The 56937-nt window shown below is 57.7% G+C and carries 53 protein-coding genes and 2 pseudogenes (2 of these 55 running past the window's edge); 16 read left to right on the top strand and 39 right to left on the bottom strand.

Annotated elements, in window-relative coordinates:
* From I6L45_RS09870 to I6L45_RS09855, 4 genes and pseudogenes are all read right to left on the bottom strand, one after another.
* Window positions 1–36: pseudogene (locus I6L45_RS09870) on the bottom strand (IS5/IS1182 family transposase); its annotated part reaches 63 nt to the left of the window's first position; the annotation flags it as partial.
* 112 nt (window positions 37–148) lie between these two features.
* Complete coding sequence (locus tag I6L45_RS09865; protein ID WP_134697285.1) at window positions 149–1504, bottom strand: heavy metal sensor histidine kinase; 1356 nt, start codon at window positions 1502–1504, stop codon at window positions 149–151.
* Window positions 1494–2180, bottom strand: a complete 687-nt coding sequence (locus I6L45_RS09860) for a heavy metal response regulator transcription factor (protein ID WP_005303881.1) — start codon at window positions 2178–2180, stop codon at window positions 1494–1496. Before I6L45_RS09860 ends, I6L45_RS09865 begins: the two co-directional genes overlap by 11 nt.
* Before the next feature lie 191 nt (window positions 2181–2371).
* Window positions 2372–2695: a hypothetical protein gene (locus I6L45_RS09855; protein ID WP_134697284.1), complete on the bottom strand. Its 324-nt coding sequence runs from the start codon at window positions 2693–2695 to the stop codon at window positions 2372–2374.
* A 208-nt stretch (window positions 2696–2903) separates the two neighbouring features.
* Between I6L45_RS09855 and I6L45_RS09850 the strand changes: the two genes are divergently transcribed.
* The 3 genes from I6L45_RS09850 (at window position 2904) to tolC (ending at window position 8973) form a co-directional block, all read left to right on the top strand.
* Window positions 2904–4448 (top strand): efflux RND transporter periplasmic adaptor subunit, encoded by a 1545-nt coding sequence (locus tag I6L45_RS09850; RefSeq protein WP_017778712.1) that lies wholly within the window; start codon window positions 2904–2906, stop codon window positions 4446–4448.
* The gene (locus I6L45_RS09845) at window positions 4445–7585 is read left to right on the top strand and encodes an efflux RND transporter permease subunit (RefSeq protein WP_216984098.1); all 3141 of its coding nucleotides are present in this window, start codon (window positions 4445–4447) and stop codon (window positions 7583–7585) included. Before I6L45_RS09850 ends, I6L45_RS09845 begins: the two co-directional genes overlap by 4 nt.
* Window positions 7586–7671: 86 nt before the next feature.
* A complete protein-coding gene (tolC, locus tag I6L45_RS09840) occupies window positions 7672–8973 on the top strand; it encodes an outer membrane channel protein TolC (protein WP_167576933.1) in 1302 nt (433 codons plus the stop codon).
* Window positions 8974–9210: 237 nt separating this feature from the next.
* Here tolC and I6L45_RS09835 read toward each other — a convergent pair whose 3' ends face one another.
* On the bottom strand, window positions 9211–10251 hold the full coding sequence (locus tag I6L45_RS09835; RefSeq protein ID WP_216984097.1) for an IS481-like element ISAs19 family transposase: 1041 nt from the start codon (window positions 10249–10251) through the stop codon (window positions 9211–9213).
* Between the two features lie 270 nt (window positions 10252–10521).
* On the opposite strand from I6L45_RS09835, the pseudogene I6L45_RS09830 reads away from it, so the two are divergent.
* Window positions 10522–11387: pseudogene (locus I6L45_RS09830) on the top strand (IS5 family transposase).
* Between the two features lie 232 nt (window positions 11388–11619).
* Here I6L45_RS09830 and I6L45_RS09825 read toward each other — a convergent pair.
* Entirely contained in the window at window positions 11620–11826 is a 207-nt protein-coding gene (locus tag I6L45_RS09825; protein ID WP_102988421.1) for a helix-turn-helix domain-containing protein, read from the bottom strand.
* Between the two features lie 118 nt (window positions 11827–11944).
* On the opposite strand from I6L45_RS09825, the gene I6L45_RS09820 reads away from it, so the two are divergent.
* Entirely contained in the window at window positions 11945–12508 is a 564-nt protein-coding gene (locus I6L45_RS09820) for a hypothetical protein (protein ID WP_115545063.1), read from the top strand.
* A gap of 768 nt (window positions 12509–13276) precedes the next feature.
* Here I6L45_RS09820 and rpoD read toward each other — a convergent pair.
* The 4 genes from rpoD to rpsU all read right to left on the bottom strand — a co-directional run bounded on the left by rpoD (window position 13277) and on the right by rpsU (window position 17906).
* The gene (gene rpoD, locus I6L45_RS09815) at window positions 13277–15133 is read right to left on the bottom strand and encodes an RNA polymerase sigma factor RpoD (RefSeq protein ID WP_245155436.1); all 1857 of its coding nucleotides are present in this window, start codon (window positions 15131–15133) and stop codon (window positions 13277–13279) included.
* A gap of 222 nt (window positions 15134–15355) precedes the next feature.
* The gene (dnaG, locus tag I6L45_RS09810) at window positions 15356–17143 is read right to left on the bottom strand and encodes a DNA primase (protein ID WP_216984096.1); all 1788 of its coding nucleotides are present in this window, start codon (window positions 17141–17143) and stop codon (window positions 15356–15358) included.
* An 88-nt stretch (window positions 17144–17231) separates the two neighbouring features.
* Entirely contained in the window at window positions 17232–17675 is a 444-nt protein-coding gene (locus I6L45_RS09805; RefSeq protein ID WP_216984095.1) for a GatB/YqeY domain-containing protein, read from the bottom strand.
* A gap of 15 nt (window positions 17676–17690) precedes the next feature.
* The gene (rpsU, locus tag I6L45_RS09800; protein WP_005309452.1) at window positions 17691–17906 is read right to left on the bottom strand and encodes a 30S ribosomal protein S21; all 216 of its coding nucleotides are present in this window, start codon (window positions 17904–17906) and stop codon (window positions 17691–17693) included.
* Between the two features lie 179 nt (window positions 17907–18085).
* On the opposite strand from rpsU, the gene tsaD reads away from it, so the two are divergent.
* A complete protein-coding gene (gene tsaD / locus I6L45_RS09795) occupies window positions 18086–19099 on the top strand; it encodes a tRNA (adenosine(37)-N6)-threonylcarbamoyltransferase complex transferase subunit TsaD (protein WP_216984094.1) in 1014 nt (337 codons plus the stop codon).
* 73 nt (window positions 19100–19172) lie between these two features.
* Here the strand turns inward: tsaD and rpoS are convergent, their stop codons facing one another.
* The 14 genes from rpoS to rlmD all read right to left on the bottom strand — a co-directional run bounded on the left by rpoS (window position 19173) and on the right by rlmD (window position 34052).
* Complete coding sequence (gene rpoS, locus I6L45_RS09790) at window positions 19173–20156, bottom strand: RNA polymerase sigma factor RpoS (RefSeq protein WP_043764154.1); 984 nt, start codon at window positions 20154–20156, stop codon at window positions 19173–19175.
* A 46-nt stretch (window positions 20157–20202) separates the two neighbouring features.
* Window positions 20203–21270 (bottom strand): LysM peptidoglycan-binding domain-containing protein, encoded by a 1068-nt coding sequence (locus tag I6L45_RS09785; RefSeq protein WP_210547848.1) that lies wholly within the window; start codon window positions 21268–21270, stop codon window positions 20203–20205.
* A 9-nt stretch (window positions 21271–21279) separates the two neighbouring features.
* Window positions 21280–21861, bottom strand: a complete 582-nt coding sequence (locus I6L45_RS09780) for a YqaA family protein (protein ID WP_167576520.1) — start codon at window positions 21859–21861, stop codon at window positions 21280–21282.
* On the bottom strand, window positions 21858–22475 hold the full coding sequence (locus tag I6L45_RS09775; RefSeq protein ID WP_042077192.1) for a protein-L-isoaspartate(D-aspartate) O-methyltransferase: 618 nt from the start codon (window positions 22473–22475) through the stop codon (window positions 21858–21860). Before I6L45_RS09775 ends, I6L45_RS09780 begins: the two co-directional genes overlap by 4 nt.
* A gap of 4 nt (window positions 22476–22479) precedes the next feature.
* Window positions 22480–23226 carry a 5'/3'-nucleotidase SurE gene (gene surE / locus I6L45_RS09770; RefSeq protein ID WP_043764149.1) on the bottom strand — a complete coding sequence of 249 codons (747 nt, stop codon included), beginning with the start codon at window positions 23224–23226 and terminating at the stop codon, window positions 22480–22482.
* Complete coding sequence (gene truD / locus I6L45_RS09765) at window positions 23207–24265, bottom strand: tRNA pseudouridine(13) synthase TruD (protein ID WP_216984093.1); 1059 nt, start codon at window positions 24263–24265, stop codon at window positions 23207–23209. The genes surE and truD overlap by 20 nt, the downstream gene beginning before the upstream one ends.
* Window positions 24265–24741: a 2-C-methyl-D-erythritol 2,4-cyclodiphosphate synthase gene (gene ispF / locus I6L45_RS09760; RefSeq protein ID WP_134694666.1), complete on the bottom strand. Its 477-nt coding sequence runs from the start codon at window positions 24739–24741 to the stop codon at window positions 24265–24267. Before ispF ends, truD begins: the two co-directional genes overlap by 1 nt.
* A gap of 73 nt (window positions 24742–24814) precedes the next feature.
* Window positions 24815–25546, bottom strand: a complete 732-nt coding sequence (ispD, locus tag I6L45_RS09755) for a 2-C-methyl-D-erythritol 4-phosphate cytidylyltransferase (protein WP_216984092.1) — start codon at window positions 25544–25546, stop codon at window positions 24815–24817.
* Window positions 25539–25856: a cell division protein FtsB gene (gene ftsB, locus I6L45_RS09750; RefSeq protein ID WP_216984091.1), complete on the bottom strand. Its 318-nt coding sequence runs from the start codon at window positions 25854–25856 to the stop codon at window positions 25539–25541. Before ftsB ends, ispD begins: the two co-directional genes overlap by 8 nt.
* Window positions 25857–26033: 177 nt before the next feature.
* Window positions 26034–27335 carry a phosphopyruvate hydratase gene (gene eno / locus I6L45_RS09745; protein ID WP_043764145.1) on the bottom strand — a complete coding sequence of 434 codons (1302 nt, stop codon included), beginning with the start codon at window positions 27333–27335 and terminating at the stop codon, window positions 26034–26036.
* An 89-nt stretch (window positions 27336–27424) separates the two neighbouring features.
* Window positions 27425–29062 carry a glutamine hydrolyzing CTP synthase gene (pyrG, locus tag I6L45_RS09740; RefSeq protein ID WP_039041042.1) on the bottom strand — a complete coding sequence of 546 codons (1638 nt, stop codon included), beginning with the start codon at window positions 29060–29062 and terminating at the stop codon, window positions 27425–27427.
* Between the two features lie 218 nt (window positions 29063–29280).
* Window positions 29281–30078, bottom strand: coding sequence for a nucleoside triphosphate pyrophosphohydrolase (mazG, locus tag I6L45_RS09735; protein WP_216984090.1), 798 nt, complete (start codon window positions 30076–30078; stop codon window positions 29281–29283).
* A gap of 187 nt (window positions 30079–30265) precedes the next feature.
* Window positions 30266–32476 carry a GTP diphosphokinase gene (gene relA / locus I6L45_RS09730; RefSeq protein WP_134694660.1) on the bottom strand — a complete coding sequence of 737 codons (2211 nt, stop codon included), beginning with the start codon at window positions 32474–32476 and terminating at the stop codon, window positions 30266–30268.
* Window positions 32477–32729: 253 nt separating this feature from the next.
* Window positions 32730–34052, bottom strand: coding sequence for a 23S rRNA (uracil(1939)-C(5))-methyltransferase RlmD (gene rlmD / locus I6L45_RS09725; RefSeq protein WP_216984089.1), 1323 nt, complete (start codon window positions 34050–34052; stop codon window positions 32730–32732).
* A 272-nt stretch (window positions 34053–34324) separates the two neighbouring features.
* On the opposite strand from rlmD, the gene barA reads away from it, so the two are divergent.
* The 3 genes from barA to I6L45_RS09710 all read left to right on the top strand — a co-directional run bounded on the left by barA (window position 34325) and on the right by I6L45_RS09710 (window position 38518).
* Window positions 34325–37060, top strand: coding sequence for a two-component sensor histidine kinase BarA (gene barA, locus I6L45_RS09720; RefSeq protein ID WP_216984088.1), 2736 nt, complete (start codon window positions 34325–34327; stop codon window positions 37058–37060).
* 64 nt (window positions 37061–37124) lie between these two features.
* Window positions 37125–37610: a DUF1456 family protein gene (locus I6L45_RS09715; protein WP_043763282.1), complete on the top strand. Its 486-nt coding sequence runs from the start codon at window positions 37125–37127 to the stop codon at window positions 37608–37610.
* Between the two features lie 32 nt (window positions 37611–37642).
* Window positions 37643–38518, top strand: coding sequence for an N-acetylmuramoyl-L-alanine amidase (locus I6L45_RS09710; RefSeq protein ID WP_216984087.1), 876 nt, complete (start codon window positions 37643–37645; stop codon window positions 38516–38518).
* A 154-nt stretch (window positions 38519–38672) separates the two neighbouring features.
* Here the strand turns inward: I6L45_RS09710 and pdxJ are convergent, their stop codons facing one another.
* The 10 genes from pdxJ to rpoE all read right to left on the bottom strand — a co-directional run bounded on the left by pdxJ (window position 38673) and on the right by rpoE (window position 47453).
* On the bottom strand, window positions 38673–39410 hold the full coding sequence (gene pdxJ / locus I6L45_RS09705) for a pyridoxine 5'-phosphate synthase (RefSeq protein WP_025328255.1): 738 nt from the start codon (window positions 39408–39410) through the stop codon (window positions 38673–38675).
* A 73-nt stretch (window positions 39411–39483) separates the two neighbouring features.
* Window positions 39484–40191 carry a DNA repair protein RecO gene (gene recO, locus I6L45_RS09700; protein WP_043763275.1) on the bottom strand — a complete coding sequence of 236 codons (708 nt, stop codon included), beginning with the start codon at window positions 40189–40191 and terminating at the stop codon, window positions 39484–39486.
* On the bottom strand, window positions 40192–41097 hold the full coding sequence (era, locus tag I6L45_RS09695; protein ID WP_134694652.1) for a GTPase Era: 906 nt from the start codon (window positions 41095–41097) through the stop codon (window positions 40192–40194). It lies immediately after the preceding gene.
* Between the two features lie 58 nt (window positions 41098–41155).
* On the bottom strand, window positions 41156–41827 hold the full coding sequence (gene rnc / locus I6L45_RS09690; RefSeq protein ID WP_043763271.1) for a ribonuclease III: 672 nt from the start codon (window positions 41825–41827) through the stop codon (window positions 41156–41158).
* A complete protein-coding gene (lepB, locus tag I6L45_RS09685) occupies window positions 41828–42751 on the bottom strand; it encodes a signal peptidase I (protein WP_043763269.1) in 924 nt (307 codons plus the stop codon).
* 3 nt (window positions 42752–42754) lie between these two features.
* Window positions 42755–44548 carry a translation elongation factor 4 gene (gene lepA, locus I6L45_RS09680; RefSeq protein WP_043763267.1) on the bottom strand — a complete coding sequence of 598 codons (1794 nt, stop codon included), beginning with the start codon at window positions 44546–44548 and terminating at the stop codon, window positions 42755–42757.
* Window positions 44549–44708: 160 nt separating this feature from the next.
* On the bottom strand, window positions 44709–45170 hold the full coding sequence (locus I6L45_RS09675; protein ID WP_216984086.1) for a SoxR reducing system RseC family protein: 462 nt from the start codon (window positions 45168–45170) through the stop codon (window positions 44709–44711).
* A gap of 89 nt (window positions 45171–45259) precedes the next feature.
* Window positions 45260–46240, bottom strand: a complete 981-nt coding sequence (locus tag I6L45_RS09670; protein WP_216984085.1) for a MucB/RseB C-terminal domain-containing protein — start codon at window positions 46238–46240, stop codon at window positions 45260–45262.
* Window positions 46241–46261: 21 nt separating this feature from the next.
* Window positions 46262–46849: a sigma-E factor negative regulatory protein gene (locus I6L45_RS09665; protein WP_216984084.1), complete on the bottom strand. Its 588-nt coding sequence runs from the start codon at window positions 46847–46849 to the stop codon at window positions 46262–46264.
* A gap of 22 nt (window positions 46850–46871) precedes the next feature.
* Complete coding sequence (rpoE, locus tag I6L45_RS09660) at window positions 46872–47453, bottom strand: RNA polymerase sigma factor RpoE (protein ID WP_043763259.1); 582 nt, start codon at window positions 47451–47453, stop codon at window positions 46872–46874.
* A gap of 182 nt (window positions 47454–47635) precedes the next feature.
* Between rpoE and nadB the strand changes: the two genes are divergently transcribed.
* Entirely contained in the window at window positions 47636–49243 is a 1608-nt protein-coding gene (nadB, locus tag I6L45_RS09655; protein ID WP_134694648.1) for an L-aspartate oxidase, read from the top strand.
* A gap of 101 nt (window positions 49244–49344) precedes the next feature.
* On the opposite strand, the gene I6L45_RS09650 is transcribed toward nadB, so the two are convergent.
* Entirely contained in the window at window positions 49345–49722 is a 378-nt protein-coding gene (locus I6L45_RS09650; protein ID WP_216984195.1) for a protein YgfX, read from the bottom strand.
* A gap of 68 nt (window positions 49723–49790) precedes the next feature.
* The gene (locus tag I6L45_RS09645; RefSeq protein ID WP_043763255.1) at window positions 49791–50060 is read right to left on the bottom strand and encodes a succinate dehydrogenase assembly factor 2; all 270 of its coding nucleotides are present in this window, start codon (window positions 50058–50060) and stop codon (window positions 49791–49793) included.
* A 113-nt stretch (window positions 50061–50173) separates the two neighbouring features.
* Between I6L45_RS09645 and ygfZ the strand changes: the two genes are divergently transcribed.
* Window positions 50174–51085: a tRNA-modifying protein YgfZ gene (gene ygfZ / locus I6L45_RS09640; RefSeq protein WP_216984083.1), complete on the top strand. Its 912-nt coding sequence runs from the start codon at window positions 50174–50176 to the stop codon at window positions 51083–51085.
* On the opposite strand, the gene I6L45_RS09635 is transcribed toward ygfZ, so the two are convergent.
* Window positions 51075–51974: a LysR family transcriptional regulator gene (locus tag I6L45_RS09635; protein WP_216984082.1), complete on the bottom strand. Its 900-nt coding sequence runs from the start codon at window positions 51972–51974 to the stop codon at window positions 51075–51077. The two genes, ygfZ and I6L45_RS09635, sit on opposite strands and share 11 nt — an antisense overlap.
* A 125-nt stretch (window positions 51975–52099) precedes the next feature.
* On the opposite strand from I6L45_RS09635, the gene I6L45_RS09630 reads away from it, so the two are divergent.
* Window positions 52100–52534, top strand: a complete 435-nt coding sequence (locus I6L45_RS09630) for a PACE efflux transporter (protein WP_210547865.1) — start codon at window positions 52100–52102, stop codon at window positions 52532–52534.
* 83 nt (window positions 52535–52617) lie between these two features.
* Here I6L45_RS09630 and I6L45_RS09625 read toward each other — a convergent pair whose 3' ends face one another.
* Window positions 52618–52959, bottom strand: a complete 342-nt coding sequence (locus I6L45_RS09625; protein WP_043763247.1) for a hypothetical protein — start codon at window positions 52957–52959, stop codon at window positions 52618–52620.
* Between the two features lie 183 nt (window positions 52960–53142).
* On the opposite strand from I6L45_RS09625, the gene cutA reads away from it, so the two are divergent.
* The 4 genes from cutA to I6L45_RS09605 all read left to right on the top strand — a co-directional run bounded on the left by cutA (window position 53143) and on the right by I6L45_RS09605 (window position 56265).
* Window positions 53143–53460 (top strand): divalent-cation tolerance protein CutA, encoded by a 318-nt coding sequence (gene cutA / locus I6L45_RS09620; RefSeq protein WP_216984081.1) that lies wholly within the window; start codon window positions 53143–53145, stop codon window positions 53458–53460.
* Window positions 53457–55238, top strand: coding sequence for a protein-disulfide reductase DsbD (locus I6L45_RS09615; protein ID WP_216984080.1), 1782 nt, complete (start codon window positions 53457–53459; stop codon window positions 55236–55238). Before cutA ends, I6L45_RS09615 begins: the two co-directional genes overlap by 4 nt.
* Entirely contained in the window at window positions 55228–55761 is a 534-nt protein-coding gene (locus I6L45_RS09610; protein WP_216984079.1) for an N-acetyltransferase, read from the top strand. The genes I6L45_RS09615 and I6L45_RS09610 overlap by 11 nt, the downstream gene beginning before the upstream one ends.
* Before the next feature lie 78 nt (window positions 55762–55839).
* Entirely contained in the window at window positions 55840–56265 is a 426-nt protein-coding gene (locus I6L45_RS09605; RefSeq protein WP_134694636.1) for a hypothetical protein, read from the top strand.
* A 19-nt stretch (window positions 56266–56284) separates the two neighbouring features.
* Here I6L45_RS09605 and I6L45_RS09600 read toward each other — a convergent pair whose 3' ends face one another.
* Window positions 56285–56937, bottom strand: partial view of an FAD-binding oxidoreductase gene (locus I6L45_RS09600; RefSeq protein WP_216984078.1) — the 3' portion only. The gene runs 649 nt beyond the window's last position; the window shows 653 of its 1302 coding nt (coding positions 650–1302); the start codon falls outside the window, past its right edge; the stop codon is at window positions 56285–56287.

Below are 56937 nucleotides of genomic sequence, written 5' to 3'. Positions count from 1 at the left end.
TTCCCCCGCCACCTGCGCATTGCCTGCCTGTAAGGAAGCCCCGTGCGTAGCTGTCACTTGGGGCTGGGGAAGTCATGACTTACTGGCTGATTTTGGCAACCATGCTCTTTAATAATGCTAGTGTCGTCCTACGTTAAATAGCTAAAAGCTATTTGGCTGGGAATAATAAATAAAATGAAATATAATCACCACTTAATTTGTTCCATGCCTTCCCTCCATTAACTTCGGTTATCGATTTAACAATCGATAGACCCAGTCCGACACTATCGTTATTGCTAGATCTTGATAAATCTGCCCTATAAAATCGGTCAAACATTCTCAAAGAGTCATCGTAAGATATACCTTTGCATTTGTTCTTTATTTCAACAATAGAATTATTTCCTTCATCGTTTGATATCGAGATGCTAATGACAGAGTTACTCTCTGAGTATTTTATTGCGTTAGATATCAGATTGGATATCGAACGACGAAACATTATTTTGTCAGCAAATACAAGCTTATTAGTATTTGCAACGTTAAACGTAAGGCTTTTTTCTTCTGCTAAATACATAAAGAAATCTAAAATAGAAGAAAGTTCATTCTCTGAATCTAAAAATTCTTTATTTGCAGAAATCAAACCTTTGTCTGACCTGGCAATCCACAGCATATCGCTAACCATCTTTGCCAAACGCTCAAGCTCTTCCAGAATTGAATATAGGAACTCTTTATATTCGGAGATGCTCCTGTCTTGATTTAACCCAACTTGAGCCTGCATGATTATATTGGTTAATGGGGTTCTTAGTTCATGCGCTACATCATCTGAAAAATCAGATAACTTAACGAAACTATTGTTTAGTTTAGATAGCATGGTATTGAATGAGTCAACCAACTCCCTTAACTCTCTCGGATATTGGTTGGGTTCTAATGTTGAGCTCAACTGTTCAGCCTGAATAGTCGACATATGTTTGCTTAATATATAAATAGGTTTGTGGCCTTGCCTTATACCCAAGTATGTAGACAATATTATGATCGCCCAAACACCAAAGACTATGATTAATAGCTGCATCCTAAAGTCAGACAAAAAATGAGAGTGAACACTTGAGTCTAAATAGAACACGACTGAATAGGAGTTATCATTTTTTTTAAAATTAATGTTTTTACTGAGATATTTATGTGGAGCGGAAGTGTCAGTTTCAGATACATGAATTAGTGTATTGCTGAACTTTCTCAAATTAAAGCTGTCTCGTTCACTCCTATATATATTTTTACCATCTTTTAATATCTCGATATAAAAATTAGAGTCAGGATTGATTGTATCCCAATTGATAATTCTTTGAACTGCATCTATGCGCTTTGAAAACTGCTCGATAATAATCGTTTTGTTATCTATCGTTTCATTATCAAGGTCTAAGAAATGATTTTTGATAGATGTCTCTACCAAAAATAACAAGGAAATCATACTGATCGTTATGGCGACAGAAACAAAAAGCATAGCACGTATAGTTATAGGCATGTTACTCTTCATCGCCAGCACCTTCTAATTTATATCCCATTCCTCGAATAGTATGAATTAATTTTATTTGATAATCATCATCAACCTTGGCTCTTAATCTTCTGATTGCAACATCTATTACATTTGTATCGCTGTCAAAATTCATATCCCATACCAAAGAGGCAATTAATGAGCGAGGTAATACTTCACCATGCCGCCGAGCTAATAACTCAAGTAATAGATATTCTTTAGGGGTGAGATGTATTTTTTTACCCGACCGCTTAACTGTTCTTGATTTGATGTTTATAATCAAATCTGAAATTGATATAACCTCTTCAATATGATTGTCTTTGGATCGCCTAAGAAGGTTTTTTATTCTGGCTAGTAGTTCAGTGAATGCAAATGGTTTTGAAAGATAATCATCAGCTCCAGACTCTAGCCCCTTTACTCTATCTCCGACACCATCTTTTGCCGTCAGGAACATGACAGGTACTTGAATGTTTATATTTCTAATTTCCTCAAGAAGCTGCCATCCGTTAATCCCAGGTAACATAATATCTAGTATTATTAAGTCAAATTCATGGCTAAGTATATAAAAGCGACCATCAATTCCATTTGTGGCGAGAGTAACAATGTAGCCTGACTCAGTGAGTCCTTTCTTTAAATACTCACCTATCTTTGGCTCATCTTCAACAACTAAAATATTCATTATGTTCTCCAATATGCAGTATTAAGATAGTCAGTAGTCTATGCTACTACATACACTAAAAAATAAAAAAAATCCAGCTGCATCAAGAGTTTCAATGAAGGTTATATCGAAATTATAAAATCTAGAATGATTATTTTTAATGTTTAAAAAACGGCCAGCATAAGCTGGCCGTTTTTTACATGTGGAAGATCTTAACGGTTACTACCGCTTCCCATACCATGCGGGAGAGAGACGTTATGAATGGTTCCTTTATAGTCCACGATAACTTCTTTAATATTTTTATCAGAAGGAAGTGTTAACTGCTTGGTCTTACCAGGGAGAGCCTTCACAACGCCCAGTTTCGTGCCATCGGGGGTGGATACGTCCACGGAGTCAGTAGGCAATGCAGATATTTTCCATTCTACATAGACTACTCCATGCCCTGCTCTAAGATCGAAAGGCATTGGGGCATTAGCGAAAGCCGCTGAACTACTAATCAACATGGTGAGCGCAGCTAAGATGGTCTTGATTTTCATTGGATTACCTCATTTCGTTGTTATTGCACGGTTATCGCTAATCACTATATACAATCAACATTACATGCTGCTGTCAGCAAGATTACATTACCGTAAGGATATAGATCTTTAAGAGGGCAAGTATGTATGATTCACCCTATTGGGGTATGAGAGATGATTTTACACCACCTGGTTTTCCATATTTTGAATATATCTTAAGGGGCATGGCATGATGAAATTTATTGCAATGTTGTTAGTTTTTGTCGCAGGAGGCGGTAGTGTCTACCTGCTCACAAATTTTAAAGATGTAAATACATTAAAGGAAAAACAACCTCTTTATTGGGTAAACCCGATGGATCCAGCTGATAAGAGACCTTCTCCAGCCAAGGACACAATGGGAATGGATTTCATTCCTGTTTATGAAGAGAAAGCTCAAGGTCAAGGGTCAGCTGGCACAGTTACAATATCACCGGAAATACAGCAGAATCTTGGTGTTCGTCTCGATCAAGTCAAACGAGCTCCTACTTATCAGGAAATTGATACTGTTGGATATGTTGGATATGATGAAGACCGTCTTGAAGCTATCAACTCACGTATGGCTGGCTGGGTACGAACCCTTGCAATTAAAAGTGAGGGGCAAAGGGTTACCAAAGGTAGTTTTATTTACGCATTATATGCCCCTGATTTAGTAAATGCGCAGCATGAATACTTGTTGGCCATGAATAGCAGTAACCCTTTGTTGATTCGAGCCGCAGAAGGGAAACTCAAGGCGCTACAAATTCCAAGTGATCAAATATCTATTTTAAAGCGAACTAGGAAAGTGCGTGAAACAATTAATTTCTATGCACCTAGTGATGGATATATTTCTGAGCTAAAAATTCGAGAGGGACAGTACGTAGAACCAGCTGAGGCGCTATTTAATATCAGCACATTACAACAAGTTTGGGTCAGTGCAGAAATTTTTGAGCGCCAAGCTACCGTATTGAAATTGGGAGATCCAGTTACCATGACTCTTGATTATGCGCCAAGCAGAACTTGGGTCGGTAAAGTTGATTATTTATATCCCACCCTAGACGCATCAACTAGAACGCTTAAGGTCAGGCTACGCTTTGATAATCCAGACGAGTTCCTTAAGCCGAATATGTTTGCTCAGATCAACATAAAAGCCGGTGGAACCGAGTCTAATCTTGTGGTGCCTAGTGAGGCTATTATTAGAACAGGAACGCAGAATCGAGTAGTGCTGTCATTAGGTGATGGGCGCTTCAAATCTGTTGAAGTCACTCTCGGTTCTCAGTTTAGGGAACATATCGTTGTTACATCTGGAGTTGAAGAAGGTGATGAGATAGTAAGGTCTGCTCAGTTTTTATTAGACTCTGAGTCAAGTATCAGTTCCGACTTCCAGCGCATGACTGCATTTCGTCCTGCTCAAGTCTGGGTCAATGCTGACATCGTTGATATTGGTCAGAATAGGCAGATCACAATTGCACACCAACAAGTACCAGAATGGCAATGGCCAGCAATGCGTATGAGCTTTGAACTTGATAAGAGTATTGCTCCTTCAAGTTTAAAGATGGGTCACTCCGTGAGTGTTTTGCTAAGGCAGGATGGGGAACGATACATTATAACTGGTATCAAGGAGCCGATTGCTAAAACAAATATTAAAAATTCAGATTCAAATAGTAGTAACGGGAAAGGTAAGGCTCCATCTGCTCCACAATTGGACCATTCCAAGCATGATATGGCCGAAATGGATGAGATAGGAGGTCAGAAATGATCACATCAATAATTCGATGGTCTATTGGCAATCGATTCCTTGTTCTTTTGTTAAGTGTGTTGCTCACTGCATGGGGAATATGGTCAGTCAAGCAAACTCCTGTTGATGCGCTGCCTGATTTGTCGGATGTTCAAGTTATTATCAAAACAAGTTATCCTGGGCAAGCACCACAAGTAGTTGAAGACCAAGTAACTTACCCATTAACCACCGCCATGCTTGCTGTTCCTGGTGCAACTACCGTCCGTGGTTATTCTTTCTTTGGTGATTCTTTCGTTTATGTTCTATTCGATGACAATACGGATTTGTATTGGGCGCGGGCGCGAGTTTTAGAATACTTGAGCCAAGTTGCTCCTAATTTACCATCTTCTGCGAGGCCCCAGCTTGGGCCTGATGCAACTGGTGTTGGTTGGGTCTATCAGTATGCACTGATCGATAGAACAGGTAAGCATGACTTAAGTGAATTAACCTCACTGCAAAACTGGTTTTTAAAGTATGAATTACAGACTGTAGAGGGGGTTTCTGAAGTCGCTACGGTTGGAGGAATGGTTCGTCAGTATCAGGTTCGTGTAGACCCCAATAAGCTGCGTGCATATGGTGTACCTTTGTCTTTAATTCAGACAGCAATAGAACAAGGTAACCAGGAAACAGGTGCTTCAGTTATCGAGATGGCCGAAGCTGAGTATATGGTTCGCTCCAATGGGTATTTGAAAAATGTCTCTGATCTAAAAAACATTCCATTAGGAACAAATGTACGTGGTGCTCCACTATTGCTAGGTGATGTAGCGGATGTGGTAACTGGCCCTCAAGTACGTCGAGGCATCGCAGAGCTCAATGGTGAAGGTGAAGTCGTTGGGGGCATTATCGTCATGCGTTATGGCGAAAATGCACAACACACTATTGATGGAGTTAAGACTCGTCTTGATGAATTAAAAAGTAGTCTACCAGATGGGGTTGAGATAATAACTGTATATGACCGCTCAGATCTAATCCAAAGAGCAATCGACAACCTTTCAGGGAAGTTACTGGAAGAGTTTATTGTTGTTGTATTAGTTTGTTTAGCATTTTTATTCCACCTACGGTCATCGTTAGTAGTGATTATCACCCTACCAATCGCAATTCTAGTTGCATTTATAATAATGAATATACAGGGTGTCAACGCCAACATAATGTCTTTGGGAGGGATAGCCATCGCAATTGGAGCAATGGTTGATGGTGCAATTGTAATGATTGAAAATGTCCATAAGCATATGGAACAGACACCCCTAACTAATGAAAACAGATGGAAGGTAATTGGAGAGGCCAGTGCAGAAGTCGGCCCTGCTATATTTTTCTCTCTATTAATTATTACCATGAGCTTTTTACCAGTATTTGCTCTTGAAGCACAAGAAGGGCGGATGTTTGCTCCGCTCGCATATACTAAGACTTATGCTATGGCCGCAGCTGCTGCACTTGCAATAACGTTAGTCCCTGTTGTAATGGGGTACTTTATTCGTGGTAAGGTACTTGCTGAACAAGCGAACCCAATTAATAGATGGCTAAGTCAGGGTTATATACCTTTGCTGAAATGCGTCTTAGCATGGCCGAAGGTGACTCTTACTTTAGCATTTATCATGACCGTTGTTGGTTTCTTGCCTTTAAAATATTTAGGGTCTGAGTTTATTCCTCCACTTGATGAGGGGGATCTGATGTATATGCCGACAACGGCAACAAATATCTCGGTAGGGAAAACGCGAGAGATATTACAACAAACAGATAAGCTGATTAGAACTGTCCCTGAGGTAAAGAATGTATTCGGTAAGGCTGGCCGTGCGGATAGTGCAACAGATCCAGCTGATCTTGTTATGATGGAAACCACTATTCAGCTGAAGCCTCAATCAGAGTGGCGTCCTGGGATGACACCAGAGAAATTACGGGAAGAGCTAGACTCATTAATTCAATTTCCTGGTTTGACAAATGCGTGGGTCCCCCCAATCAAGACTCGAACAGATATGCTCGCAACAGGAATTAAAACACCTGTTGGGATCAAGATTGCTGGTCCAGATCTTAAAGTGATACAAAAAATAGGACAGCAACTTGAGAAAATTGTTGGCAGTGTAGAGGGGGCATTATCCGTGTATGCTGAGCGTGTCGCCGGTGGTCGTTATGTCAAAGTTGATATCGATAGACTGAAGGCTGCCCGATATGGACTCAATATTGCGGATGTTCAAGCAGTACTAGCAACGGCTGTGGGCGGCATGGATGTTGGACAGACGATAGAGGGGCGAGAGCGATATCCAATCAATATACGCTATCCACAAAGCTATCGCGACTCAGTCGCTAGTCTAGAGTTGCTTCCTTTGATCACTCCCAAAGGTGAACGAATTGCTCTAGCTGATGTTGCTCGAATTTATATTAGCGATGAAGCCCCAATGTTGCGAAGTGAAAATGCTAGGTTAAATGGTTGGGTATATGTTGATATTAGTAATAGAGATATTGGATCATTTGTCGCGGATGCAAAAAAAATGGTCGGAGAACAATTAGTTCTTCCTGCTGGGTACTCTATTACTTGGTCTGGTCAATACGAATATATGGAACGAGCTAAAGCTCGCCTTACCTATGTAGTCCCATTAACCGTTGCCATCATAGTTCTATTGCTTTACTTGGCGTTTCGGCGTGTTCAAGAAGTGCTTCTTATTCTTACGACCTTGCCTCTTGCTGTAGTTGGTGGCATTTGGTACGTGTGGCTAGCTGGATTTAATATGTCAGTGGCCGTTGGAGTTGGATTCATAGCACTTGCAGGTGTCGCTGTAGAAACAGGTGTATTGATGTTGATCTATCTCAACCATGCTTGGGATGATCTCGTTAAGAACGATAAACTTGATAATGCAGGATTACATGGTGCCGTTATCCATGGAGCTGCAATGCGACTACGTCCTAAAATGATGACAGTGGTAACGATAATTGCTGGCCTATTACCTATCATGTGGAGTCATGGGACTGGCTCTGAGGTTATGCAACGAATAGCCGCGCCAATGATTGGTGGGATGGTAAGCGCACTCGTTTTAACTCTCTTAGTTCTACCTGCGGCATTTTACTTATGGCGTAGACGTACTCTGAAGAGCATCACTAATACTACAGGTGTTGATATGCCTGAATAACGGTTGGTGCACAGGCGGATGCATTATATGAATATGCATCCGCTACTTTCGTTTTCTTTATTTACAATCTGTTGGTATCTATCATGATGAACAAAATGTTTTTACCTATACTCGCTCTTCTTAGTAGTTACACGCATGCGGAGGGCTTGCTAGATATTTATAACTTGGCGAAGCAAAAGGATCCGCAACTTCTTGAGTCAAAGGCAATGCGTGACCAATCATTCGAAAAAATCAATGAAGAGCAAGCATCATTTCTACCAAAGATAAATCTTGGTCTTAGTGCTAACTATGTTGACGATAATCTGGATATGCAAACTGGGAGCGCAACGAATAGTGCAATCAATCTAGAGCAATCTCTCTACAACAGTGCTAATTGGATTAATCTTGATTTAGCTGCGAAGAATGCGACACTATCAGATGTTTCTTATGTTCTTGAGCATCAAAACTTAGTGCTTCGTACAATACAGACATATTTTAATGTTCTCCAGGCTGAAGATTTGCTGATTTATTCTCAGGCAACGAAAAAGGCAATTCAGAGGCAGCTTGCTCAAACCCAGCAGCGTTTTGAGGTCGGTTTGGCCGCGATTACTGATGTACATGAGGCAGAGGCCGCCTTCGATCAGTCTTTTGCCGATGAGATCTATGCAGAGAACACGCTTGAAAATAGCTATGAGGCTCTACGTGAGTTAACTGGTCTTGAGCATAGAAAGCTTAATAAGCTTGATACAGAGCGTTTCAGTCCTCAAAAAACTTTATGGAAAATTGATAAGTGGACTGATGCAGCAATTGAAAAAAATTTGGCATTACATCAGGCTCGGATTAAAAAAGAACTTGCGAAGATGCAGATCGATTTATCTAAGTCAGGACATAAGCCATTAGTTGATCTTACTATGGGGTTATCTTCAACTTATAATAACTACAAAGATAATACAGTTAATACGGACGGTTATTCCAATCAAGGCGACATTGGTATTAAATTTTCATTGCCACTATATACAGGTGGTGCAACAGCATCACAAGTCAAACAATCTTCTTTTGACTATGTTGCTGCCAGTGAGCAGCTGGAGAAAAGTTATCGCTCGGTCATGAGTGCAGTTAAGTCTTCATATAACAATGTTAATGCAAGCATAGGAGCCGTTCGAGCATACCAACAAGCTGTAGTTTCTGCTGAAAGTGCTTTAAAAGCGACCGAGGCAGGATATGAGGTTGGCACTAGGACTATCATTGATGTATTGGATGCTAATAGAAAATTGTATGATGCAAAGACAAAGTTAGCTATTTCTAGATATAGTTACATAGTCAACGTTGCCACATTGAAATTAAATTCAGGGTCTTTAGGTAAAAAAGAAATAATTGATATTGATAATGGTTTAGTTAATTTAAGGTAGTTGTGTGTAATCTATTTTTCAATAGGCATCAGTTTTGCACTGATGCCTTTTATTTAACCTGGAAATTCATTTCTCTTATTTATTTTTTTCGGAAGGTTTTTAGCACTTGTTACTATTAGTGTATAGCTATAAACTCATGCAGAAAATATAGCGACCTATAGGGCTGTAGTTTTTAATGTGGATTTAAGTGTACAGATCTAGTTATCACCTGACACCGGCCTCAAACCGGTGTCTTGTTTACGCTACTTTAGTGCGCACTTCCTTCGGTATCAATTTCAGACCCTTCTTGAACATGCTGTAAGGCGTCTGTCCCTCCATCATCCTGCCCTGATGTGGCCGCTGGGTGTTGTAGTGTTCCAGGTAGCTATCCAGGTCTGTCTGCATCTGCTCTACCGACTCATACCAGGTCGTCCTCCCCTTGATACGGAAGTGTTCATCCAGCAGTGTGCGATGCAGCCGTTCGATAAAGCCGTTGCTCTGCGGCCTGCGTACCTTGGTTGTCCGGTGCTCAATCCCCTCCAGTTGCAGGAACAGCTCGTAGGGATGGTGGTCAGCTCGTCCACAGAACTCGCGCCCGTTATCCGACAGGATGGTATAGACCCGTGCCTCGTGGGCCTCGAAAAACGGCAGTACCGTTTCATTGAGCACATGAACCGAGGTCACCGGCAGCTTGCTGGTGTAGAGCCGTCCCCAGGCGTGGCGGCTATAGCAGTCCAGCACGGTTTGCAGATACACCTTGCCAACCCCCTTGAGCGCGCCGACGAAGAAGGTGTCGACCGCCACCGGTTCTCCGGTGTAGTGAACCTCAATCTGGCGTTCGCGAAACTCGGGGCTGAAGCGTTCGAGCAGGCGAATCTGCTCGTCATTGAGCTCAATGGTCTGCTCCCGGTGAGTTTTCTCAAGGCGCAGCAAGCGGTCGTGTTTGGAGAGCAAGTCGTGCCGTTGCCACACGCCACGCACACCGCCCGCACTGACATTGATGCCTTGCAGAGCCAGTTCTTGCGCGACCCGCAGTGGGCCATGAGTTGGTCTGGTGAGGGAGTAATCGAGGATGGCCTGTTCAATCTCGGGAGCGACCCGATTGGGATGAGCCCCTTTACAGCCGGGCAATTTGTCGAGCAATCCCTCGGCGCCATAGGTCTGGTAATTACGGCGAATTTCGTAGAACTGCTGACGGCTGTAGCCGATGAGCTTGCAGGCTTTGCTGACATTATTGAGCTCTTTGGCGAGCTCTAGCAGGCTGAGTTTGCGACGTGCTACTTTCTCGTTGGTGGTCATACGGTGACTCCAGATAACACGGTAGGGGTACCGTTTTGTTATCCGGTTTGAAGCCGTATGACCACTCCCTTTTGTGGGCAACTGTCAGGTGAATACCGTCTCCATACAATTTAAGTTTTATAAAGACCATTGTTTAAATAATCCGCACTATACGTGCGAATTGCTCCATTTGTTCTTTCATCCGCTTTATTTCACAAATCGATGCTTCTTGAGTGGAACGAACTGAGAAGTCGGTAATCTGATCACCACCATCCCCTTCCAGCCAGCATCATGGGCAAGTTACTTCATTCCATCACTGAAATTGGCTTCAATATAGCAGGTCTCTGATTAATCGTGTCTCACTCATCTTCTGTATTGATGCCGATGCCATAAGCAACTGGTTCCACCATGGCTGTGATGGGTTATAGGGCCGCAGTCAGCTATACACCGACCAGACTACCTGTACCTTTCGATGTTCAAGGGGATTTGCAGCCTTACCCTGCGAACCACTCAGAGACTATGCGACTCCCTGTTTTATCTGATGAATGTGCTGCCGTGTGCCCGCACAATGAAGTTTATCGATCAGCAGCCCACAAAAGGGGTATCACCGACTTGGTTATCGACTCGACCGGCCTGAAGGTGTTTGGAAAGGGTGAGTGGAAGGTAAGAAAACACGGTGCCGAGAAAGGTTGCGTCTGGCGTAAGTTGTATCTCGCGGTTGACCTAGCGACTCACGAGGTCGTGGCAGCGGAAGTGTCGTTGGAAAATATTCATGGTGCTGAGGCGCTGCCAACACTGCTCAATACACTACGGCGCATTATGCTGATGCTGTCTATGAGAGCAAAGCCAGCCATCAGCTGATAGCGCACAAAGGAGTGACGGCCTGTATCCTGCCTTGCAACAGGGGCCATGGAAAAAGGGGCACCAAGAAATGAGGTCGCGCTGGTGATGCGCAAGGAAGGACGCGCACACTGGAAGAAAATGCCTGGGTATCACCGTTGTTCACTAGCATAAACGGAAATGTATCGGTTCAAACAGTTGCTGTCAGGCACAACCTGCCTGCGTATCGACAACGGCCAGGTAGGGCGATGGAGTATGTGCGCGAGATAAACAAACTGAGCATCTTTAGACTTCCTGTCAGGAAGTACCGAGTGTAGCAGTCACTTGGGGCTGAGGAAGTCGTAGCTTGATAGCTGATTTAGGGAAAGTGCGAACAAGTATCCCACGAACAAAAAATGAAAATTTTAGTCATTTAATATCAATGGGTTACCAGTAAATGCTCTCGTGCCATATGACTTATTCGCACCTTCCCTAATTGCCATCACTGTGAATAATTATAGGGAAATTTAGTTTTATCTGGGTAAAGAGATAATTACTTGGCAAATATATCTATGGCAGCAAGTCGCGAATGTCACACCCCATTACCCTGGCAAGACGATAAGCCTTTTCCAGGGTGACATTGACCTCACCACGCTCAATCCGTCCTACGTAGCTTCTATCAATTTCGGCCGCATGTGCGAGTGCATCTTGAGATACGTCTAATTGAAGCCGCCTTTCACGTACAGCATCACCAAATTTTTTTGCTAGGTCTTGCATGTCTCGCCTCTCTCTGGCGAGCACTATCTCTGGTTGTCTGGCTAACGACCACGGATTATAATCCGCATCTCAATATTTATTCCCATTATTCATCGTCATTTGAGGCTGAGGGTTGCTTATGGATTCCCAGACTGTGTGGTTACCAACCGCACTCTACACCGCACTAATTCGATTGCAGCTGGACGATTTCACTGCGACTGGGTGCGTAAGTGCTGTTTTTGGTGCCAAGGCTGAACCGAAAGTACATAGGAGGCGTTATAGCATTATTTATTTGAATCTCATCAAGCTAGTCCGTTTGGGGCTCCTAAAGAGAAAGCACGTTGATGATGGGAAGCGCTTTTCTCATTTCATCAAGACTCCCAAGTTCGATGAAGTGCATTTCAAGGAGGAATTTATTGGGCCAGAGGCTCTGGTGACGGAACTGAAACAGGAAAAAGATTTGAAATCGAATGGTTCTTTGTTGGATGAGTTGGATGAGAGAGCCCGAAACTATCGTCTTCAGTTAGAGAGGCAAGATGCTATGCGCGATGAGCTTGGTGTTTTGCTCATAGACTTTCCTTTTCTGGAACCAGCAATAGACAAAGCTATCAGTGATGCAGTTGAGGAAAGTTGGGAGTTGCAGGGCAGGCTGGCGGCCGTTGAGAGGATCTTGAAGGTGTTTGGGATGCGGCCTTCTTCATGAAGGCTAGCAAACGAAAGGTTGCGTCTTGCTAACAATACAGCGGCATGTGGGGCTTTGATAGCGACATACAGCTTGGAAAGTGGTGGCCCCAGTCCGACTTGAACGGACGACCAATCGATTCAGTTAACCCGATACTTTCGTAAAGGCCTGGACTATATCATCATCCTCGCAGAGCGATAGGATGTCGGACGCTAGTGATGTATTACACAGCAAGGTCGTGCTGAACCATCTAGTCTCTGAACCTTCTCTTCACGCTTGAAGAGCTTGGCTGCTGATTGGCATGAGATATCGCTATCTTTTAGCTTTCCAGCAATTCATCCGATTTTTCCGTATGTCATTACTGACACAGGTCACAATTTCTTATGAGTCGACTGCTCTAACCACTGAGCTATGGGGCCGTTTCATCTATGCACCATTTTACTAGCACATATTTTTAAAGCAACTGAACTCAACTGCCTTAAAAATCATAGCTTTACTTGACTCTTACTACTTCTTTAAGCATGCACTGAAATCATGGTTTACATAAGAACCGACGACCAATCGATTATGAGTCGACTGCTCTAACCAACTGAGCTAAGGGGCCATGATGCTGGTTTGCGGCGTGGATTATAGGGGATGCGAGATAACCCGTCCATAGTCATATCAACCACTTGGCGAGATTTTGTCCATCTCGACAGGGACTCGGTCATCCCATACGGCGGATAAAACAAAGCCCCGCATGGCGGGGCTTTTTGGCTGCGGCTCCAGGCCGGAGCAGATGGTCGAGGGTTACTCGTCCAGGAAGCTGCGCAGCACTTCCGAGCGGCTCGGGTGGCGCAGTTTGCGCAGGGCCTTGGCTTCGATCTGACGGATACGTTCACGAGTGACGTCGAACTGCTTGCCCACTTCCTCGAGGGTGTGGTCGGTGTTCATGTCGATACCGAAACGCATGCGCAGCACCTTGGCTTCGCGGGCGGTCAGGCCGGCCAGTACTTCGCGGGTCGCGTTGCGCAGGCTCTCGCTGGTGGCCGCATCGGCCGGCAGGGCCAGGGTGGTATCTTCGATGAAATCGCCCAAGTGGGAGTCTTCATCATCGCCGATGGGCGTCTCCATGGAGATGGGCTCTTTGGCGATCTTCAATACCTTGCGGATCTTGTCTTCCGGCATGCCCATGCGCATGGCCAGCTCTTCCGGGTTCGGTTCGCGACCCATCTCCTGCAGCATCTGACGGGAGATACGGTTGAGCTTGTTGATGGTCTCGATCATGTGCACCGGGATACGGATGGTACGGGCCTGATCCGCGATGGAGCGGGTGATGGCCTGACGGATCCACCAGGTGGCGTAGGTCGAGAACTTGTAGCCACGACGGTATTCAAACTTGTCGACCGCCTTCATCAAACCGATGTTGCCTTCCTGGATCAGATCCAGGAACTGCAGACCGCGGTTGGTGTACTTCTTGGCGATGGAGATCACCAGACGCAGGTTGGCCTCGACCATCTCTTTCTTCGCACGGCGGGCCTTGGCCTCACCGATGCTCATGCGACGGTTGATATCCTTGATCTGGGCAATCGACAGGCCGGTCTCTTCTTCGATCTGCTGCAGCTTGCCGATGGAACGCAGGATCTCTTCGTCCATCTCGAGCAGGCGGGAAGACCAGGCCTTGCCGGCCTGCTTCTGGTATTCGAACCAGGCAGTCTCGCACTCGTTGTTGGTGAAGGCCGCGACGAAGGTCTTCTTAGGCATCTTGGCCTGCTCCACGCAGAGCTTCATGATGATGCGTTCCTGCACGCGGACACGCTCCATCATCTCCCGCATGTTGTTGACCAGGCGATCGAACTGCTTGGGCATCAGGCGGAATTGACGGAAGACATCGGCCAGCTGGGCGATGGCGTTCTGGGTGTCGTCGTGGGCACGACCATTCTGCTGAATGGAGAGACGAGTCACTTCATACTGGGCGCGCAGTTCACCGAACTTCTCGCGCGCGACTTCCGGATCCGGACCGCCGTCGCCGTCGTCGTCGGAATTGTCGCCGTCTTCGTCTTCGTCTTCGTCTTCGTCTTCATCCTCATCGGCGAGGTCATCTTCGCTGAGCTCGGAGCCGATGTGGGTGGCGGTCGGCGCCACGTCATCCACTTCGTTCGGGTCGATAAAGCCGGAGATGATGTCTGAGAGGCGCAGTTGCTCGGCTTCATACTTGTCGTACTGCTCGAGCAGATAGGTGATGGCTTCCGGGTACTCGGCCACGGAGCTTTGTACCTGGTTGATCCCGTCTTCGATCCGCTTGGCGATATCGATCTCGCCTTCACGGGTCAACAGTTCGACGGTACCCATTTCTCGCATGTACATGCGGACGGGATCGGTCGTGCGACCAATCTCGGATTCAACAGATGCCAGTGCCTGGGCCGCTGCTTCGGCAGCGTCCTCATCGGCGGTACCACCTTCAGCCATGATAAGGTCATCGGCATCCGGAGCGTTTTCAACCACTTGAATGCCCATATCGTTGATCATCTGGATGATGTCTTCGATCTGGTCTGAATCGACAATGTCTTGCGGGAGGTGATCGTTCACCTCGGCATAAGTCAGGTAGCCCTGTTCTTTACCTTTGGCAACGAGGAGTTTAAGCTGAGACTGCGGGGTTTGCTCCATAGAACTCATCCGGTTGGTGTTGCTAGGTTGCGCGTACAGTGCGCTGCTGCGCAAATAGCCAATTCTAATAGAAAACCGCCAGACATGCTATGTCTGGTTGCGGCGTCGGTCATGAGAAACCCCTGCCCGCAGTGTTGTCGGGGCCAGGTGGTTATAAAGTGTTTGCTTTCAATCCCGTCGATTCGGGCAACGCTATTCATATTGGGACTACTCACTCAAATATCAAGCCCCACTCTCGTTTCTTTTCTCAATCTGCACCTCTCTGATCAGCATCATCAGCTCCTGTGTCTCCTCAGAGCTTAGCCCTTCTTGCACCACCTTGGCCTGTAATTCCTCGATGCGTTGCTTCAGGAACAGGTTGATGAAACCGACGAAGGTATCCTGCAATTCTCCCAGAATATCGGGCTCCTGGTCGAGCTTTACCTCTTCAAACAGATCATGCATCGCCAGCTGGGCCAGGATTTCTCCTTCCTTGGTGCCACGCCAATGCTCCAGCAGGATGCCCGTCGTCACCCCGGGCTGAGTCAGGATCTGCTGGTGCAGCTGCAGCAGGAACCGGATGCCCTGGAGACGCAGATCGGCCAGCTCAGGCATGGCCGGCAATTCGGCGGTGATCGCCGGATATTGCACCATCAGGGCCAACGCCCGGCGCAGCGGGGTCAGTTTGGCCGCCTTGGGCTTGCTCACCTCGGCCTTGGGCTGGCTGCTTCTGGCAAACAACTCGGCGATCCGCTGCTTGTTCTCCCCCCAGCGCATCATGCTGGAGAGGCGGGTGATCAACCCCTCGCGGGTGAAGCCCTCCGGTACGCGGCGTATCAGTTCCGCAGCCTTGTTGGCCACTTCGAACTTGCCCGCTTCACCCGAGAGGGCGGCATCGCGCCCGAGGCGTTCGAACATGAAGTCGGCAAAAGGCTGGGCCTTGTCCAGCAGGGCTTCGAACCCCTCCTTGCCAATCTGGCGTACCAGGGAATCGGGATCCTCCCCATCCGGCAAAAAGACGAACTTGAGTTCACGACCATCCTGCAGATGGGGCAGCGCATTATCCAGAGCCCGCCAGGCCGCCTCACGGCCGGCGTTGTCACCGTCGTAACAGCAGACCACCTCTGCCGTAGTGCGAAACAGGGTATGGATATGATCGCTGGTGGTCGCAGTTCCCAGAGCCGCCACCGCATAGTCGATGTCGTACTGGCCGAGCGCCACTACATCCATGTAGCCTTCCACTACCAGGATCCGGCGAGGATCCTTGTGTGCCTGTTTGACCTCATAGAGACCGAACAACTCCCTCCCCTTGTGGAAGATGGGGGTTTCAGGGGAGTTCAGGTACTTGGGGGTGCCATCACCCAGAACACGCCCGCCGAAGCCGATGACCCGGCCGCGCTTGTCCCGGATCGGGAACATGATGCGATCGCGAAAACGATCATAGCTGCCGGGGCCGCTGTCGCGGGGGATCAACATGCCGCCTGAGATAAGCAGTTGCTCGTGATCCCGGCTGGCACCAAACCGCCGCCTCACCTGGTCCCAGTCGCCCGGGGCATACCCGATGTTGAAGCGCTTGACCACCTCGCCAGTCAGGCCCCGGCCTTTCAGATACTCCACCGCCTGCGGCGCGTTCTTGAGATTGCTCTCGTAGAAGCGGGCGATCTGGTTCATCAGCTCGAACAGATCCTTGCTGACGGCTGGCTGGCTATTGCCGGACCCGCCAGAGGTTTGCTCGCGCGGCACCTGCATGCCATGCAGGCTCGCCAGCTCCTCGATGGCATCGGGAAATTCGAGCCCGTCGTACTCCATGACAAAGCCGATGGCATTGCCGTGGGCACCACAACCGAAACAGTGGTAGAACTGCTTCTCCTGGCTGACGGTAAAGGAGGGGCTTTTTTCGTTATGAAAAGGGCAGCAAGCCTGGTAGTTCTTACCGGCTTTCTTCAACCGCACACGGGAGTCGATTAGTTCGACTATGTCGGTGCGTACGAGCAGATCATCGATAAAGGATTGCGGGATCCTGCCTGCCATAACCGTCCTGTTTCATTGCATAGAAAATAAAAAAGCCGCGCATTCCCAGGGAAGCACGGCTTCTTTGACCAAACAAGAGAGTTGCCTGTTACGCCAAGCGGGTTTTCACCTGCGCACTGACGGCGCCGACATCGGCACGCCCCTGAATTTTCGGCTTCAAGACAGCCATGACCTTGCTCATGTCAGCCATGACGGCAGCCCCGCTTTCGGCGACGGCTTGCTCAATCAGGGCGGCGATCTCGGCATCGGTCAGCTGTTGTGGCAGGAACTCCTGCAGCACAACGATCTCTGCGGACTCTTTGTCGGCAAGATCCTGGCGACCGGCAGCTTCGAATTGGGTGATGGAATCACGACGCTGTTTGACCATCTTGGTCACCACGGCGAGGATCTCCTGATCACCGAGCTCGACACGAGTGTCAACTTCACGCTGCTTGATCTCGGCCATCAACAAACGGATCGCTCCCAGGCGAGCCTTGTCTTTGGCAAGCATGGCGAGCTTTTGCTGATCCTTGAGTTGATCCTTCAGAGACACGGCATGATCCCTTGATTAGTACAGGCGGATACGACGTGCGTTTTCGCGGGACAGCTTCTTGGCGTGACGCTTGACGGCGGACGCTTTGGCGCGCTTGCGAATGGTAGTCGGCTTCTCGTAGAACTCACGGCTACGAACTTCGGACAGGATACCGGCCTTTTCGCAAGAACGCTTGAAGCGACGCAGAGCAACGTCAAACGGCTCATTTTCACGGACTTTGATTACTGGCATGTGCCTTTCACCTCAGTGATAAATTGTTAGCTGACCTTCAATCGATCAGCATGTCTTAAAATGGTGCGAAATTATACTCTGGACAGGGAATGAAAGTAAACCCGCAGAGATCGCTCTGGTTTAAAAAACCCGCGAAGGTTACCATAGCCGTCTCATTTTAGCAGTGAAATTTTTTAGCAATGCGTGTATTGGGCATAGAGACATCCTGTGACGAAACCGGGATCGCGATCTTCGATGATCAAAAAGGGATCCTTTCCCACCAGTTATACAGCCAGGTCAAGCTGCATGCGGACTACGGCGGCGTCGTTCCCGAGCTGGCCAGCCGGGATCATGTGCGCAAGACGATCCCCTTGATCCAGGCCGCCCTGAAGGAGGCCGGAATCGGCAAGGATGAGATCGACGGCATCGCCTATACCGCAGGTCCGGGTCTGGTGGGCGCCATCCTGGTCGGGGCTACCATAGGCCGCTCCCTGGCCATGGCCTGGGGCAAACCCGCCGTGGCGGTACACCACATGGAAGGCCACCTGCTGGCCCCCATGCTGGAAGAGAAGGCTCCCGAGTTCCCCTTCGTGGCACTGCTGGTCTCCGGCGGCCACTCCATGCTGGTCAGAGTCGATGGCATCGGCAGCTACCAGCTGCTCGGGGAATCCATCGACGATGCTGCCGGCGAAGCGTTCGACAAGACCGCCAAGCTGATGGGCCTGGACTACCCCGGTGGCCCCCTGCTCTCCCGTCTTGCCGAGAAAGGCACCAAGGGACGTTTCACCTTCCCGCGTCCCATGACCGACCGCCCCGGGCTCGACATGAGCTTCTCCGGCCTCAAGACCTTCGCCGCCAACACCATCGCCGCCAATGGCGATGACGAGCAGACCCGTGCCGACATCGCCCGGGCGTTTGAGGACGCCGTGGTCGACACCCTGGCGATCAAGTGCCGCCGCGCCCTGAAAGAGACCGGCCTCAATCGTCTGGTGGTGGCCGGTGGCGTCAGTGCCAACCGTCATCTGCGGGCCCAGCTCGCCGAGCTGATGGAGAGCCTGAACGGTGAAGTCTTCTATCCGCGCACCGAATACTGCACCGACAACGGCGCCATGATCGCCTATGCCGGCATGCAGCGCCTGAAGGCGGGCGTATTCGAACCCCTGGTCGTCAAGGCCGTGCCGCGCTGGCCGCTGGATACGCTGGATCCGGTGTGATCCACAAGATCCTGTTTCAATAAAAAGGGGCCCATGGCCCCTTTTTCGTGTCTGGCGGTGCTATCGCCGCTGGCTAGTTGGTTCTAAACAGGGCCTCGATAGAGAGCCCCTGCCCCAGCAGGATCTCCCGCAGACGGCGCAGCCCTTCCACCTGGATCTGGCGAACCCGTTCGCGGGTCAGACCGATCTCGGCCCCCACGTCCTCCAGGGTCGCCGGTTCATAGCCGAGCAGGCCGAAACGGCGGGCCAGCACTTCGCGCTGCTTGGGGTTAAGCTCTTCCAGCCAGTGCACTATGCTGCTGCGCATGTCATCTTCCTGGGACTCCAGCTCTGGCCCCATGCCGCGCTCGTCGGAGAGCACGTCCAGCAGCGCCTTGTCGCGATCGCCGCCGATGGGGGTATCCACCGAGGTGATCTTTTCATTGAGCTTGAGCATGCGATTCACGTCGTCGACCGAGCGATCCAGCGCGGAGGCGATGTCCTCGGCGGTCGGCTCATGATCGAGACGATGGGAAAGCTCGCGCGCGGTGCGCAGGTAGACGTTTAGCTCCTTGACCACATGGATGGGCAGACGAATGGTGCGGGTCTGATTCATGATGGCCCGCTCTATGGTCTGGCGGATCCACCAGGTGGCATAGGTGGAAAAACGGAAGCCGCGCTCGGGGTCGAACTTTTCGACCGCGCGGATGAGACCGAGGTTGCCCTCTTCGATGAGATCCAGCAGCACCAGGCCGCGGTTGTTGTAGCGCCGGGCAATTTTGACCACCAGGCGCAGGTTGGATTCGATCATGCGCTTGCGCGCCGCTTTGTCGCCGCGCAAGGCACGGCGGGCGTAATAGACTTCCTCTTCAGCCGTGAGCAAGGGGGAGAAACCTATCTCCCCCAGATAGAGCTGGGTGGCGTCCATCACCTTGTTCAGTTCGGGCGCCATCAGTTCATCGGAAATGGTCTCTTCGGCCTCGGCCGCCACCTCCTGAACTTCTTCTGCCTCCTGATCCTCCAGCTCTTCGTCGAACTCTAACTCTGCATCCTGCATTACCAGTTGTTCTTGGCTCATGATATGTCTCCCTGACCTGCACCAGAGTAAGACCTAGCTCTCTGAGTTAACGCTTTGGCAAATAGCCCATCGGGTTGATCGACTTGCCTTTGTACCGGATTTCAAAGTGCAAGCGCACATCCGGCGCATCCGTGCTACCCATATTGGCGATAACTGCTCCGCCCTTGACGCTGTCTCCCTCTTTGACCCTCAGCTCATCATTGTGAGCGTAGGCAGAGAGGTAGTCATCGTTGTGCTTGAGAATGATCAGCTTGCCATAGCCCCTGAGAGCACTGCCCGCGTAGACCACCTTGCCGCCGCTGGCGGCATAGATGGGCTGACCCTTCTGGCCAGAAATGTCGATGCCCTTGTTGCCTTGCTCCGCAACGGAGAAGCCTTCGACGATCCGACCTTTGGTAGGCCAATGCCAGGAGAGTGTTGACGGGGAGCTGACGTTTTTTTGTTCTTTCGCCTGAGCGTATGCTGTTGACGGGGCAGGAGCAATCGTTTTCTGAGCAATAAATGGTGTGGTCGTACCTGCTGGCGCCGTCGCCAGCGGTTTGGGGCCCGTGCTGGTCACGGTCGGGGTAACCGCCGCCACCATCTGGCCGCTGGAGGCACCCGCAGCCCCCACGTTGAGTACCTGACCCACGTGCAGGTCATAGGGAGCCTGAAGGTTGTTGCGCTGTGCCAGCACCTGATTGGAGACACCAAACTGGCGGCCTATGCTGCTCAGTGTATCGCCACGGCGCACTTGATAACTGCCCGTCCCCGTCACGCTGCCACGACTGACCGGGCTGCCGACACTCGCCACCGCAGTGGGGGCGCTACCATCCAGTCTGAGTTGCTGGCCGGGGTAGATGTTGTAGGGAGGCGTGATGCCATTCATGCTGATCAGCGCATCCACGTCCATGCCCGAGCGGAACGCAATGGAGTAAAGGGTGTCCCCTTTGACCACAGTGTAGCCGCTGCCCTGAATGCCGGATTTGGCCACGCCTTGACGGACCGGGATGGTCGAGGCGATCTGATCATTACCCAGGCTGTGTACCGGGGCAGCAGTCTTGCTGGAGGAACAGGCGAGCAGCAACCATGACAACACGACGACACCGCTACCTTGCCAAACACGCGAACACATAGTGGATCCTTAACGACTAAACCAGAAATAGGCCGCAACGGCCAAACCAATACAGAGCCAACCGAGCACGTCCACATAGTGCATCAGCTTGCGCTCCATCTTCTCGCCACCCCAGCGCATCAGCCCCGCCACCAGGAAGAAGCGCATGCCACGGCCGATGAGGGAAGTCAGGATGAAGGGCAGCAGTGCCATGTGGAGCAAGCCGGCCGTGACGGTAAACACCTTGTAGGGGATCGGCGTGAAACTGGCAATAAAAATCACCCAGATGCCCCACTGCTCGAACCACTGTTCGGCCAGGGCAATCTTGTCCTCATAACCGACCGAGGCCACCAGCGGCTGGACCACGGGCTCCCACAGGGCATAGCCGAGCAGATAGCCCAGCAGGGCACCCAGCACCGAAAACAGGGTCGCGATCCCGGCATAGTGCCAGGCCCGCTGGGGCTTGCCGAGCGCCATGGGGGCCAGCATCACATCCACCGGGATGGGCCAGAAGATGGACTCGATAAACGCGGTGATGGCAAGGTACCAGGGGGCATGCTTGTGGCGAGCCCACTGCATCACCCGTAAATAAAGGCGGGAAAACAACTTCACTCGACATCTCCGTCAATCAGGGGAACAAAACGCACCGGCTCCAGGATCCGGCTGGTGAGCTGGGAGCCCGACCGCTCGATCAGCTGCAGGGTCTGCTGGCTATCCCCCACGGGCAACACCAGACGACCGCCATCGGCCAGCTGATCGGTCAAGGCCTTGGGCACCTCGCTCGCCGCCGCCGTCACCAGGATGGCATCGAAAGGCCCCTTGTTCGGCCAGCCCAGCCAGCCGTTGCCATGCTTGGCAGAGACATTGTGCAGATCAAGCTGGCGCAGCCGGCGCCTGGCCTGGAACTGCAGCGATTTGATCCGCTCCACCGTGTAGACATGCTCCACCAGATGGGCCAGCACTGCGGTCTGATAACCGGAACCCGTCCCGATCTCCAGCACATGGGCCGGATCGTTCTGGATCAGCAGCTCGGTCATGCGCGCCACTATGTAGGGCTGGGAGATGGTCTGGCCATGCCCGATGGGCAGGGCCGTATTGTCCCAGGCCTTGTGGGCCATGGCCTCGTCCACGAACAGTTGCCGCGGCACTTTCGCGATCGCCGCCAGCACGCGGAAATCACGCACATCCTGGGCAATCAGTTGATTCAACAGGCGCTGTACTATCACAACGTCATCCCTGCAGATCCAGCCAGGCACCCAGGCTCGCCAGACTGCTGTAGGCAGTCATGTCGATGGTCAGCGGAGTGATGGAGACATAGCCCTGCTCGATGGCAGCGAAATCCGTACCCTCGCCTGCATCCTGCTGACTGCCTGGGGGGCCGATCCAGTAGATGGGCTGGCCACGGGGATCCTCGGTGCAGATCACCGACTCTGCTCGGTGGCGATTGCCAAGGCGCGTCACCCTGATCCCCTTGATCTGATCGAGGGGCAGGTCGGGCACGTTGACGTTGAGGATCTGATCGGCGGGCAGCGGATGCACCATCATACCCTTCACCAGCAGGGCCGCGTAGTGGGCTGCCGTGGCGAAATGGGTCCGCCCTACCAGCGAGATGGCCAATGACGGAAAGCCCAGGTGGCGCCCCTCCGTCGCGGCCGCCACGGTACCGGAGTAGATGACATCATCCCCCAGGTTGGCACCGTGGTTGATGCCGGCCACCACCATGTCGGGCTCGGGGCGCACCAGCTCGTTGACCGCCAGATGCACGCAGTCGGTCGGGGTCCCCTTCACCGCATGGTATCCGGTTTCGGCGATGCGGGTGACCCGCAGCGGCACTTCCAGCGTCAAAGAGTGGCTGGCGCCACTGCGGTTGCGATCCGGCGCCACCACGATGACCTCGCCACAGGCCGTCAAGGCCTCGCTGAGGGCGCGAATGCCCTCGGCATGTACTCCATCGTCATTACTGACCAGAATTCGCATCGGTTGGGTTCCTGAAACCGTGATCGGCCTCTTCGGCCTGCATTAACTCGCGTACCACGCTGGTAGCAAAGGCACCGGCCGGCAGGAAGAACGACAGGGTCAGCACCTCCCCTTCCAGCTGCCAGCTCATCTGCTCGGGTTTGAGCAACAGCGGGCGCCTGTCCTGATCCAGCCCGGCCTTCTCCAGCCCGTCACACCAGTCGGCATAGGGGGCCAATACACCGCGCTCGAACTCGGCGGCGGCACCCTGGCTGGCCAGACGGCCCCGACCCCACTGGGGGGCGGTCAGCTGTACGTCGCCGGAGGCAAGGCGCGCCTCCAGCTCGGGGGTCAGCACCTCTTCGCTGAAGATGGAGTGGCTACCCTTGAGCATCACGCAGTCACCGGCCAGGAGCTGGTGTGCCAGTCCCTGCTCGATGCGGGCGCTGACGATGGCATTGAACAGCATGCTGCGGGCGGCGGAGAGGTAGAGGGAGCGCTTGTTGCGATCCTTGATCCGCTTGCCGGCAAACATCGCCTTGGCCGCTTCCAGGTTGTTGCCCTCGCGCCCGAAACGCTGCTCGCCGTAATAGTTCGGCACCCCCTGGGCGGCGATGGCCTGCAGGCGGGATTCCAGCCCGTCGGCCTGCTCCAGCCCGGTGAGGCGCAGGGTGAAGTGGTTGCCCTTGAGGTAGCCCACCCGCAGCTTTTTGTTGTGACGCTTGCTTTCGAGGATCTGGATGCTGTCACTCTGGATGACCGACAGATCCGGCTCTGCCTTGCCAGGCAGGTGGATGCCGAACCACTGCTCGGTCACCGCGTGGCGATCCTTGAGACCCGCCCAGGTCACCGCATTGCGCGCCACTCCGGCCGCATCCGCCAGCAGGCCCGCCACCCAGGCGGTGTTTTCGCCAGTTTTGCGCACACGGACGAAGATATGCTCCCCCTCGCCACAGGGTTCAAACCCGAGATCTTCATTGACCACGAAGTCGGCGGCCTCGGCCTTGAGGATGCCACGGGCGCCGGGCGCGCCGTGCAGGTAGGCAAGTTGTTCCAGCATTATTGTTTCACCAGTAAGACGACGGCTTCGGTGGCGATACCTTCCTTGCGCCCCGTAAACCCGAGTTGTTCCGTGGTGGTCGCCTTGACATTCACCCGGTTCAATTCACATTGCAGATCGGCGGCCAGCACGGCGCACATGGCCGCGATATGGGGCGCCATCTTGGGGGCCTGGGCGATGATGGTCACATCCAGGTTGCCGATGGCATAACCCGCTTTCTGCACCCGGGCAAAGACATCCCGCAGCAGGATGCGGCTGTCGATCCCCTTGAATTCGGCGGCGGTATCCGGGAAGTGGCGGCCGATGTCGCCGGCCCCGATGGCCCCCAGCAGGGCATCGCTCACTGCGTGCAGTACCACGTCGCCATCGGAGTGGGCCAGCAGCCCCTGTTCATAGGGCACTGCCACCCCGCCCAGCATGCAGGGGCCGACCCCGCCAAACTTGTGTACGTCAAAACCATGACCGATTCGCATCATGCCCGGTGCCCCCCCATCATGTGGAAACCTTTCCCGTCCAATGTGTATGCCTCAAGACCATGGCCACTGCGGATCATGCCTGCTCCTCTGCGGGTGAATCGGGTCGCGCCGGCTGGCGCGCACACTGTTGCTGTAAAAAGAGCCCGGCCAGGGAGAGATCTTCCGGCCGGGTCACCTTGATGTTGTCGGCACGCCCTTCCACCATCCTGACGGTGAACCCGGCGCGCTCCATGGCCGACGCCTCGTCGGTGATGTCCGCCCCCAGGGCCAGCCCCTCCTGCAGTGCACGCTTGAGCGCAAGGCGGGGGAACATCTGTGGCGTCAGGGCATGCCAGAGTTGCTCGCGATCCACGGTGGCGAGGATGTTGCCCGCCCCGTCGGAACGCTTCATGGTGTCGCGCACCCGGCTGCCGAGGATGGCGCCGTCGCACGCCATGGCGGTGGCGATAAGCCTGTCGAGATCGCCGTGGGTCAGACAGGGACGGGCGGCATCGTGCACCAGCACCCACTCCCCTTGCGCCACATGCAACCCGTTGAGCACCGAATGGGCGCGCTCGCTACCCCCTTCCACCCGCAGCACGCGTGGGTCGGCGGCCACGGCCAGCGTCTCGAACCAGGCATCGTGGGGAGCCAGCGCCACGATCACCCGGGCGATGGCCGGATGGGAGAGCAGGCGCTCCAGGGTATGCTCCAGGATGCACTTCCCTGCCAGCGACAGATACTGTTTCGGGCAGCTGGCACCCATGCGGCTGCCGATGCCGGCGGCCGGGACTATCGCGGTCAGTCCGCTCTGGTGATCAGTCATCGTAGGGAACGCCGTCAGGCTCGGTCGCCTGGTCTTTTTCCTTGGGGATGATCCGGTAGAAGGTCTCGCCCTGCTTGATGTAGCCGAGATCGTTGCGCGACAGCTCCTCGATGGCCTCCAGGCCCGAGGTCAAATCGTCGATCTCCCGGTAGATCAGGTTGTTGCGGTCCTTGAGCACCAGGTTGTCCTGCTGCTGCCGCTTGATGGCATTGGAGAGATCCCGATAGTCGGAGAGGCCGTTCTTCCCCAGCCAGAAGTCATATTGCAGCCCTCCCAACAGGAGGAGCAGGATAAGAGTGAGTAGCCGCATGCACTGAGTCTCCTTCAAGCGGCCTAGTTTCCCATATTCGCAGGCAAGACAAAAGAAAGCCTGTGTGCCGGATGGGTTGGTCGGAATAAAAAACACGGGACTCGTTCATGGAGGAGACGGATACGAAAAAGCCCCGCCAGATGGCGGGGCTTTGGGAGGCTCGGAAGCAGGCGAAAATTAAGCCTGGTTCTTCACTTCCTTCAGACCGCGGAACGGAGCCTTGGCACCCAGGGCTTCTTCGATACGGATCAGCTGGTTGTACTTGGCAACACGGTCAGAACGGCTCATGGAACCGGTCTTGATCTGGCCAGCAGCGGTACCAACAGCCAGGTCGGCGATGGTGGCGTCTTCGGTCTCACCGGAGCGGTGGGAGATGACGGCAGTGTAGCCAGCGTCTTTGGCCATCTTGATGGCAGCCAGGGTTTCGGTCAGGGAACCGATCTGGTTGAACTTGATCAGGATGGAGTTGGCGATGCCGTTGTCGATACCGCGCTTCAGGATCTTGGTGTTGGTTACGAACAGGTCGTCACCCACGATCTGGATTTTCTTGCCCAGTTCGGCAGTCTGGTAGGCGAAGCCTTCCCAGTCGGATTCGTCCAGGCCATCTTCGATGGAGACGATCGGGAACTTCTCGGTCAGGTCAGCCAGGAAGTCGGAGAAACCGTTGGAGGTGAAGACACGGCCTTCGCCCTTCAGGTTGTACTCTTTCTTCTCTGCGTCGTAGAACTCGGAAGCGGCGCAGTCCATGGCCAGGGTCACGTCGGTGCCCAGCTTGTAACCGGCAGCGGCAACGGCTTCGGCGATCACTTCCAGCGCTTCGGCGTTGGATTTCAGGTTCGGAGCGAAACCACCTTCGTCACCGACGGCAGTGTTGTAGCCCTTGGACTTCAGCACCTTGGCCAGGTTGTGGAACACTTCTGCGCCCATGCGGACGGCTTCTTTCAGGGTCTTGGCGCCAACCGGCTGGATCATGAACTCCTGGATGTCGACGTTGTTGTCGGCGTGCTCACCACCGTTGATGATGTTCATCATGGGCAGCGGCATGGAGTAGACACCCGGGGTGCCGTTCAGCTCGGCGATGTGGGCGTACAGCGGCATGCCCTTGGCAGCGGCAGCAGCCTTGGCGTTGGCCAGGGAAACAGCCAGGATGGCGTTGGCGCCGAACTTGGATTTGTTCTCGGTACCGTCGAGGTCGATCATGATCTGGTCGACAGTGGCCTGGTCCTTGGCATCTTTACCCAGCAGAGCCTGGGCGATCGGGCCGTTGACGGCTTCGATGGCTTTCAGCACGCCTTTACCCAGGAAACGGCTCTTGTCGCCGTCACGCAGTTCCAGCGCTTCGCGGGAACCGGTGGACGCGCCAGACGGAGCGGCTGCCATACCAACAAAACCACCTTCCAGGTGAACTTCGGCCTCAACGGTCGGGTTACCACGGGAGTCGATGATTTCACGACCGATCACTTTAACGATCTTGGACATGTGTATTTCCTCAGGTTTCGTAAAAAAACAACAAAAATATGCCAAAAAAAGCGGCTGTGGCACAGAGCCCCAACCGCATTTATTTTCAATTACTTCAAATTACGCTTCTGATACTCGCCCGCCGCCTTCACGAAACCGGCGAACAGGGCGTGGCCATCACGGGGAGTCGAGGTGAACTCCGGGTGGAACTGCGCGGCCACGAACCAGGGGTGATCCGGGATCTCGATGATTTCCACCAGCTTCTTGTCGGCGGAGAGACCGGTCACTTTCAGGCCTGCTGCCTCGATCTGCGGCAACAGCTTGTTGTTCACTTCATAACGGTGGCGGTGGCGCTCGTAAATGGTCGGGCTGCCGTACATCTGGCGCACCTTGGAGTCTTCCACCAGGTGGCAGAGCTGGGAACCCAGACGCATGGTGCCGCCCAGATCGGACTTCTCGGTCCGGGTCTCGACATTGCCTTCGTCATCCACCCACTCGGTGATGAGACCGACCACGGGGTACGGGCTGTCTTTCTTGAACTCGGAGGAGTGAGCCCCTTCCATACCCGCCACGTTGCGGGCGTATTCGATCAGCGCGACCTGCATGCCGAGGCAGATGCCCAGGTACGGGATCTTGTTCTCACGGGCATACTTGGCGGCCAGGATCTTGCCTTCCACGCCACGCTCGCCGAAACCGCCCGGCACCAGGATGGCATCCAGACCTTCCAGCAGCTCGGCGCCACGGGTCTCGATGTCCTGGGAGTCGATGTACTTGATGTTGACGGAGAGACGGGTCTTCAGGCCACCGTGCTTGAGCGCCTCGTTGACGGACTTGTAGGCGTCCGGCAGGGAGACATACTTGCCCACCATGCCGATGGTCACTTCCGCGGTCGGGTTGGCCTCTTCATAGATGACCTGTTCCCACTCGGCCAGATCCGCTTCCTTGCACTCGATGCCGAAGCGCTCGGTGATGTAGCCGTCCAGACCCTGGGACTTCAGCAGCGCCGGGATCTTGTAGATGGAGTCGACGTCTTTCATGGAGATGACGGCGCGCTCGGGCACGTTGCAGAACAGGGCGATCTTGGCACGCTCGTTGGCCGGAATGGCACGGTCGGAGCGGCAGATCAGCACGTCCGGCTGGATACCGATGGAGAGCAGCTCTTTGACGGAGTGCTGGGTCGGCTTGGTCTTTACCTCGCCGGCGGCGGCCAGGTACGGAACCAGGGTCAGGTGCATGAACATGGCGTTGTTGCGACCCACGATGGCTGCCAGCTGACGAATGGCCTCGAGGAACGGCAGGGACTCGATGTCGCCCACGGTACCGCCCACCTCGACGATGGCGACCTGGTGGCCTTCGGCACCGGCGATCACCCGCTCCTTGATAGCGTTGGTGATGTGCGGGATCACCTGGATGGTGGCGCCCAGGTAGTCACCACGACGCTCCTTGCGCAGCACGTCGGCATAGATGCGACCGGTGGTGAAGTTGTTGCGGCGGGTCATCTTGGTGCGGATGAAACGCTCGTAGTGGCCCAAATCCAGATCGGTCTCGGCCCCGTCCTCGGTTACGAACACTTCACCGTGCTGGGTCGGGCTCATGGTGCCCGGATCCACGTTGATGTACGGGTCCAGTTTCATGATGGTCACATCCAGACCACGGGCTTCCAGAATGGCTGCCAGAGAAGCTGCGGCAATGCCTTTGCCGAGGGATGAAACAACGCCACCAGTCACAAAAATATATTTGGTCGTCATGCTGAACCTGAAAGAAGTTTAGGGAATTTTAAGGGGTGCTTCGGGGATGAAGCAGGACGGGGAAACAGTATACCAAAACCCCCACTCCCAAACAATGAACAAAAATCTATCAGGCTCGCCGCCCCCCCGTCTTGCGCCAAATCAACTTTGCGCGGTTTCTTTGGCTCAGTCCCGGATGACATCCAGTGTCTTCGGGGGCAATCCGTCCTTCTCAGCACTCAACTCTGTTCGGTTTCCTTGGCCCGGCCCCAGGCGTCATCCAGTTTCTCCAGGGTACAGTCGGTCATTTTCAGCCCTTCCGCTGCAATAAACTGCTCAACCTGACGAAAACGCCGCTCGAACTTGGCATTGGCGCCCCGCAGCACCTGCTCGGGATCCTTGCCCAGGTGGCGCACCAGGTTGACGGTGGCAAACAGCAGATCGCCGAGCTCGTCGCTCACCCGAGCCTCGTCCACGTCGACCATCAGCGCCTCTTCCATCACCTCCTCGATCTCCTCGTGGATCTTGTCCACCACGGGCCCCAGGGTCTTCCAGTCGAAACCGACGGTGGCGCAGCGCTTCTGGATCTTGGCAGCCCGGGTCAGGGCCGGCAGCGAGAGGGGGATGTCGTCGAGCACGCTCTCTTTGTCGAGCGCCGCCCGCTCCTTGGCCTTCTCCGCCTCCCAGTTCACCTTGACCGCCTGCTCATCGCCGAGGTCGGCATCGGAGAACACGTGAGGGTGGCGGCGGATCAGCTTTTCGCTCACCGCATCGACGATGTCGGCAAAGTCGAACAGCCCCTGCTCCTTGCCGAGCTGGGCATAGAAGACCACCTGGAACAGCAGATCGCCGAGCTCCCCCTTCAGCCCCTGCCAGTCCTCGGTCTCGATGGCATCGGCCACCTCGTAGGCCTCCTCCAGGGTGTGGGGCACTATGGTCTGGAAGCTCTGCTTGAGATCCCAGGGGCAACCCCCTTGCGGATCCCGCAGGCGAGCCATGATGTCGAGCAATTGAGAGAGGTCGTAACGTTGAGACATGGGCTACTCACTTTCGATTCGTTAAATGGGGATAAAGCGACATCAAGCCGCGCAGCCGATCAATCTCATGTCGAGCAGTTGGGGCAGGTCGTAACGTTGGGACATGGGATCTTCGCTTTTATTGATGCTACCGGGGAAAAACAGTGACCGACCTGGCGGTCGGTCACTGGGGCGGTGTCGGGTAAGATCAGAGGCGCTTGGCGCTGATCACGTCGTTGAGCTGGCTGAGCTTGGCCAACGCCCGGTTGAAGGCGTTGATGTTGTAGATCTCCAGCTCCATATCGATCTCGGCGGTCTGCTCGCGCACGTTGGAGCGCGAGCGCACCCCCATCACGTTGATCTTCTCGTTGGCGAGCACGGTCGTGATGTCGCGCAGCAGACCGGATCTGTCGTTGGAGAGGATGCGGATGGTGAGGCCGTAACCGCCGGAGTAGTTCTCCCCCCAGACAGCGTCAATCAGCCGCTCCGGGTTGCGACGCGACAGCTCTTTGAGCTGCTCGCAATCCTCCCGGTGGATGGAGACGCCCCGCCCCATGGTGATGAAGCCCTGGATGGCGTCCCCCGGAATGGGCTGGCAGCAGCGGGCGATGTGGGTCATCAGGTTGCCGACCCCTTCCACCACGATGTGATCCTTGGGCTTGGGACGGAACGGCACATTGGCCTTCTGCTCCAGCTTCTCCAGCAGCCGGCGATCCTCTTCCTCGGCGGTCGGCTTGTTGTAGCGGGTGTCCAGATAGTTGAGCAGCTGGTTGATGCGGATGTCACCGCTGCCGATCCCGGCCAGCAGGTCTTCCAGCTCCTCGGCGTGGAAGCGCTCCAGCACCACCTTGTCCACCTTGGAGAGTGTCAGGTTGTGCCTGTCCAGCTCCTTCTCCAGCAGCTCCTTGCCGGCGGCGATGTTCTTGTCCCGATCCAGCTTCCGGAACCAGGTCGCTACCTTGGCGCGCGCCCGGCTGGAGCGCAGGAAGCCGGCGTTGGGGTTCATCCAGTCGCGGCTCGGGTTCGGCTCCTTCTGGGTGATCACCTCCACCTGGTCGCCGGTCTGCAGCGTGTAGGTGAAGGGCACGATGCGGCCATCTATCTTGGTGCCGATGCAGCGGTGGCCGATCATGCTGTGCACGTGATAGGCGAAGTCCAGCGGCGTGGCGCCCGCCGGCAGGTCGATGACATCTCCCTTGGGGGTGAACACATAGACCCTATCCTCGAACACCTGGCTGCGCAGATCGTCCAGCAGGGAGCCGCTCTCGGAGAGGTCCTCCTGCCACGCGAGGAGTTTTCGCAGCCACTCGATCTTGTCTTCGAAGGTATTGGTCTTGGTGGCCGCCTGGGCCCCTTCCTTGTAGCGCCAGTGGGCAGCGACACCGAGCTCCGCATCCTGATGCATCTGCTCGGTGCGGATCTGGATCTCCACCGTCTTGCCCTCTTCCCCCACCACGACTGTGTGGATGGACTGGTAGCCGTTGGGTTTGGGGTTGGCGACATAGTCGTCGAACTCGCGGGGAATGTGGTGGAAGTGGGTGTGGACTATGCCGAGCGCCGCGTAGCAATCCTGCAGCCGCTTGGTGATCACCCGCACCGCGCGCACGTCGAACAGCTCGTTGAACTCGAGATGCTTCTTCTGCATCTTGCGCCAGATGCTGTAGATGTGTTTCGGCCGGCCGTAGACCTCGGCCTCGACCCCGGCCTCTGCCAGGGCATCTCGCAGGGTTTGCACGAACTCGCGGATGTAGCGCTCCCGATCGAGGCGTTTCTCGTCGAGTTGCTTGGCGATCTGCTTGTAGGTATCCGGGTGCAGGTAGCGGAAGGCAAGATCCTCCAGCTCCCACTTGAGTTGACCGATGCCGAGGCGGTTGGCGAGCGGCGCATAGATGTTGGTGATCTCCTGGGCCATCAGCACCCGGGTCTCTTCATCTGCCTTCTTCGCTTCGCGCAGGCAGGCGATCCGCTCCGCCAGCTTGATCACCACGGCGCGCACGTCTTCCACCATGGCGAGCAGCATGCGGCGCACGTTGTCCACCTGCTCCGGGGAAGTCTCGCTGCGGTGCAGGGTCTGCAGGGAGCGGATGGCCTCCATCTCCAGCACCCCTTCCACCAGCTTGGCGATCTTGGTGCCGAAGTCCTCGCTCACCTTCTCCTGGCTGATGAGGCCCGCTTCGACGAAGGGGTAGAGGATGGCCGCCTTGAGGGTAGCGAGATCCATGCTGAGCATCAGCAGGATGCCCACCATCTCGACGCCGCGCACCAGCAGGCGGTTGGTGAGGGCCTCGTCGCCGAGCGTCAGACAGTACTGGTAGACGGTTCGCAGCTGATTCTTGTCATTTTCACTTAAGGAGAGGGAACTGACCCACTCATCCAGAGTGAAATTGTCTTTCAAATGAATATCGCGCACCGCAACCATGGTATCAATCCTTAAAAGTGTGGGGTCGAAAGCCGATGCTTCCCCTTCCCCTCATCAACTGATGACTGCCTCAAATGGGGATGGAGAAGAGAGTTTTCAAGGCATGCTGCCGTGCAAGACAACAGGGCTCTCCCCCACATCCGATCCATTTTCGACGCTCTAGATTACCCTAATCACTCCTGCTCAGACAGCACTGCCGCCATCGGAAAACCGATGCAACCGCCTCTGTCGTTTCTCCCGAAGGGCGGGCCGTTCAACCCCGTTCAAACAGTGCCATGGATTCCAGGTGACCGGTGTGTGGGAACATGTCCAGCATCCCCAGCCGGGTCAGCTGGTAGCCCCCCTGCACCAGCACCTTGCTGTCACGGGCCAGGGTGACCGGGTTACAGGAAACATAGACCACCCGTTTGGGCGAAAGTGCCACCACGTGGCTCATCACCTCGAGGGCGCCGGGCCTCGCCGGATCCAGCAGCACCAGGTCAAATCCCTCACGGGCCCAGGACATGCCGACGATGTCACCGCTCAAGTCCGCCTTGTAGAAGCGGGCGTTGTCGATGCCGTTGCGCCTGGCGTTCTCCGTGGCACGCTCCACCATGGCAAGCTCCCCTTCGACCCCGACCACTTCGCGGGCCTGACGAGCCAGCGGCAGGGTGAAATTGCCGATGCCGCAGAAGAGATCCAGCACCTTGTCATCACCGGTAGCGCCCAGCCACGCCAGCGCCTGATCGACCATGCGCTGGTTGATGGGGCCATTGACCTGGATGAAGTCACCGGGGGCAAATGCAAGAGACAGGCCATCGAGGGAGTAGCTCGGTTGAAATTGCTGATGCAGGGGCTCGATGCGATCGTCCGCCGCCTGCAGATAGAGGTCGATCCCCTGCTCTTGCGCGAATGCGTTCAACAGGGCGCGATCTGCCTCGTTCGGGCGGCCGGTGTGGCGCAGCAGCATCATGATGCCCTGCTCTGCCTGAATGAGTTCCGCATGACCCAGCTCGCGCTGGCTCTTGAGGCGATTGAGACACTCGCGCAGCGGCGCGATGAGGGCCGAGAGCGGCTCGGCCAGCACGGGGCAGCCGGCGATCTCCACCAGATCGTTGGACTGACGACGGCGAAAGCCCACCCGGGTGCAGCGGCCGTTCTTGTCAAACTTGATGGCCAAACGGCAAACCCGGCGGTAGGCGCGGGACTCCCCTCTCAGCACGGGCTCCAGCGCCGGCGCCTGAATATTGCCGAGGCGCTCGAACAGGCTGACCAGCCCGGCCTCCTTGGCCGCCTGCTGATCCGCCTCCCCCAGGTGCTGGGCGCTGCACCCGCCGCACTCGCGATAGTGGCCGCAGAAGGGGGCGATGCGATTGGCCGCCGGGGTCACCACCTGTTGTAGGGCGCCATGGGCATAATACTTCTTGTCATCGATGATGCGGGCCTTGATGGCCTCGCCGGGAAGCGCCCCTTCGACGAAGATCGCCTTGCCCTGATGACGGCCGACACCGACACAGTGGTGATCCAGACTGTCTATCGTAAATTCAATACGTTGGGGCTGGGTGGATTTCTTTTCGGGCTTGAAAAACTGGGCCATAAAACTTGGTGCCTATAGGTGGCTATGTCATGATTGTGGAATCTGCGGCAGACCATTGTCCCACAAGAATAATCGTATGACCAAATACGGCCTGAAGGCCCGCGCTGCGGCGTCCGCCCCATCGCCCATTCTGACCAGAAGTGGCTCACTGATATGACCGGATATGGCCTGACATTCCGAGCGGCGACCTCCACCGCCCTGCCTGCCCTCTCCTTCTGCCGGCATGCCATGGGCGCGCCCGCCTTCATCATCCTTGCCAACGGTTTATCAGCATGACCAAGTACGGCCTCAGAGCCCGGGTGCTGGCCTTTACCATTCTGCCGACCCTGATCATCGGCGGCCTGATCGCCGGCTATTTCACCTTCCATCGCTACCATCAGCTGGAAAACAACCTGATCGATCAGGGCATCAACATCATAGAACCGCTGGCGATTGCCAGCGAATATGGCATGACCCAGCACAGCCGCGAGTCCCTTAAGCGACTGATCGGCCTCACCCATCGCAAGAACTCGCCCTTCATCAAGTCCATCGCCGTCTTCACCCAGGACAACCAGCTGTTCGTCACCTCCAATTACCACCGGGATTTCAGCCAGCTGCGCCTGCCCGACGGCAGCACCATCCCGGCCCTGACGAGCGTCTCCTTCAATGGCGATGACATCATCTTGCGCACCCCCATCCAGGCCGAGACCAGCCTGGACGGCTTCCCCCTGCCGAGCGACCTGGAACCGCCGGTCATCGGCTACATCTCCATGCAGCTCGCCACGGACAGGGCCATCGTCCTGCAATACCGGGATGCCTTCTTCGCGGTCATCATCGTGCTCATCGGGCTGGCCATCAGCGCCCTGTTCGGCTTCCGTCTGGTCAAAAGCGTGACCCAACCCATCACCGACATGGTGCAGGCGGTGCACCGAATCCGGGAGGGGCGACTCGACACCCGGGTCAGCGGTCAACTCACCGGCGAGCTGGACATGCTCAAAAACGGCATCAACGCCATGGCCAAGGCGTTGTCGGAATACCACGAGGAGATGCAGCAGAACATCGATCAGGCCACCTCGGATCTGCGGGAGACGCTCGAGCAGATCGAGATCCAGAACGTCGAGCTCGACATGGCGAAGAAGCGGGCGCAGGAGGCAGCCAGGGTCAAGTCCGAGTTCCTCGCCAACATGTCCCACGAGCTGCGCACCCCCCTCAACGGCGTCATCGGCTTCACCCGTCAGCTGCTCAAGACCAGCCTGACCCCGAGCCAGACCGACTACATGCAGACCATAGAAAAGTCGGCGCGCAACCTCCTCGGCATCATCAACGACATCCTCGACTTCTCGAAGCTGGAGGCGGGCAAGCTGCAGCTCGAGCACATCCCCTTCAGCCTGCGCGACACCCTCAACGAGACCATGCACCTGCTCGGCCCCAGCGCCCACGACAAGCAGCTGGAGCTCTCCCTGCAGGTGGATGCCGCCGTGCCGGACTACCTCACCGGTGACCCCATGCGCCTGCAGCAGGTGCTCACCAACCTCACCGGCAACGCCATCAAGTTCACCGAGCGCGGCAACGTGGATGTGCGCGTCGAGCAGACGGGGGCCCCCAACGGCAGCAAGGTGCGCCTGCGGGTCCTCATCCGCGACACCGGCATCGGCATCTCCGAGGAGCAGCAGCGCCAGCTGTTCCAGGCCTTCAACCAGGCCGACTCCTCCATCTCCCGCCGCTACGGCGGCACCGGGCTTGGGCTCGTCATCACCCAGAAGCTGGTGCAGCAGATGGGGGGCCAGATACGGTTCGAGTCCGAGCTTGGCAAGGGCTCCGTCTTCTCCTTCAACCTGGAGCTGGATGTCTCCCCCCTGCCCCAGGGCGAGCCGCTCCCGCTGGATCGCATCCAGAGCAAGCGGGTCTGGCTGCTGGAGCCGGATCCCTTCACCCACGCCTCCCTGCTCGCCCTGCTGGCGGAGTGGCAACTGGACGTGCACTCCCTGACTGTGGACGAGGAGTGGCCGCAGATGGGCAGCCAGGACATGGTGCTCATCGGCAGCAGCACCCTGCAGAGCCCGCAGCAGGTGATTGCCCGCCTCGACGGCCTCGACGGGCAACAGAACACCATAGTGATGCTCAGCAGCCACGAGCCTGCCCTCTATGACGCCATGCTGGCCCACGGTGCCTCTCACTGCCTCTCCAAACCCATCAACCACCGCAAGCTGCTGGATGCCCTGCTCTCCCCCGACGCGGCCAGGAACACGACCCTGCACGCCTCGTCGCCACGCCACGAACAGACGATGGCGGTGCAGGCCGTCAGGGTGCTGGCGGTGGATGACAACGCCGCCAACCTCAAGCTCATCGCCGCCATGCTCAAGGAGATGGTGACCGAGGTGGTGGTGTGCAAGAACGGCAAGGAGGCGGTCAACCTGGCCCAGAGTCAGGCGTTCGACATCATCTTCATGGATATCCAGATGCCTATCATGGATGGCATCAGCGCCACCCAGGCTATCCGCCATCACTCCCTCAATACCGAGACCCCCATAGTGGCTGTCACCGCCCACGCCATTCCCGGCGAGCGGGAGCGGCTGATCCGCCAGGGGATGGACGACTACCTCGCCAAACCCATCGACGAGGGGATGCTGGCACAGCTCATCACCGACTTCGCCCACCGGCGTCACCAGAATCACGGCGTACAGCAGATAGACTGGGCCCTCGCCGTGCGCCAGGCCGCCGGCAAGCCGGCACTGGCCAGGGAGATGCTGACCATGCTGCTCGCCAGCTTCGACGAGGTGGATCCCCTCCTGGAGGCCGCTCTGGAGGGGGGCGCCGATGACGCCGAAGTACTGGCCCAGATCCATCGCCTCAACGGCGGCTGCGCCTACTCCGGGGTGCCGGGCCTGCAGCGCCTGCTCTCCCAGCTCGAGCAGCAGCTGCGTGACGGGGTCGCCGTCAGCGATCTGGAGCCCGAATTGCTGGAGCTGCAGGACGCCCTGGAACAGGTGAGGCAGGAGGCCCCCCGCTACCTGGCCCTGACCGACTAAGGCGCTTTTTCTGACGGCGCAGCCAGCTGGTGGTAACATCGGCGCCGTTTCTACAGGAGTCAACATGACCAACAACGATATTCTGCGCCGCCTGCGCTATGCCCTTACTATCAGCAACGACCAGATGGTCGAGATGTTTGCCAAGGGCAACCTGGCCGTCACCCACGCCCAGCTGCACGGCTGGCTGATGAAGGAGGCCGCAGAGGGCGAGGCACAGGATCCGGGCTACGCCGCCTGTCCGGACTCGGCCCTGAGCCAGTTCCTCGACGGCTTCATCGCCCTGCGCCGCGGCGTGCGTGAGGATGCGCCGCCTCAGGTGATCCCGAACCGGATCAACAACAACCTGATCCTGCGCAAGCTGCGCATCGGCCTCAACTACAAGGAAGAAGACATGCTGGGCACCCTCAAGCTCGCGAACTTCAACCTCTCCAAGTCCGAGCTGAGCGCCCTGTTCCGCTCACGGGATCACAAGCACTACCAGGATTGCGGGGATCAGATCCTGCGCAACTTCCTCATCGGCCTCACCGCCAAGTACAGGTCCGAGCCGTGATCACCGCTCCTGGCAAGGTGCGAGGCTGAGCCATGAGCCGGCGTCGCAGCCCCCTGTTCCCCCGTTTCCGGGGGAGCGGTGGCGCGCGCTGGCTCTGGTCACTCTGCCTCCTCCTGCTGCTCGGCGCCTGCCAGCCCGACGCCTATCGTCTCTCCTCCCACCATCAGAGCGCCAACCAGAACGAGCGCATCGCCTTCCTGATCCTGCACTACACGGATGAGGATGACGCTCGCTCCCTTCGCCTGCTGACCGAGTCAGAGCACAAGGTAAGCGCCCACTACCTGATCCCCCGCGACACCGATGAGCGACCACTCCCGGTCTACCAGCTGGTACCCGACGACCAGCGCGCCTGGCACGCAGGCCGCAGCCGCTGGCACCAATATGCCGGGCTCAACGCCAGTTCGCTGGGCATCGAGATAGTGAATCTCGGGTATGACGAGAAAGAAGCGGCCCTGCCCGCCCACCTGAGACGCTGGCAACCCTACACGGAAGCCCAGATCGCCGCCCTCGGCGCCCTCGCCCGAGAGCTGGTCGAGCGCTATGACATACCGCACACCCAGGTGCTGGGCCACAGCGACGTCGCCCCCGAGCGCAAGCAGGATCCCGGCCCCCGCTTCCCCTGGCGCGAGCTGGCCCTGCGCTACGGGGTCGGCGCCTGGCCCGACGAGGCCAGGGTAGCGGCCCTGCGCCAGCAAGGGCTCCCGGCCTGGCCGCTCCTCGTCTGGCAGCAGCAGCTCGCCCGCTACGGCTATGGCATTGCACCGAGCGGTGAGTGGGATGCGCAAAGCCGCGCCGTGATGCGCGCCTTCCAGCTCCACTTCCGCCCGGCCCAGGTCAGCGGCGAGCCGGATGCCGAGTGCCAAGCCATTCTGATGGCCTTGCTGGAGCGCTACTTTCCCGAGCAATAGGCTGAGACCCGCACCCTTCACAGAGTGGCGGATGCCGGATACCGACCCTCTTTCAACCACCCAGGTTGGGCCTCGCTGCCCAGACTAGGTACCCCAAAAACGACGAGGGACGCCGCGGCGTCCCTCGTGGGTTGTCATCAGCAAGCTGCTGACATCAGATCCCCTGACGGGCTTCCTGCATCAGCGCGCGCATATCGCTGACCGCCTTGGCCAGACCGTCGAAAGCGGCGCGGCCGATAATGGCGTGGCCGATGTTGAGCTCATAGAGCTCGGGAATGGCGGCGATGGCCTTGACGTTGTGGTAGTGCAGGCCGTGGCCGGCATTGACCTTCAAGCCCTTGCCGGCGGCATAGGAGGCACCGGCGGCGATGCGTTTGAACTCGGCGTTGCGCTCCGCATCCGTGGTGGCGTCGGCGTAGCGACCGGTGTGGATCTCGATGAAGGGGGCACCGCTCTCGGCGGCCGCATCGATCTGGATGGGGTCGGCATCGATGAAGAGCGACACCTGGGCGCCGACGGCGGCGAGGCGAGTCACCGCATCGGTCACCTTGTCCAGCTGGCCGGCCACGTCCAGGCCACCCTCTGTGGTCACCTCGGTGCGCTTCTCCGGCACCAGGCAGACGAACTGGGGCTTGATACGGCAAGCGATGCCGATCATCTCCTCGGTCACCGCCATCTCCAGGTTCATCCTGGTCTGGATGGTCTGGCGCAGGATCTCCACGTCCCGGTCGGTGATATGGCGGCGATCTTCCCGCAAGTGCACCGTGATGCCATCGGCGCCGGCCTGCTCGGCCACGAAGGCGGCCTGTACCGGATCAGGATACTGGGTGCCGCGGGCGTTGCGCAGGGTGGCGATATGGTCGATGTTCACACCCAGGTAGATCTCGCTCATTACTTAACTCCTTGAAAATGCTCTCTGTTAACTGTGCAGCTGCCGCCCTGGCGCCAGCCTCGATATCCGTATGTCAGCCTTGCATGGCTTTTCGTTTTAAAAACAGCTCCCGGCTCTTCAACTGCCGCTTGCCCAGATAAGGCTGCAGCGCGAGGCGACTGAAGCGCTTGGCCGCCTGCAGCAAGGGGGGGGTGTCGAAGCGCCCCTCGGCAAAGGCCAGCAGGTGGGCGCCGAGGAACAGGGTACGGGGATCCGGCGCCCGCTCGCAAGCGACAAAGCCGAGCTCCCGCTCGAAGCCGTAGAGCAGGGTCGGGTCGATGGGCGAGTCGTCGTCGGCGGCGTATTCGAAGTCCACCGCATAGCCCAGCGCCTGCAGCAGCAGGAACTCGAAGCGGCGCAGGGGCAGCTCCGGGGTTTCGCCATCCGCCAGCGCCATGATGGCGCGGGCATAGGCGTCGAATACCTCGGGGAAGGGGGTGTGGGCTTCCAGCAGGTAGTAGACCAGCTCGTTGAGATAGAGGCCGTAGAAGAGGCGATCGCCGCCGAGGCGCAGGGAGTGATCCGGGCACTCCACCTGGGTGAGGTTCTTGAGATCTCCCTTGCCACGCCAGGCGATGGTCAGCAGGGTGAAGGGTTGCAGCAGCCCCTTCAGAGAGGAGCGTGGCCCGCGGGAACCGCGAGCCACCAGGGTAAATCGGCCACTATCCTGGGTGAAGACCTCGACCAGCTGGCTGGTCTCCCGATAGGGCCGACTGTGGATGACGAAAGCCGGAGTCAGCAATCAGTCATCACCATACCCGAGGCTGCGCAGGGCGCGCTCATCGTCGGCCCAACCGGACTTGACCTTGACCCAGAGCTCCAGGTGCACCTTGTTCTGGAACAGCCGTTCCATGTCGATGCGAGCCTCTGTGCCTATGGTCTTGATCTTCTCGCCCTTATTGCCGATGACCATCTTCTTCTGGCCTTCACGCTCCACCAGAATGAGGCCGTGGATGTGGTAGAGACCAGTCTCCTCGACCTTGAAGCGCTCGATCTCCACCGTCACCGAGTAGGGCAGCTCCTCGCCGGTGAAGCGCATCAGCTTCTCGCGGATGATCTCGGAGGCCATGAAGCGGGAGGATCGGTCGGTCACGTAGTCTTCCGGGAAGAAGTGCACGTTTTCCGGCAGCAGATCCTTGGCCCACTCGCGGATCTTCTCCACGTTGGTGCCCTTTTCGGCACTGATGGGCAGGATATGGGAGAAGGCCATCTGCTGACCCAGCCACTCGAGGTGGGGGAGCAGGTCTTCCTTCTCCTTCACGTTGTCGATCTTGTTGACCGCCAGTACCACGGGGCACTTGAGGTGGCGCAACTTGCCGAGCACCATCTCGTCGTCCTTGGTCCAGTGGGTGCCGTCGACCACGAACACCACCATGGCCACGTCCCCCAGAGAACTGGTGGCGGCGCGGTTCATCAGGCGGTTGATGGCCCGCTTCTCCTCGATGTGCAGACCCGGGGTATCCACATAGATGGTCTGGTAGTTCTCCTCGGTGTCGATCCCCAGGATCCGGTGACGGGTGGTCTGGGGTTTCTTCGAGGTGATGCTGACCTTCTGGCCAAGCAGCTTGTTGAGCAGGGTGGACTTGCCCACGTTGGGGCGGCCCACGATGGCGACAAAGCCGCAGTAGGTGCTATCTGTATCCGTCATGACAATCTTTCCAATGCTGGTTGTGTCGAAAGACCGCGGCCTCTTGCATTCATAGCAGTCATGACAGCCTTTCCAATGCTTGCTGCGCCGCGGCCTGTTCGGCCTTGCGACGGCTGGTGCCGACCCCGACCAGGGGACCATCCAGACCGTCCACCTCGCACTGCACGGTGAACTCCTGGTTGTGGGCCTCGCCCTTGACGTTGGTCACGGTATAGGTCGGCAGGGACCGGCGGCTGCCCTGCAGGATCTCCTGCAGCCGGGTCTTGGGATCCTTCTGCTCGATGCCGGGCTTGATCTCTTCCAGGCGGCTGGCGTACCAGCCGAGCAGGAGGCTGCGCACCCGCTCCAGATCGGTATCCAGATAGATGGCGCCGATCACCGCCTCGACCGTGTCGGCCAGGATCGACTCGCGGCGAAAGCCACCGCTCTTGAGCTCACCCGGCCCCAGGATCAGGTGATCCCCGAGGTCGAACTCCCGGCCCAGTTCGGCCAGGGTCTTCTCGCGCACCAGGGTGGCGCGCATCCGGCTGAGATCCCCTTCCGCCGCCTGCGGGAAGCGGTGGAAGAGGTCGTCGGCAATCACCAGGCTCAGGATGGAGTCGCCCAGGAATTCCAGGCGCTCGTTGTGCCGGGAACCGGCGCTGCGATGGGTCAGTGCCCGGGTCAGCAGCTCGGCTTCCTGAAAGACATGCCCGAGACGGGACTGCAGTCTGTTCATCTTGATATTCATTTACTGTATTCCGCCAATGCGGTTGAAGCGCACGCCGGTCGGCACCCAGCTGGGCAAGCTGGAACCTTCCTCGCGCTCAAATTCGAAACTGATCCAGATGGCAACCGCCTTGCCCACCAGGTTCTGCTCGGGCACGAAGCCCCAGAAACGACTGTCGGTGCTGTTGTCGCGGTTGTCGCCCATCACGAAGTAGTGGCCTTCCGGCACCACCCACTCATCAGGATAGGTGCCGGGCTGGCGATAGTAGCGATCCACCAGGTCCGGCATCAGCGGGTTGCGCAGGGTCTCGTGGGAGACGTCGCCCAGCTGTTCGGTGTAGCGATCCAGCGGGATCCCCATCTGGCTGAACTCGCCGCGCTGCTCGAACTTGATGCCCAGCTTCTGGAAGCCGGGGCACGTTTTCCCTTCCTGCTCGTCGCACTTGGGCCGGATCATCAGCTCCTTGTTGCGATAGATGACCCGATCGCCAGGCATACCGACCACCCGCTTGATGTAGTCCACCCGGGTATCCAGCGGATACTTGAAGACCACGACATCACCGCGCTTCGGCTCGCCGGTCTCGAGGAACTTGGTGTTGGTCACCGGGTCCTTGAGGCCATACGCAAACTTCTCCACCAGGATGAAATCGCCCACCAGCAGGGTGGGCATCATGGAGCCCGACGGGATCTGGAACGGCTCGAAGATGAAGGAGCGCAGGATCAGCACCAGCGCGATCACCGGGAAGACCCCGCCGGTCTGTTCGATCCAGACCGGCATGGGGGCCACCTTGGCCAGAGTCTTCTCGTCCACGTCCGGGCCGGCATTGGCACGGGCGGCCGCGATCTTGGCCGCCCGCTGCTTGGACCAGACCAGCTTGTCGACGGTCCAGATGATGCCGGTCAGCAGGGTGACGACGACAAGGATCAGGGAAAAGGTGCTTGCCATCGATTAGTCCTTTCCGACGTGGAGGATAGCGAGGAAGGCCTCTTGCGGCACGTCGACACGGCCCAGGGACTTCATCCGCTTCTTGCCTTCTTTCTGCTTGTTCAGCAGCTTCTTCTTCCGGCTCACGTCACCACCGTAGCACTTGGCAGTCACGTCCTTGCGCAGGGCCTTGACGGTGCTGCGGGCGATGATCTGGTTGCCGATGGCCGCCTGGATGGCAATGTCGAACATCTGGCGCGGGATCAGCTCGCGCATCTTCTCCACCACCTGGCGACCGCGATACTGGGCGTTCTCCTTGTGGGTGATGATGGCCAGGGCGTCGACCCGCTCACCGTTGATCATGATGTCCAGACGGACCATGTCGGAGGTTTCGAAGCGCTTGAAGCCGTAGTCCAGGGAGGCGTAGCCGCGGCTGGTGGACTTGAGGCGGTCGAAGAAGTCGAGCACCACTTCCGCCATCGGGATCTCGTAGGTCAGCGCCACCTGCTTGCCGTGGTAGACCATGTTGGTCTGCACGCCACGCTTCTCGATACACAGGGTGATGACGTTGCCCATGTACTCCTGTGGCAGCAGGATGTGACACTCGGCAATGGGCTCGCGCATCTCCTTGATGTTGTTGATGGCGGGCATCTGGGCCGGGCTGTCGATGTGGATGGTGGAGCCATCATTCAGCTCGATCTCGTAGACCACGGTCGGCGCCGTGGTGATGAGATCCAGATCGTATTCACGCTCCAGACGCTCCTGGATGATCTCCATGTGCAGCATCCCGAGGAAGCCGCAGCGGAAGCCGAAGCCCAGCGCAGTGGAGCTCTCCGGTTCGTAGAACAGGGAGGCATCGTTGAGGGAGAGCTTCTCCAGCGCATCGCGGAAGGACTCGTAGTCATCGCTGGAAATGGGGAACAGGCCCGCATAGACCTGAGGCTTCACCTTCTTGAAGCCCGCCAGCGCCTTCTCGGCACCGTGCTTGGCCAGGGTCAGGGTATCCCCCACAGGCGCGCCGTGGATGTCCTTGATCCCGCAGACGACCCAACCTACCTCGCCACAACCCAGGCCGTCGGTGTCCACCTGCTTGGGCGTGAAGATACCGATGCGATCCACACCCCACACCTGACCGGTGCTCATCACCTTGATCTTGTCGTTCTTCTTCAGGGAACCGTTCTTGATCCGCACGAGCGACACGACCCCCAGGTAGGAGTCGAACCAGGAGTCGATGATCAGCGCCTGCAGGGGCGCATCCGGATCACCTTCCGGCGACGGGATCTTGGCCACGATCTCTTCCAGCACCAGATCGACGCCCAGGCCGGTCTTGGCGGAGCAGCGCACCGCGTCTACCGCATCGATGCCGACGATGTCCTCGATCTCTTCGGCAACCCGCTCCGGCTCGGCGGCCGGCAGGTCGATCTTGTTCAGTACCGGCACCACTTCCAGATCCATTTCCATGGCGGTGTAGCAGTTGGCCAGAGTCTGTGCCTCAACCCCCTGACCGGCATCCACCACCAGCAGTGCCCCTTCACAGGCAGCCAGGGAGCGAGAAACCTCGTAGGAGAAATCCACGTGGCCCGGGGTGTCGATAAAGTTCAGCTGATAGGTGTTACCGTCTTGTGCCTGGTAGTTCAGGGTCACACTCTGTGCCTTGATGGTAATGCCGCGCTCGCGCTCCAGATCCATGGAGTCCAGCACCTGGGCCTGCATCTCGCGATCGGACAGGCCGCCGCAAGTCTGGATCAGACGGTCCGACAGGGTCGACTTACCGTGGTCGATGTGCGCAATAATCGAAAAGTTACGAATGTGTTTCATCGAGCAAGAATCACTCAAAATTAAGTTAGGGTCGGATATGAGGGCAGGATTTTACTGGATAACCCGGTCGACGGCCAATCTTTAGTCGGCGGGCCCCTGAAATAGCGCCTTGTCTGGCGAGGCCTTGGACACCACGATGGCATCCGCCAGACCCTGCCCCTCAGGAGAGATGACGGGTATCGAGCACCACCCCGAGCATGCGGGGACCATATTCACCCTGCTCGAGCCGGTCAGAAAAGTAACGAACCAGCAAAAATCCGATGGCGCCGCCCAGCAGGCAGCTGAGAATGGTGACACCCTCTCCCGCCGACAAGAGCGGAGCCAGCCAGAGCTGGCCGAGCAGGGCGCCCAGCAGCAGGCAGAAGAGCGGCAGCACATAGACCAGAGCGGCCCCACGCAATATGCTCGCCTGGGGAATGCCGAGCCGGACCTGCTGGCCCACCGCCACCTCGCCGGCGAGGGGAACCCGCAGCCGCTGGGGCTTCATCGGAAAGGCCTTGGCGACGGTGCCGGTACCGCAGTTGGACTGTTGATGGCATCCGCTGCAGGCGGAGCGCCGCTCGCACTCCACCCAGGCATAGGTGCCTTCGATGGCCACCACGGTGGCCAGCTCTTCACTCATGTTACTCACCGGACAGCTCCAGAGGGGTGGCAAGGGGATGACCCGATCTCATCACGCGCGCCCCGGTTCGGCAAGTGCCTTCGTACGCCTCACTGCACCGCCTCGTTGCGAGCCAGGGGCTGCACCGACTCGGCAATGCGCTTGGCGGTCTCGGCAGGCACCTCCCCTACCACGGTGATCTCCACACCGACCTCGTTGACATAGCTCACGAGGGAGGTCGCACCCTGGCGGATCAGCTGCTGGCGCACCGCCTGCTTGGGGTCGACACGGGCCACATAGATGGAGAGATCCACCAGACCGTCGGAGAGCATCATGTAATCCACCGGCAGGCTGGTACTGACCAGCTGGTGCCTGTCCTGGGAGAGCACCTTGAAACCACCCGGCAGCCAGGTCAGATGCCAGTTGAGGGCCTGCTGGGGAGCGGGGTAGGCATCTTCCAGCGCCAGCGCATCGGGCAACTTGCTGCGCGCCAGGGTGACCAGCCAGGGCGCCGGTGCCGGCTGCCTGTCCAGATCCACCCCAAGCACCTGTTCCACCAGGTTGCCTTCCCGATCCACCATGTCCACCCGCAGCAGGAGGTGGCTCTGCTCGTCGACCCAGAGCACGAAACCGTATTTGTCCGCCTCCTTGGGCACCAGCCTCACCACCTGAGCCACCAGGCCGGCCACCCGGCTGCGCCCCGCCAGTACGGGGTCATAGCTCTCCAGCACCCGGGACAGCGGCATCCTCACCAGGCTCGACCAAACGCCGGGAAAACGCGCCCCCTTGAGAGTGTAGGGATCATGGCTGTTCTCGAAGAAGGTGTATTCGTTCTGGCGCTGCAAGTACTCCACCGCCTTGCCATCGAGATAACTCAGATGGGCCACTTCCTTGCCATCGATCACCCCGTGGCTGAAACGGATCGGCTCGAGCCGTCCCTGCCGGGCCTTGACCATGGACAATTCGAAATTCTGTTGCGAAACGGCACTCTGCATCTGCTGCAACAAGGCCTCGGCCGACAGATCGTCGGCCGAGGCCTTGGCACAAGTGAACAGGAGAGAGGCCAGCAGGATGAAACTGGACTGGCGCACGATCTGATCCCTAAAAATCCGTTATTCCTGAATCTGCTTGTCTTGCAGCAGACGTTGTTGCAGCTGGTGATCTCGCAGGAAGGCATTGATCCGCTCGCGCTGCTCCTGCATCTGCTGCTCGCTCAAGCCTTGCTGGCGCACACTTGCCCTGTTGCCTTCCTGGGGATAGTGCACGCTCACCGGCGTGGCGCTCCCCCCCACGGGTATAGTGTTGAGCACGGGGTTGGTCGGCACGCCATCCTTGCCCTGATACTGCTGCACGCCGAAGATGACGGCAGCAGCCACGGAGGCGGCAATGGCATACTGCCCCATCTGCTGGCCAAACCGGCGCACCAGAGGAACCACCTTGCCGGGAGTCTTCACCTCAGGAGCTTCGGATTGTGCCGGCTTGGGCGCCAGGATGACCGGTTCGTCTTCCAGCGCCAGCATGATGCTGTCGCTGAGGTCCAGTTGCAGATTGACCGGCAGGTCTCCCCGCATGGCATCACCGATCAGATGGTAACGCGACCAGGTTTCTTGCAGGGCGGGATCCGTTCCCAGCTCCTTCAGAACCTCCATTTCGCTGAGGTCACCATCCATCAGGGCTGAAAGTTGCTCTTTATTTGCCATAAGTTTGCCTGTCTTTCCCCAGTTAATGCTCGATCAGAGGTTGCAACCTTTTATCTATTGCTTCCCTCGCCCGGAAGATGCGGGATCTCACCGTACCCACAGGGCAATCCATGATCTCCGCAATCTCCTCGTAGCTCAGCCCTTCCATTTCACGAAGGGTGATCGCCGTTCTCAAATCTTCCGGCAGGGCTTCTATGGCGGTAAACACGGTGCGCTTGATCTCGTCGGTCAGCGCCAGGTTTTCCGGGGTGGCCACCTCTTGCAGGGCTTCACCACCACCATAAAATTCAGCCTCGTCCGCTTCGACATCACTGCTGGGCGGTCTGCGCCCCTGTGAAGTCAGGTAATTTTTGGCCGTGTTGACGGCGATCCGGTACAACCAGGTGTAAAACGCGCTCTCGCCACGGAATGTCGGCAATGCGCGATAAGCCTTGATGAAAGCCTCTTGCGCCACATCCGGTACATCGCCCGGATTGTTGACATACCTGGCCACCAGGTTGACCACCTTGTGCTGGTATTTGCGTACCAACAGGTTGAATGCATTTTTATCGCCACGCTGGACCCGTTCAACCAGCTGTTCGTCCAGTAGATTCTGGTCGCTCATCAGAGCCGTAAAACCCCCATCAGGTTATCGTTCTTCTTTTCCGGCCCCTTCTTAGCGCACAAGTTCAGACAGGAGGAATCAGAGAAAGTTCGCTTGCATTGAAAAAAATGTGATGCGGGCTGCATCACTGCCCCCCCTTGGGCTACCATGGGGCCAGTTCTTAATCCAGGCCAATGATACTTATGAAAGCAAGTGTTGAATACCTTTGCGACGTGCTGATCATTGGCAGCGGTGCCGCCGGTCTGTCCCTCGCATTGCGATTGGCAGACCAGGCCAAAGTCCTGGTTCTGAGCAAGGGGCCCATCAGTGAGGGGGCCACTCTCTATGCGCAAGGAGGCATCGCTGCCGTGTTCGACGAGACCGACAGCATCGAATCCCACGTGAGCGACACGCTCAACGCCGGGGCAGGGTTGTGCGACCCGGCGGTGGTGGAGTTCACCGCCCGCAACGCCCGCGATTCCATCCAGTGGCTGATCCAGCAGGGGGTCCCTTTCGATCAGGAAGAGGATGCCGAGGGGGAATCCCACTACCACCTTACCCGGGAAGGGGGTCACAGCCATCGCCGCATCTTCCACGCGGCCGATGCCACCGGCAAGGCGGTGCAGCTTACCCTGATCGACCAGGTTCGCGCCCACCCCAACATCACCCTGATGGAGCGCTTCAACGCGGTCGATCTCATCACCACCCGCAAGCTGGGTCTGCCGGGCAACAAGGTGCTGGGGGCCTATGTCTGGAACCGCAACGCCGAGCAGGTCGAGGTAGTGCGCGCCCGCTTCGTGGCACTGGCCACCGGCGGCGCCTCCAAGGTGTATCAGTACACCTCCAATCCGGACGTGAGCTCAGGGGACGGCATCGCCATGGCCTGGCGCGCCGGTTGCCGGGTAGCGAACCTGGAGTTCAACCAGTTCCACCCCACCAGCCTGTTCCACCCGGACGACCCCAACTTCCTGCTGACCGAGGCCCTGCGCGGCGAGGGGGCCTACCTGCGCCGCCCCGACGGCAGCCGCTTCATGCCGGACTTCGACGAACGGGCCGAACTGGCGCCGCGGGACATAGTCGCGCGGGCCATCGACCACGAGATGAAGCGCCTAGGCGCCGACTGCATGTATCTGGACATCAGCCACAAGCCGGCCGACTTCATCATCAAGCACTTCCCGACCATCCATGAGCGCTGCCTCGCGGTCGGCATCGACATCACCAAGGAGGCGATGCCCATCGTCCCGGCGGCCCACTACACCTGTGGCGGCGTGATGATCGACAACAACGGCCAGACCGACATCCCCGGCCTCTATGCCATCGGCGAGGTGACCTATACCGGGCTGCACGGCGCCAACCGCATGGCCTCCAACTCCCTGCTCGAATGCGTGGTCTATGCCCACCAGGCGGGGGCCGATATCCTGGCCAAGCTGCCCACCAGCGTGGCGCCCCCCAGCCTGCCCGCCTGGGACGAGAGCCAGGTGGACGACTCGGACGAGCAGGTGGTGATCCAGCACAACTGGCACGAACTGCGGCTGATGATGTGGGACTATGTGGGGATAGTGCGTACCAACAAGCGCCTGGCCCGCGCCAAACGCCGCATCGATCTGCTCAAGCAGGAGGTGCAGGAGTACTACGCCAACTTCCGGGTCTCCAACAACCTGCTGGAGCTGCGCAACCTGTTGCAGGTGGCCGAGCTCATCGTCAACTGCGCCCTGGAGCGCAAGGAGTCGCGCGGTCTGCACTACAACCTGGATTATCCGGACATGCAGCCGGACTCCAAGCCGACCGTGCTGACGCCGGATCGGGAATAAGACCGTTGCGCTCGACTCGGGCGCCTGCCCCCCAGATGACCCCGCCCAGGCGGGGTCATCTGTTATGGGCGGCCGGACGTGGCAGGGATAGAGAGACGCCCCTAACGGACGGCGAGATGAATGGCGCGAGCCAGGGTACGGTAGTGCTCGGGAGAGAGCGCATCGGAGAAGAGCCAGAGCTGGCGTTCCGCTCCTTTCTCGGGCTTCTCGGGCCGCAGCCTCAGCCACAGCGCCCCGGGCAGGATGCGGCTGCGGGGATCCAGCCGATGGCGCTCCCCCCGCCACGTCAGCCACTCTCCATCCCAGACGAGTCGCTCACCCGCCGGGCTTCGGCGCAACGCGCACCAGAGGCCCAGCAACCAGCAGGGGAAAAACAGCGCCCATTGCCAGCCCTGGATCAAGTGGGCCGTGGGCCAGAGCAGCAACAGAAACAGAATGCACAGCAACAGGCGCTGCTGGCGGGAGGCAATGACGGGTATCTCTACCCGCATCGGGGACACCGGGCTGGCCATGGGGATGAGTCCGGCCGTGGGTCAGGAGAGCGGGATCAGCGCAGGCGGTCGTGACGGGCCTGGTTGCGCTCGAGGATCAGCGGGATCATGGTGGCAAAGGCGGGATCTTCCGGCACGCCGTGGCCCATGCACCAGCGGAACAGCTCGGGATCCTCGCACTCCAGCAGGCGAATGAAGGTCTGCTGCTGCTCCTCGTTCAGGCCGTCGAACTCGTGTTCAAAGAAAGGCATAAAGATCACATCCAGCTCGAGCATGCCGCGGCGGCAGGCCCACTTCAGGCGGGACTTCTCACTTGGGGTCAACATGGAACTCTCCTTACAAAGACCCGTGAATGGTAGCAGCTGGATTTTCCGGCTGACAAACATTCCTTACGTCTTTACCATGCAAGTCACATACTTTCTGTCTCTGGACGACCATCGTGAGCCTGCCGACCCCCCTTCTTCCTGCCGAGCCGACCCTGTTTTCCCTGACCGATCTGGCCATCACCCTCCTCACTGGCCCGGATCGCGCCAAGTATCTGCAGGGCCAGGTCACCTGCGACGTCAACGCCCTGCAGCCGGGTCAGAGCACCCTCGGCGGCCACTGCGATCCCAAGGGCAAGCTGTGGAGCGATTTTCGCCTGCTCTGCCTCGATGACGGCCTGCTGATGCTGACCAAACCGTCGGTACTGGCACGCCAGCTGCCCGAGCTCAAGAAATTTGCGGTGTTTGCCAAGGTCGAGATCGCCGAGTACACGGGGACTGTGGTCGGCGTCGCCGGCCAGGGCACGGATGTCTGGATCGCCCAGCACTTCGATCTGACCGGGACCGGCCTGGTCGAGGGCGGCATGGCAGTGCGGGTGGAAGCGGATCGCTGGCTGCTGGTCAGTGAAGCGCCCCTGGCGCTGAGCCTGCCTGCCGGCCAGGAATCCCTCTGGTGGGGGCTGGAGATCAAGGCGGGCATCCCCCATCTGGAGGCGGTGCACCAGGGGGAGTACATTCCCCAGATGCTGAACCTGCAGGCGCTCGACGGCATCAGCTTCACCAAGGGTTGCTACATGGGTCAGGAGATCGTGGCCCGCGCCAAGTATCGCGGTGCCAACAACCGCGCCCTGTTCGTGCTGGCGGGTCAGGCCAGCGGCCCCGTCGCCAGCGGAGACACCCTGGAGATCCAGCTCGGTGACAACTGGCGCCGCAGCGGCCTGGTGATCAATGCCTGGCAGCAGGATGGCCAGGTGTGGCTCACCGCCGTGCTGCCCAAGGACACCGAAGCCGACGCCCGCTTCCGCCTCAAGCAGGAGGAGGGTTCCAGCCTGGCCCTGCACCCCCTGCCCTACGAGCTCACCGAGTAAGTTCTCCCTGGGGAGGCACCCGCGCCAGCAGGGCCTCCTTCAGCCAGCGTCCCGCCTGCCCCAGCGGGCGGGCGCGATACCACTGCAACTCCAGCTCCAGCTCGGCCTGGGCGATGAAGTCCGGCTTGAGCACCACCAGCTCCCCCCGTGCCAGCGGCCGGTGCAGCAGAAACTCGGGCACCGCCGCCCACCCCAACCCCAGTTTGACCAGCTCCAGAATGCCGAGATCTCCCTCGACCCACCACACCTGGGCCGAGAGGCGAAAGCGGTGGCGCTCCGTTCCCTCCCGCCGCCCGGTCACCATCAGCTGGCGCGCCCCCTGCAGGTCACTCTCCCGCAGCGGCGCCTTGCGAGCCAGCGGGTGATCCGGGGAGACCACCAGCGGCATGGCGACGGCGCCCAGCGAGCGAGAGACCAGCTCCCGCTCGGGCTCCGCCTTCTGGTAGCTGATGCCGAGCTGGGCCCGGCCGCTCTTGAGCAGCTCGGTCACATCCTCCATCAGCGGAAACAGCAGCTCCAGCTCCACCGTCGGATAGCGGCTGGCGAACGCCTCCAGCAGGGAGCCGAGCCAGGGCAGGTGGGAGTCGTCGTCGATGGCCAGGGTCAGGCGGGACTCGATGCCGCTGGCCAGCTTGCCGGCGATGGCCTGCAGGCGCTCGCTCTGGGCCAGCAGCACGCCCGCCTCCTGACAAATGCGGGCCCCCGCCTCGGTCAGCACAGGGTAGCGGCCGCGGCGATCGAACAGCTCGAGACCGAGATCGATCTCCAGATTGGCGATGGCGGTGCTCACCACCGACTGCGCCTTGCCCAGCCTGCGTGCCGCCGCCGAGAAGGAGCCGGTCTCGGCAGTCGCCAGCAAGGCCCTGAATTGTTCCAGTGAAGGGGTCATGGTCTGCTCCGGCGCTCCAGTGGCTGCATAGATGTATCTATTTTAACGATGGATACCAACGTGAACCCATCTGTTTTTAGCGATAAATTTGCCGCAGTTCATCTTCACAGACGAGAGAGACCATCATGCGTACTACCCGTGACCGCCTGCGCCACGCCATCGGCTTCGAATTGATTGGCCTGCTCATCGCCGCCCCGCTGGCCAGCTGGGTCACCGGCGTCGGTCTCAACCACATGGGCCCGCTGGCCCTGTTCTTCTCGGTAGTCGCCACCGTCTGGAACTATGTCTACAACATCGGGGTGGACAAGCTGCTGCTGCGCTATCAGGGCCACACCCACAAGGCGCTGTGGCAGCGGGTACTGCACACGCTGGGGTTCGAGGGGGGTCTGCTGGTCGTCGCCCTGCCGGTGATGTCCTGGTGGCTCGACATCGGTCTGCTGGAGGCGCTGGTGCTGGATCTGGGCTTCGTGCTGTTCTACCTGGTCTATGCCTTCGTCTACAACTGGAGCTATGACAAGGTATTCCCCATCCCGATGGTGCAACAGAAAGTAGCGGGGTAAGCGACGCAAAGAGGGCGAGTCAAGACGAGGCACCATCATGCGACGGGCATGATGGTGCTGGAGGAAGGATTGCCTCGTCGGGATCAGGCCTGGGCCTGGATCTCTTCCGGGGGCGTGTCGTCCTGCTTGCCCTCCTGCTGCAGCATGGCTTCGAGGTCGCTCTGATACTGGTTCAGCATGCGCTGGGCCGCGACCATGTCACCCTTGTGCAGACGCTCGAACAGATGGTGCTGCACCACGCCGTTGAGATACTCCACCGTGATCGGTTGCTCCAACGCAGACAACAGCTCCTCTTTTTCCAGCTCCGCATTGATCTCGTCGACACTGGTACGCAGCAGACCGGCCAGTTGCACCAGCATGCGTCGCTCGCCTTCGCGCAACAGGCTCAACATGCGGTTTCTCTGCTGCTCATTCTGTTGGGTCATACATTTCCTTACGTTGTGTGGGAACAAGCCCGCTCATTCTGCCCTGTCCTTTTCACAGCGTCTATCTCGGACGCATGACTTATTCCGGGTCGGGAGCCCGGGTGCTATTTGCCCCCCGGCCCGGTATAGTAACGGCTGATCCAGAGGGCCAGTACGCCCCACGTTGCGGAGACCGTCCATCCCATGACCGACGCCATCCTGGTGCTCTGCACCTGCCCCGACGAGGCCAGTGCCGACCTCCTCTGCGAGCAGCTGCTCAGTCAGCGCCTCGCCGCCTGCATCAATCAACTGCCCGGGCTCACGTCCGTCTATCGCTGGCAGGGAAAAACCGAGCGGGCGCGGGAAATCCAGCTCATCATCAAGAGTCGGGCCAGCCTGTTCGAGCCCCTGCGCCAGTGCATCCTCACCCATCACCCCTACGAGGTCCCGGAGATCCTGGCGCTCCCGGCAAGCCAGGGTCATCAACCCTACCTCGACTGGTTGAAAGAGGAGACATCATGAGACCCCTTCCCCTGTTTTTCCCTCTGCTGCTCCTGCTGAGCCTGTTCTGCACCCTGCCGGTTTACGCCCAGACGAGCGGCCAGGATCTGCTGAGCAGCCTCGGCATCGAGACCCAAACCCAGCCCAAGTTTTTGAAAGTGGACGAGGCCTTCGTCCTCGAGAGCGAGCAGCAGGGCGACCGGATCACGCTCACCCTGCACATCGCCGGCGACTATTACCTCTATCGCCACAGCATACGCGTCAAGGGAGAGAATCTCGCCTTCGACGAGCCCGTCCTGCCTCCGGGCACCGAGCATGAGGATGACTTCTTCGGCAAGAGCCGGGTCTACTATCAGGAGCTGTCGATCCCCGTCACCCTGACCCAGGCCGGCCAGGGGGCCAGCCTCACCCTGAGCTATCAGGGCTGTACCGAGGGTCTCTGCTACCCGCCGACCACCAAGGTCGTCCAGGTGCAGCCGCTGGCGCCCAAGCCCGATGCTGCGGCACCGGCCACCGCTTCCGCCTCGTCCAGCCAGCAAGACAGGCTGGCCGCCGCCCTCGGCAGCCAGGGATTCTGGCTCAGCGTCGCCGCCTTCTTCGCACTCGGGCTCGGGCTCGCCTTCACCCCCTGTGTCTTCCCCATGTATCCCATCCTGACCGGGATCATCGCGGGCGCGGGGCAGCACCTCTCCACCCGGCGCGCCTTCCTGCTCTCCTTCGTCTATGTGCAGGGGATGGCGCTCACCTACACCCTGCTCGGCCTGGTGGTGGCCTCGGCCGGCCTGCAATTCCAGGCGGCGCTGCAACACCCCTATGTGCTGATCGGGCTCTCCGTCATGTTCGTGCTGCTGGCCCTCTCCATGTTCGGGCTCTACACCCTGCAGCTGCCGAGCGGCCTGCAAACCCGGCTCTCCGGCCTCTCCAACCGCCAGCAGGGCGGCTCGGTGGCCGGTGTCGCGGTCATGGGCATGATTTCGGGGCTGGTCTGCTCCCCCTGCACCACGGCCCCCCTCTCCGGCGCCCTCATCTACGTGGCCCAGAGTGGCGACCTCTGGCTCGGTGGCGCGGCCCTCTACGCCCTGTCGCTGGGGATGGGACTGCCCCTGCTGCTGCTCGGCACCTCGGGGGGCAAGCTGCTGCCCAGGGCCGGTGCCTGGATGGATGTGATCAAGCAACTCTTTGGTTTTGCACTGCTGGCGGTGCCCATCCTGCTGCTCTCCAGGCTCTGGAGCGAGCAGACAACCTCCCTGGCCTGGCTCGGCTGGGCGCTGGCCCTGTGCGCCTACCTCTATCACCACAACCAGCACCGCCCCCATTCGATCGGCAAGAGCCTAGGCGGCTTCGCCCTGCTGCTGGCCATGATGAGCCTGGTGGTGATGGGCAAGGATCTGCTGCTGCCCTCCCCCGGCGTCCAGGCCAGCGCCGAGTCCCGGGCGCCTGCTTTCATCCGCATCAAGACCCTGGAGGATCTCAAGACCCGGCTCGCCGCCGCCCGCGGCAAGCCGGTGCTGCTCGACCTCTACGCCGACTGGTGCGTGGCCTGCAAGGAGTTCGAGCACAAGACCTTCAGCGACCCGGATGTGCGGGCACGCTTCGATGACATGGTGCTGCTGCAGGCGGACGTCACCGCCAATGACGACGCCGACGTCGAGCTGCTCAACGGTCTCAACGTGCTGGGGCTGCCGACCCTGATCTTCTTCGACAGCGCAGGCAATGAAATGAGCGGCCAGCGGGTGACCGGCTTTATGGGCCCCGAGGAGTTCGCGAGACATCTCGACAGGGTGATCGATGCCAACTGAACTGCGTCACCTCCGGGCTGCCGATGCCCCGGCCTTGCAGCGCCTGTTCGAACTGGCCCCTGCCTATCAGGCGGCCATCAGTCTTGAGCCTCTCTGCGCGCAAGCGGCGCAAGAGGCTCTCGCTGCATGTCCGCCCGATCTGCCGCTCTCTGCCAAGCATGTGATCGGGCGCTGGGAGGAGGGAGAGCTCACCGCCGTGCTCGATCTGCTGCGCGCTTACCCCGACCCGACCACTGCCTATCTGGGCCTGTTGCTGGTGGGAGAACCCTGGCAAGGGGCCGGCCGGGGTCAGGCGCTCTATCTCCACGCCTGTACGCTGGCCCGCTCATGGGGAGCCACCCGGCTTCGCCTGTCGGTGATTGCCAGCAATGAATCTGCACTATCTTTTTGGCTGCGCAGAGGGTTTACCGAGTGTTATCGCCGCGATCTCGCCGGTTATCGGGCCGAGGCGATCGTGCTGGAATGCAGCATAGGCCCCGCGCCTCCTGCGCAAGCCCTCGCCATCTCATCCCTTGCTGACTGATTTTTCCGGCCATCCCTTGTATATGACCGGCACCATGGCAGAATTTGCCCTTTCCCGTCTCGTTCGTCCGGAGTTTTGATGAAAAAGTGGTTCATCCCCCTGTTGGCCCTCTGGCTCTATGGCTGCAACTCGGGTCCCGGTGAAGAGGCCATCCAGAGCCAGGTGACCGCGAAGTTGCAGGCGGCCACCGACGCCAGCCTGTTCGACATCAGCGACTTCACCATCCTCGGCAAGGAGGAGCGGATGGAGGGGATCTATCTGGTCAAGGTGAGCTACCAGCTCCACTTCAAGCAGGGGCTGGATCAGTTGCAGGTCCTACACGACGAAGATCTCGTCTACGACAGGGTCGGCCCCTTCCAGCAGGAGATGGGACTGATGGAGCTGGAGCGCAAGTACGGCGACTTCGAAGCGGGGCAGGTGCTGCCCCAGGAGAGCCAGGTCTGGATGATGAAGACCGAGCAGGGCTGGCGATTGGCGGAACCCGAACCTGCGCAGCAGGGATAATCCCCTGCCTCCCTCCGGCCTAGAGCAAATCCTTCATCCGGTGCCAGAGCATCCCGAGCGCCAGCAGCGGTGAGCGCAGCGCCGGGCCACCAGGGAAGGTGATATGGGGCACACCGGCGAAGAGATCGAAGCCCCGGCTCTCGCCGCAGATCCCTTCCGCCACCAGCTTGCCCGCCATGTGGGTGGCATTGACCCCATGCCCCGAATAAGCCTGGGCATAGAAGACGTTGGGGTGCTGCTTGAGGCGGCCTATCTGGGGCAAGCGGTTGGCCCCTATCCCTATCATCCCTCCCCACTGGAACTCGATGGCGGTGCCCGCGAGCTCGGGGAAGACCCGCAGCAGCTTGGGCAGCATGAAGGCCTTGATATCGCGAGGATCTCGGCCGGAATAGTTGCAGGCCCCGCCAAACAGCAAACGGCCATCCGCCGACAGGCGATAGTAATCCAGCGCCACGTTCTGATCGCACACCGCCATGTTCTGCGGCAGCAGGCGCTGACGCAGCCGTTTCTCCAGCACCTGGGTGGCGAGGATGTAGGAGCCTGCCGGCAACACCCTGCCGCCGAGCTCGGGGTTGAGGTCGTTGAGATAGGCGTTGCAGCCGATCACCAGATAGTCGCTGCTCACCCGGCCGTGAGCCGTGGTCACCTCGACCCGCTTGCCGTAGTCGATGT

It is taken from the genome of Aeromonas sp. FDAARGOS 1415 (assembly GCF_019048365.1).
Classification (GTDB): Bacteria; Pseudomonadota; Gammaproteobacteria; order Enterobacterales; family Aeromonadaceae; genus Aeromonas; species Aeromonas taiwanensis.
This window is presented reverse-complemented; position numbering and strand designations above follow the sequence as displayed.

Bases quoted from the DNA above. Each gene is read 5' to 3' on its own strand.
- I6L45_RS09865 (WP_134697285.1), bottom strand. From the start codon at position 1,504: ATGAAGAGTAACATGCCTATAACTATACGTGCTATGCTTTTTGTTTCT.
- I6L45_RS09860 (WP_005303881.1), bottom strand. From the start codon at position 2,180: ATGAATATTTTAGTTGTTGAAGATGAGCCAAAGATAGGTGAGTATTTA.
- I6L45_RS09855 (WP_134697284.1), bottom strand. From the start codon at position 2,695: ATGAAAATCAAGACCATCTTAGCTGCGCTCACCATGTTGATTAGTAGT.
- I6L45_RS09850 (WP_017778712.1), top strand. From the start codon at position 2,904: ATGATGAAATTTATTGCAATGTTGTTAGTTTTTGTCGCAGGAGGCGGT.
- I6L45_RS09845 (WP_216984098.1), top strand. From the start codon at position 4,445: ATGATCACATCAATAATTCGATGGTCTATTGGCAATCGATTCCTTGTT.
- tolC (WP_167576933.1), top strand. From the start codon at position 7,672: ATGAACAAAATGTTTTTACCTATACTCGCTCTTCTTAGTAGTTACACG.
- I6L45_RS09835 (WP_216984097.1), bottom strand. From the start codon at position 10,251: ATGACCACCAACGAGAAAGTAGCACGTCGCAAACTCAGCCTGCTAGAG.
- I6L45_RS09825 (WP_102988421.1), bottom strand. From the start codon at position 11,826: ATGCAAGACCTAGCAAAAAAATTTGGTGATGCTGTACGTGAAAGGCGG.
- I6L45_RS09820 (WP_115545063.1), top strand. From the start codon at position 11,945: ATGGATTCCCAGACTGTGTGGTTACCAACCGCACTCTACACCGCACTA.
- rpoD (WP_245155436.1), bottom strand. From the start codon at position 15,133: ATGGAGCAAACCCCGCAGTCTCAGCTTAAACTCCTCGTTGCCAAAGGT.
- dnaG (WP_216984096.1), bottom strand. From the start codon at position 17,143: ATGGCAGGCAGGATCCCGCAATCCTTTATCGATGATCTGCTCGTACGC.
- rpsU (WP_005309452.1), bottom strand. From the start codon at position 17,906: ATGCCAGTAATCAAAGTCCGTGAAAATGAGCCGTTTGACGTTGCTCTG.
- tsaD (WP_216984094.1), top strand. From the start codon at position 18,086: ATGCGTGTATTGGGCATAGAGACATCCTGTGACGAAACCGGGATCGCG.
- rpoS (WP_043764154.1), bottom strand. From the start codon at position 20,156: ATGAGCCAAGAACAACTGGTAATGCAGGATGCAGAGTTAGAGTTCGAC.
- I6L45_RS09785 (WP_210547848.1), bottom strand. From the start codon at position 21,270: ATGTGTTCGCGTGTTTGGCAAGGTAGCGGTGTCGTCGTGTTGTCATGG.
- surE (WP_043764149.1), bottom strand. From the start codon at position 23,226: ATGCGAATTCTGGTCAGTAATGACGATGGAGTACATGCCGAGGGCATT.
- truD (WP_216984093.1), bottom strand. From the start codon at position 24,265: ATGCTGGAACAACTTGCCTACCTGCACGGCGCGCCCGGCGCCCGTGGC.
- ispF (WP_134694666.1), bottom strand. From the start codon at position 24,741: ATGATGCGAATCGGTCATGGTTTTGACGTACACAAGTTTGGCGGGGTC.
- ispD (WP_216984092.1), bottom strand. From the start codon at position 25,546: ATGACTGATCACCAGAGCGGACTGACCGCGATAGTCCCGGCCGCCGGC.
- ftsB (WP_216984091.1), bottom strand. From the start codon at position 25,856: ATGCGGCTACTCACTCTTATCCTGCTCCTCCTGTTGGGAGGGCTGCAA.
- eno (WP_043764145.1), bottom strand. From the start codon at position 27,335: ATGTCCAAGATCGTTAAAGTGATCGGTCGTGAAATCATCGACTCCCGT.
- pyrG (WP_039041042.1), bottom strand. From the start codon at position 29,062: ATGACGACCAAATATATTTTTGTGACTGGTGGCGTTGTTTCATCCCTC.
- mazG (WP_216984090.1), bottom strand. From the start codon at position 30,078: ATGTCTCAACGTTACGACCTCTCTCAATTGCTCGACATCATGGCTCGC.
- relA (WP_134694660.1), bottom strand. From the start codon at position 32,476: ATGGTTGCGGTGCGCGATATTCATTTGAAAGACAATTTCACTCTGGAT.
- rlmD (WP_216984089.1), bottom strand. From the start codon at position 34,052: ATGGCCCAGTTTTTCAAGCCCGAAAAGAAATCCACCCAGCCCCAACGT.
- barA (WP_216984088.1), top strand. From the start codon at position 34,325: ATGACCAAGTACGGCCTCAGAGCCCGGGTGCTGGCCTTTACCATTCTG.
- I6L45_RS09715 (WP_043763282.1), top strand. From the start codon at position 37,125: ATGACCAACAACGATATTCTGCGCCGCCTGCGCTATGCCCTTACTATC.
- I6L45_RS09710 (WP_216984087.1), top strand. From the start codon at position 37,643: ATGAGCCGGCGTCGCAGCCCCCTGTTCCCCCGTTTCCGGGGGAGCGGT.
- pdxJ (WP_025328255.1), bottom strand. From the start codon at position 39,410: ATGAGCGAGATCTACCTGGGTGTGAACATCGACCATATCGCCACCCTG.
- era (WP_134694652.1), bottom strand. From the start codon at position 41,097: ATGACGGATACAGATAGCACCTACTGCGGCTTTGTCGCCATCGTGGGC.
- rnc (WP_043763271.1), bottom strand. From the start codon at position 41,827: ATGAATATCAAGATGAACAGACTGCAGTCCCGTCTCGGGCATGTCTTT.
- lepB (WP_043763269.1), bottom strand. From the start codon at position 42,751: ATGGCAAGCACCTTTTCCCTGATCCTTGTCGTCGTCACCCTGCTGACC.
- lepA (WP_043763267.1), bottom strand. From the start codon at position 44,548: ATGAAACACATTCGTAACTTTTCGATTATTGCGCACATCGACCACGGT.
- I6L45_RS09675 (WP_216984086.1), bottom strand. From the start codon at position 45,170: ATGAGTGAAGAGCTGGCCACCGTGGTGGCCATCGAAGGCACCTATGCC.
- I6L45_RS09665 (WP_216984084.1), bottom strand. From the start codon at position 46,849: ATGGCAAATAAAGAGCAACTTTCAGCCCTGATGGATGGTGACCTCAGC.
- rpoE (WP_043763259.1), bottom strand. From the start codon at position 47,453: ATGAGCGACCAGAATCTACTGGACGAACAGCTGGTTGAACGGGTCCAG.
- nadB (WP_134694648.1), top strand. From the start codon at position 47,636: ATGAAAGCAAGTGTTGAATACCTTTGCGACGTGCTGATCATTGGCAGC.
- I6L45_RS09645 (WP_043763255.1), bottom strand. From the start codon at position 50,060: ATGTTGACCCCAAGTGAGAAGTCCCGCCTGAAGTGGGCCTGCCGCCGC.
- I6L45_RS09635 (WP_216984082.1), bottom strand. From the start codon at position 51,974: ATGACCCCTTCACTGGAACAATTCAGGGCCTTGCTGGCGACTGCCGAG.
- I6L45_RS09630 (WP_210547865.1), top strand. From the start codon at position 52,100: ATGCGTACTACCCGTGACCGCCTGCGCCACGCCATCGGCTTCGAATTG.
- I6L45_RS09625 (WP_043763247.1), bottom strand. From the start codon at position 52,959: ATGACCCAACAGAATGAGCAGCAGAGAAACCGCATGTTGAGCCTGTTG.
- cutA (WP_216984081.1), top strand. From the start codon at position 53,143: ATGACCGACGCCATCCTGGTGCTCTGCACCTGCCCCGACGAGGCCAGT.
- I6L45_RS09615 (WP_216984080.1), top strand. From the start codon at position 53,457: ATGAGACCCCTTCCCCTGTTTTTCCCTCTGCTGCTCCTGCTGAGCCTG.
- I6L45_RS09610 (WP_216984079.1), top strand. From the start codon at position 55,228: ATGCCAACTGAACTGCGTCACCTCCGGGCTGCCGATGCCCCGGCCTTG.
- I6L45_RS09605 (WP_134694636.1), top strand. From the start codon at position 55,840: ATGAAAAAGTGGTTCATCCCCCTGTTGGCCCTCTGGCTCTATGGCTGC.